Below are 46,187 nucleotides of genomic sequence, written 5' to 3' on the forward strand. Positions count from 1 at the left end.
CCTGCTAAAGCTAACCATCCTCCCCTGGACATGGTAAGTATAATAATTATAAAAGAAAGTATACCAATCCCTAACATAAGGTACCGGAGAAAAATATTTTTTATAATCTTAAAATTTAATAAACTAACAAAAAATATAACACTAAAAAAGAGCGCACATAGATTAGGATCTTCAAAAGTCCCCATAAATCTTAATATTTCTAATTTATAAGTATCTATAAAAAAATCCTTACTCATTAAAAAATAAGTATAGGAAATTATACCAACTATCATCACAGGAATACTACTTAAGGACATAACAACTAAATATAACTTATAATCTCTTTCATTCCTAATGAATGTAAACGCGGTAAAAAAATATATAGCCACCACAATGGTTTTCACTATCTCAATTAACATTACACTATTTTCAACATGAAAAAAGGCAACATTGAACTTACTGATATATTGAGATAGTAATAAGCTTAATACCAGTCCAGCAAAGTAAAGAATATAAGTCCATCGTTTCTGAATAAAAAAATCTTTTATGTTAACTAAAAACAATATACCCACTAGTACTAATAGTATATCAGATGCTGCAACATTTATTTTAAATTTACTTATATTGATATACATCATAAAAGGCATGAAGATAATTATTAATATATTGACTACTATTTGTACCTTATCTTTCATTCTCTTCCACCTGTGTGTTTCCCATAAAAAATAATTTATTCTTTTCTAATTATAGACAAAGGCACTACTAAAGTAAAGTATATAACATAGAGACTACCTCACATAATACTCGATATACCAATCAGCAAACTTCTGTAAACCTTCCATTATAGATGTCGTAGGCTTAAATCCCATAGATTTCTGCAACAAATCAATAGATGCATAGGTAGCTGACACATCTCCAGGTTTAATAGGCTCGAATATCTTTTCAAATACTACCTCTTTTCCCACTGCCTTGCTTAAGCACTTCTCTAATACTTCAATAAAAACCATCAACTTCTCAGGGCTGTTATTTCCAATGTTATACACTTTATGAGGAACAGTATCCACAGGTGGACTGTTAATAATTCTTACAATTCCTTCTACTATATCATCGATATAGGTAAAGTCCCTATAAAGATCATGTTCAAAATCGCCATTATTATATATTTTAATTGGCTCACCGTTAAAATACTTGTTTGTAAATCCAAAGTAAGCCATATCAGGCCTTCCCATTGGCCCGTATACCGTAAAGAATCTTAATCCTGTGGCAGGTATCTTAAACAAATGACTATAAGTATGTGCCATTAATTCATTTGATTTTTTTGTCGCTGCATATAGTGATACAGGATGGTCTACAAAATCTGATTCCTCAAAAGGTATTTTCTGATTGGAACCATAAACAGAACTAGATGATGCATATACAAGATGGTCTACTGGATTATGTCTGCAAGCTTCAAGAATATTATAGAATCCAATAATATTGCTTTGAATGTATACATCCGGATTTTCAATAGAGTACCTTACTCCTGCCTGAGCAGCTAGGTTTAGTACAATATTAGGCTTATATCTCGTAAATATTTTCATCATCATTTCTTTATCGGAGATATCACCTTTAATAAATATAAACTTTTTAAAAGGCTTCAACTTCTCTAAACGAGTATACTTCAGATTAATATCGTAATAATTATTTATATTATCAATACCGATTACTTTACAACCCTGTTCTAATAATCTCTTTGCTAAGTAGAAACCAATAAAGCCAGCTACTCCAGTAACCATGTATATTTTTTTACTATTTAACTTTTTCAAATGTTTACCTCCTGATGATTACCTATCTACCAATAGAATAATATTCTACTCCTGCTTTTTTCATATCTTTAACACCATAAATGTTTCTACCATCGTATACAATTGGTGTTCTCATAAGTTTCTTATATGTTTGAGGTTTAACTACTTTTATTTCTTTCCATTCAGTAAATATAAAACATACATTTGCATTTTCTAAAGCTTCCTCTATATATTTAGCATACCTTATAGTTCCTTTATTATTTTGTCCTTCAGGGTATTTTTTCTTAAAGTTGTCCATTCCTGCAGGATCATAAGCGTAAATATCTGCCCCCTGCTCTAAAAATAAAGGGACATTATCTAGGGAAGGCCCTTCACGTAAATCATCAGTTCCAGGCTTAAATGTCAAGCCAAGTACAGCTACTTTTAGGCCACTAAATGTAATCAACCTTTTACAAGCCTTTTTATATAGCATTGTTTTTTGGTCTTTGTTCACACTAATTGCAGCTTTAACTGTTCTTAATTCATAACCGTGTTGTCTAGCCAAATATTCTAATGCCTTTGTATCCTTTGGAAAACATGAGCCACCATACCCAATTCCCACATTTAAATACTTACCACCTATTCGTTCATCATAACTCATGCCCATTGCTACGTCCTGAACATCAGCTCCTACTAATTCACACAGATTAGCTATATCATTCATGTAGGATATTTTTAAAGCAAGAAAATCATTAGAAGCATACTTAATCATCTCTGCTGATCTTCTGTTAACACATACAATTGGAAGGTTAAATGGCTCATATATCTTTGTAAGTAACTCTTTCGCCCATTTACTTTCCGTACCTATGATAATTCTTGCTGCATGTAAGGTATCATGAACAGCCGAGCCTTGTGCTAAGAACTCCGGATTAGATGCAACCTCTACCTTTACATTGTTCACTAAGAAATCATTAATAAATTGTTCTACTTTATCATTCGTGCCAACAGGAACCGTAGATTTTACTACTACAAGGCAGTCCTTTTCTATAGATTCTGCTATTTGCCTTGCTACTGTTGCTATGTAAGAAAGATCAGCCGACCCGTCTGGTTGTTCTGGTGTCCCCACTCCCAAAAAAATCGCATCTGCATCTTTATAGGCTGATTCAAAATCTGTTGTATAGTCAATTCTTCCTAATGCATAATTTCTCTGCATTAGCTCTTCCAAATCAGCTTCATAAATTGGAGTGATACCCTGTTTCATTTTATTTACTTTTTCCTCATCAATATCAACACATTTAACTTGATGGCCAACCTCAGCAAAACATACACCTGCCACTAAACCAACATATCCTGTTCCTGCTACTACTATTTTATACATCCGTGCTTTTCCTCCTATAATCTGTTTTACTTACTTGTATATTATTTTGCTAATTTCCAAAGTTATATTTGTCTCTAGATAACCTAATAGCAACCATTTTCATTTCGTTATTAGGTATTAACGTACATTTAATTTAACCTTTTTAGTTTTAATCTTTTTATCATACCATATATCTCCACGCGCATATTCGGAAATAATAACAATATTCCAAAATAGAATAAAGCACATATAATGATAGAAATTACACTCCATACTGTTTGTTTATTTATAAGTTGCAAAAAGTATCCCAAAAAGCCCATTAATGTTGCTGAAAAAGCTGTTGGAAATACGTTTTTAATCATCTTTGATACTGGGAAACCCATTGAAATCTTTATTAAAATAAAATGAACTAAAACGAATTCAATAATTGCCCATGATCGAGCATAAACAAATATCCAAAACCCATATTTAGCACTAATTATACAAGTTGGTATCAAAAAAACTAAATGCAATACTTGTGCAAATAAAGATAACCTAGGTCTTCCCTTTGCACGATATACTTCACTACAATAATACCCAAAAACTATTATTATTGAATTAGTTAGAGCATAAACCCCAATTACGCCACTTGCTTCATTCCACTGACTGCCTAAAAGTATCTTTGTTGCTAAATTACTGTATATATATGAACCGACCCCTAAAGGAAATACTAATATTGAAACAAACCGCTGAGTTTTATAAAGCATAATTTTGAATTGGTTATCATCATTCTTTAAACGGGATAACGCTGCAAATAGAACTGGTACTGTAGAAGAAGTAACTATACCCATAAGTACATTAACCATACCGGTTGATGTCTTATATATTCCTAAATAATATTGATTAAAAGAACTTCCAATAATAAATACATCCACCCATACTGTAAGCCAAATAGAAACTGCCTCAATCAGTGACCAGACACTAAAGGATAGCATTTCTTTTAAAATCTTAATATCATAAAATAATTTTGGTTTCCACTTAGAGTTAACAGTTAGTATAACTGAATTTGCGAACTGCATGAATATCCCACCAACAATTAGTGACCAAAAGCCTAGCCCGAATAGAGCCAATGGTACAGTTACAACAAAAGGTATACTAACTGTTACCATTCGAACTAAAAAAAGTTCTTTATAATTAAAATTCCGCCTATAAAGAGCCATTTGTATACTTGAAAAAGATGTAAATACTAGCTGTACGCATGCTATAGCCACAACATTACCTAACCCTGGATTTCCTACAAGTTCCGCAATTTGTTGTCTAAATATGATTATACCTAACAATAACAATATAGATATTACAATATTAGTCCAAAATGCTACATTTGCATTGTCAAATTTTTCCTCCTCATCTCTGAAATCATGCTGTACCAAATATTTTTGAAATCCCGCATCAGTAAACATATCAGCAAAACTCATAATCATGGTTACCGTAGCTACTACACCAAATGCTTCTGGAGCAATGATTCTAGCAAGAATCATATTAGATATAGGGCTAACTATTTTTGCTGATATTTCAGTGATAGATGCCCATTTAGTTGCATTTACAACTTTGTTAGTTAGATTATTTCCTTTCAATTTCATTATCTCCTTTAATGCAACTAAACATCAACACGTAAACTTACATCTCTTATATTTGTAAACAATATAACTAAACTACCCAACTTATTTTAACATACGGAAACGAATTATCAACTATATTTAAAGTTTGTGGGAACAAGAATCCTCTTTGAATTTATATTATTTAATAGCGTTTATGATTGATGGAAATGAGCCTTCCACCCCCTAGATGGTTTAAACTGCAATGAGTCCTTGTAATATACCCCATTTGGTGTTTTTAAATCATAAATAGGGTTATTTGATGTTATTATTGTCTCATTTTGATCGGCAAAAGCATAGTATTTGATATTTCGTGCATTATGTATAGATGGGATTAGGGAGGGCTTAAATCCCATAACTGATGATATTGCCTCATCAAAACAAACAGGATTCATACCCATTGCTATAATACCTACATCTTTAGGTGTTGGTAAAAGCGGTCCTTCTCCCTCGCCGGAAATAATCATGTCTGCGACAATTAACATTTTACGTTGTTTCGTATCTTTCATGTTTCCTTGCTTATCTGAATAGAAAAGAATTTTGTTGAGGTCTAATAATGTTCTCCAAATTGTATCATTGCCATACCAGCTTCCCTCCGAATATATATCTTTGCTAAAGATCTTATTTAACATAGATAATCCACGGACTACATTGTAATATACCTTTGCTTTTTTTCTCATGTCCCTACCCAAACAATTATCCTTATACTCAGTAAAGTGAGTTATTAATTTCTTTAAAAAGCTTTTGCGATAATATTCATCTCCACCTTCTTGAGTTGAACCTTGTGAATGATGTGGTAACCATTCTTTGTTGGTATTAATCCCGACTAAGTTCTTAAGCGAAATTGTTACACCAGCTTTTCTGTGAGTCTTTGGTTTAGGTATATTTATAATAACATCTGCTTCCAATACTTTCTTTGCAATTGAATATTCGTTCTTTTTGCAATTGTGATGCTCATACATAATAGAATGGTCGTAATTAGTTATCCTTAATAGGTTAAAGCGATCTTTTTCTATGGTTAAGAACTCGGATTTTTTTTCTAAGTCAACTACTATAGCAGTATTATCGGAGTCATTTTGTATTTTTTGATGTAATCCATCTTTATAAATGCTTTTATAGTTTCTAAAATCAACAAGCTCTATCTGGATCCCCTTCCTTTTATAGAAATCTATTATATCAATATATCCTTGCTCACTAACAAGTTTTTTAAAATTACATGTCTGCAAAGGTGCATCTCCAACAATAATAGCACCTGTTCCGTCCAATGCCAGAACCACATAATCAAGTAGAGCACGAACCAATGATGGATGCGTTATAAGGCATTCTATTCCATTCTCGGTTATTTCATTCTCATGCAAAACCATATTAGGTTTTAACAATACTACATCTCCAGGTTTTATTAATTCCTTTAGTGGATTCCAATCATTTGCACCAAAATGTTCTTTATCAAATCCCATATGATATAGGCATTCCCTAATCATATCATAAACCATATTATCCGATTTTGAAATTTCATTGGTAAATCTATACTCAGGATAACAGATAGATGGATTAAAACAATCTATCTTATTTGGATATCTACTACCTTCTACTTTATTTACATGTACTTGATTTGTCTGCATTTTTCTTTTATCCTCCGTTTTACTTAATAACAATCCGGTAATTTTAACCATCTACCCATTTGAAGTTCTAGTTCACTTGGTTTAAATTGTTCATAGCCAGCCCCGTGATGGAAGGTTAATTCACCAAAATAAATTTTGGCCTTCACTAAATAGATATCTACCCTTACATATGGAAAATGCTTAGACAAAACTGACGCTATTTCTATCACCTTATCTAGATTTGTAGGTCTTTCAATGATGGTATCAGGATCATTAGGATATAATATTGATGCATCTATATAGTTCCATTTTATATCAAATAAGTTTCTTCGATGATTTGTAAAACGCCCAAAATCAACTTGAATTAGCTTTGGCATTCCTCCAAAACAATGTATTTTATAATCTTTTAATTCTATATTTGACTCATCAACCATATACTTTTCACATATAATTCTCGGCTTTATATTTTTATATGGCCATTCTCGATGAAACCAATAATACTCACGTTTAAGCCACATATTAACTTCTTTTTTTAGTTCTTTAAAATTTATTTTTGATTTATCCTTGCATATATAAACATTTCCAGATGTGTGATTAGGTTTTAATACAAATTGATTTGGTAAGGCATCAAAATCAATCTCATCATAATTATCATACACACCTAACAATGGAATTAAGTATTCTTCACCAACTGTTTCAGTTATATATTTTCTAACTTCAAATTTATCAACCATCTTTGTATATTCATGTTTTCGATCATATAATTTCAACCACTGAAGCTTTTCATTAAAGGTTTGGGGATTGTCTAAATTAAGCTCTTTTCCTACTAATAAATTATATTTTATTTTTAAATATAATTTATCTGGAATAAGCCTAGAAAACCTAAAACTTAAAAAAAATAATATAATAAGTTTAGGATTTTTAATCCCTTTTACTAACTTTTTTATCATCTTTGTTGCCTCTCAAATTCAAAATTTTATTTTTTCCAATTTAAATAAGTCCTAAAATATATACTATTGTAGTATAATTATCTATCCATGTTAAGATATAGTAGTTTCACTTTTGCAAAACATATATGCTATTACTGGCATTGTAACAATGTCTAATCCTATAGGTGCAGCTAAGCCAGCTAGACAAAAAGCTATAAAGCATAACAAAGCTGTGGTATTTCTTAATTTTAAATTTTTAACAGTAGACCCTATAAGAATACTAAAGTAAGTAATTAGTCCAAGTATTCCAGTACTATACAAAATACTTATATACAGAGAATCTCCAGTAAAGTCATCTCCGATTGGAGTACCTCCTACTCCAATTAACCAGTTGTCATATATAGTAGAAAAGGTGCCTGATAATAACCCACTTGAGGAATTATACCTAGTGCTTAAAGCTTCAAATGGCTTTGACAAAAATCCTATATAATATGAAATAGCAGTTCCATGCTTTTCTAGCAATATTACTGTTATGCCAAATATCGGTATTAATATTAACGGAATAATTGCAATCTTTTTATTTTTTATTTTAATGACATCAAATAGGATTAATATACAATAACAAATAGAAATTATGGGAATACCTATCACAGCTGTTTTGGAAAGCGCTAATAATCCAATTATAACGGAAATAACCAGCTTTAAATAAAGTCTTTTGCATTGTCTTTTCTCTGTTAAAAACCCAAGATATATAGCAAAGCTAATTATTGAGAATATTCCAAGTAAGACAGGGGTAGCAAATGTCCCATAAGCTCGATTGAAAAATCCTAACTTAAGCACCGCCGCTAAAGGTGTTAATGATGCTTTATAATATAATTCATAAAATATTTTAGTACTGACTGGAACAGTTAATTGTATAATTGAAACTGCTAAGTTTGTAAATAAGACTGGCGATATAATGCGATCTAATACTTGAACGGAATTCCCTTCCATTTCAGATTGCATTATATATATTAAACATATTATGCGAAAAACTGAAAGAAATGAAATCCATGGTATTTTACTTTCAAATCTTAAAGTAGCAATAAACGAAGATGCTAAAAATATATAAAAATATATTATTAAATGCTGACGGTACAAATCCCTTCTATGTAACGAAAATATTGATGGTTTTTTTAGTATAAATATAATTAAAACAGGAAAGAAGGCTATTATTTCAAAACTAATTTGTAAATTTGCTACTTTCAAATGAGGACATATTAATGAAAAAACAATGTATGAAACTATAGCCGTATTTGTATTCTTTTGTAATTTATATACTAATATAATTAAAAAAATAATAAAAATTATATTCCCTAACACCTGTATCTCCTTCCACATTTTTGTTTAGCAATCCATTTGCTTTAAAGTGAATCATTGGCATTAAATAGTAATTTCATAAAATTATCTGCTTCAATTTTAATATCATACCCATTTTCTTTAAACTTTTGATTTATATATTCTTTTTGTCTTTTCTGACCACGATCAAGATTATATGATTCTAAAACTATTTTTGCCCATTGACCTGGTGCAGTATTAAGTGATATATATTTAACTAAACCACATATATTTGTCTCCTTTGTTATTGAATCAGAAATAATACATGGTAATCCAGTCGCTTGAGCTTCAATAACTGTATTTGGCATACCCTCAAAAAATGAAGGAAATAAAAAAACATCCATTGCCATTAAAATATCAGGAATATCAGATCTTATTCCAGTAAAGATAACATTATCTATTAGTCCCAGATTTTTTACTTTATTTTTAATTTTACCTTCAAGTTCACCATTACCGACTAGAATCAGAACGCTCCCATTATGTTTCTTAACAATCTGACCAAAGATATCAATTAAAAACTCATGATTCTTTTGATTACTAAATCTCCCCACATGTCCAATCACAAACTTACCCTCTATACCCATTTCCTGACGCATTTTATCTCTTTTAACTGAATTAAAAAGAAATTTGTCTACTGCAATTGCGTTCTTTACAATAGTTGCTTTACCATTTCTTATACTATTTCTTCCAAACGTGTACTCAGCGGCTTCTGTTGATGGAGCAATTTTTAATGTTGGAATCATTATAGGTAACCATTTAAACATTTTATGTAATATTCTATTAATTATTGTGCTAGAATCAGCGTTACTTGAACGTTGAACTAACACTCTTGCTCCTCCAAATTTTGCAGCTAATAAATCAATTGTTGCTAAAGAATGTTGAGATACTCTCATTACATAAAAATATTTTTCATTCTTTACAACATTTTTTAGTGCCAAAAAAGCTTTAAGGATATTTCTTGATTTAGGTATTGAATGATAAATTCTACCTCCTAATAATATTATTTCTTTTTCATAATATCCTTTTTGAGATGACATACAATAAAAATCCATCTGATATTTCGTTCTATCTAAGGCACGATAGTTCTTAATCAAAAACGTTTCAGCGCCACCAACCTCCATACTATTTACTATGCATAAGAGACGTTTAGGTATTGTTTTATTCATATTAACTTCCTTATTGAGAATATTTTACTTACTTCTAATTTCTTACAAGATTATCATCTATTTCAAAATAAATGATTCTCCATTTTTGTTTAAATACATATATCATTCTTTCATTTTGCTAAAAAATAAATCATAATTTTTATCAGCATCATATTGTAGTTTCCACAAACTAATAGATCGTTGACTCCTAATACTATATTTATCTAAATTATTATCTAATCTTTGTTTTATTATGGTATTAACTTGATTATATACATTTTTCATATTATCTATATTATTTATTAAATACCCGGTGTTTGCTTCGACAATTTCACTATTACCGCCAACATTACGAGCAATAACTGGAATGCCCATAGATATGGCCTCCATTATAGATACAGGGACTCCCTCCGAATCACTGGTATTTATAAAAAAATCCACATCATATCTCTCATAGGTTCTTAATATTTCTGAATTATCTATATGCCCCAAAAAATTATACTCTTTTCCTTTAAGCTTTTCTGCGGCATAAGTTTCTATCTCACTTTTTTGACTTCCAGTTCCAATATGTATCCATGTAACCGGTAAATCAATATTAGCTATGATATCAATTATTAAATCTAATCGCTTAACAGGTATAATAGAAGAACATGATGCAATACAAACTTTATCTTTCTCAATTATTTTTTTTCGCTTTTCATAAGGATTATATGTTCCTAATCTTGAAATATTTTTTATTGAGCTCAAAGTAGTAGATATGTATCTTTGGGTAAAATAATTTAAACCGTGACCTGAAATAAAATGTATTTCATCCAAATTTATATCGATAAAGTCTCTAAAGGGTAAATACCTTGTTAGATTTCTTTCTTCATATAAATCATACCCATGTGCTCTAGATACTATCTTTTTTAAATTACTTTTTCTAGTTACATTGTAATTTGCTATAGCATATGCACCTCTAGTTAGCCAGAAAGAGTACATATATACGTTATCATTAAGATTCCTTGAAATTTCTCTATCAATATACCTTTTAGCATTAATATAAAATAATCCATAATGCAAAATGTATATGATTTTAGATAGTCCTAGTTTTGATATAGAAAATACACTTTTTATTTCTTTTCTAGTATTTTTATCAAACAACCATTTAAAAATACCGAAACTAATTAATGCTTTTAATATATTAGCCTTTACAACATAGTACCTAAATCCTTTTTCTTTAGCGAGATTAGAAAATACCTCTTCATTGCCTGGATATGAAATCACTACAACCTCGTCAAAATATTTAGTAATATAATTAACTTCATTTATAAAAAATGTGGCATCAGCGGTACCAGGTAAAACAATAATTTTATTCATAACACACCATGTACTTACTAATTTTTAATATATTTTATTATTATATTTGAAATATACATTATTTCTGCTTCTGTCATATACGGATGCATTGGTAATGAAAGTACAGTTTCGCAAAGTTTACTAGATACTTCAAGATCTTTCTCGTTTATTTCTATACCTAAAAAAGCTCCCTGCTTATGCATCGGCTTAACATAGTAAATCATACTCGGAATATCATATTCTTTTAGCTTTGCTTGTAAGCCGTCACGCTGCTCTTTGTTTTTGAGCTTAATAGTATATTGAGCAAAACTTGAATAGTACCCTTCTGGTATAACAGGGATCTCAACTATATTGCATAAGTTTTCATTATACAATTTATACACTACATTCACATCATTAAGTTCATGTTCCATAAATGCAGTCAGTTTTACATTTAAGATAGCTGCCTGAATTGTATCTAATCTTGAGTTTATACCAATTCGTACATTATCATATTTATTACTTCCCTTTCCATGAACTTTAATAGAACTAATAAGCTTTGCCAAATCATCACTATTTGTGAAAATAGCTCCTCCATCTCCATAACACCCTAACGGCTTAGCTGGGAAAAATGAAGTTGTAGCTGCATCACCGAAACTACAAGCCATCCTTCCATGTATTCTTCCGCCAAATCCCTGAGCACCATCTTCAAGAACTAATAAGTTATATTTATTGGCTATCCTAGCAATTTCATAATGATCTGCAGGAAGACCAAATAAATCAACTGGAATTATGGCTCTTGGAGTAAGTTTGCCTTCCTCTATAGTTTTCATGATAGCTTTTTCTAATTTATATGTATCTATATTATACGTCTCTCTTTTTACATCAACAAATACTGGTGTTGCTCCTCTAAAAGAGACAATCTCTCCAGTTGAAAAGAAAGTGAAGTCCGGTATAAAAACAGCATCTCTTTCTTTAATGTCCCATGCCATCATTACTAATGTCATAGCTTCTGTACCATTAGCACAAGTAATACAATATTTAACTCCAACATATTCAGCTAACCTTTTTTCCAATAATTTAACATCAATACCTCCAATAAAGTTTGCATTATCTAATACTTCTTGAATAGCAGAATCTATTTCGTATTTGTATTTTTGATATTGGGATTTCAAATCTCTAAATTCCACTTTATCACTCCTGTCAACAATTTAGTCTACTTGGATTTCTCTAGAAGTTGGCCTTTCACAAGAGTATACTCTCTTCCACATTTTTCACAATTGATTCCACCTCTGAGTGGAATCCCACATTCACAAACCCAATCAATCTGTTTTGCTGGAACTCCTGCCATTATCGCATAATCAGGAACATCCTTTGTCACAACAGCTCCAGATGCGATCATTGCCCACTTACCAATCGTATTACCACAAACAATAGTTGCATTAGCTCCTATTGATGCTCCATATTTAACAAGAGTCTTTTTATACCCTCCAGCTCCTTTTGGATATTTACTTCTTGGAGTTAAGTCGTTTGTGAACACCATAGAAGGTCCACAAAATACAAAGTCCTCCAACTCAACACCTTCATATACAGAGACATTGTTTTGGATTTTTACTCCATTTCCGATTTTAACATTACTAGAAATGTAAACATTCTGGCCTAACGAACATTGCTTGCCTATTCGAGTGCCCTTTTGAACGTGGCAAAAGTGCCATATCTTAGTGCCATCTCCTATGTCTACATTTTTATCTATATAACTGCTTTCATGTACAAAGTAGTTCATCTGCCAAACCTGCCTATAAAATCCATAGTACTACATTTTTTCAACGGAAGCTTAATACTTTTACCATCTGCTGCTGATTTATATATTGCAAGTACGAGTTCAAGAGCTCTTCTCCCGTCTTCAGCAGTAACATATGGCTCTCTATCATTTTTTATTGATTCAATCATATCCTCATAAAGTGGATTATGTCCAAATCCATAAACATTCGGTGGGTTCTCATGGTACTTTTGTTTAACTTCTTCCGAATCATCTAATTTATCTGCAAACTGCCACTCTTCAATTAGATTCACTGATTTACCTCCGGCTTTAACAGTTCCTTTTTCTCCAAAGATGTATAGGGTCTCTTCAAGGTTTTTAGGATAAATGCTCGTAGTTCCTTCTACAATACCGTAGCTTCCATTTGCAAACTTAATTAATGCCAAACCTAAGTCTTCTGCCTCTATAAAGTCATGTATTAAATTATCTGTCATACCAACTACTTCTATAATTTCATCTCCCAACATCCATCTTAAAAGATCAATATTATGGATACACTGATTCATCAATGCACCTCCATCTTGCTCCCAAGTACCTCTCCATGGAGCTTGCTTATAATAATTTTCTCCTCGACTCCAGCGGATATGTGCAGTGCCATGAAGTAATTTACCAAATCGTCCCACTTCAACTGCTTCTCTAATTTTCTGTACAGATTTATTAAAACGATTTTGATGACATGCACAAACCTTCAAATTCTTCTCTTTTGCTTTTTTAATAATTTGATCTGCCTCGTCAAGTGATAAAGCTATGGGCTTTTCTATAATTAAATTACTACCAAATTCTATACAGTTAATGGCAATTTCCCCATGTTTACCACTTTCAGTGCAGATAGCTATAATATCTAGTTTTTCTTTTTGGAGCATTTCTTTATAGTCAGAATATTTCTTAACAGTTTCAGAAATATTAAACTTTATTATTACCTCATCCATTTTAAATTCATCAATATCGCATAATGCCACTATTTCTAAATTGTTCTCGATTGCTGCTGCAATATGATTTGGTGAAATTCTGCCACATCCGATTAATGCATATTTTAAGCTCAATACCACTTCCCCCTTACAGTAGCTCAATATTATCTCTTCTTTTAATATGTTTCATCGCATTCTTAGTATCAAAAATTGATTTTGCATGTTGCTGAACAAGTCCATAATTTACATTAGTATGAGCGGTAGTGATTATGACAAGATCTACACTTTCGATAAGACCATCTGCTAATTCTGGTTCGCTTTTATGGACTTCTCCATGTTCTCGGTATTCCGGTACAAAAGGATCAAAATAAACAACATTAGCACAATGTTTTCTTAGCTCTTCAATTACTCTAATGGCAGGACTTTCACGATAGTCATTAATATCTTGTTTATACGCAACGCCAAGCACTAATATTTTTGCACCATTTATTGCCTTCTTGTTGCGGTTTAGGATCTTGATTGCCCTCTCTACGCAGTATTCTGGCATACGATCATTAACCATCATTGAAGATTCAATCATAGATGTATGGAATCCATATTCGCGTGCTTTCCATGATAAATAATAAGGATCAAGTGGAATACAATGGCCACCTAACCCAGGCCCTGGATAGAATGCTTGAAATCCATATGGTTTTGATTTTGCTGCATCAATTACTTCCCAAATATTTATGCCCATCTTATTACATAATATTGCAAGCTCATTTGCAAGGCCAATATTAACATTTCTGTATGTATTCTCAAGTATCTTTTCCATTTCTGCAATCGCAGGACTAGATACAGTATGTACATCACCATCAAGAACAGCACGATACATCGTTGCAATTACTTCTGTGGCATCTTGTCCAATAGCACCAACTACTTTAGGTGTATTCTTTGTTTTATATATCAAATTTCCCGGATCAACTCGTTCTGGAGAGAATCCTAGATAAAAATCATCACTGCACTTTAATCCTGATCCTTCTTCAAGTATAGATTTTATAAGTTCCTCTGTTGTACCAGGATATGTTGTCGATTCAAGTACGACCATTGTTTCTCTTTTAAGAAACTTTGCAATTTCTTCTGATGATGATTTGATATAACTAATATCTGGTTGTTGATGGTTATCCAATGGAGTAGGAACACAAATTGCAATAAAGTCAACATTTTTTACAAAACTAAAGTCCGTAGTTGCAGAAAGCATGCCATTTCTCACCAACTCTGATAGGTCATGATCAACTACATCTCCTATATAATTATGACCTTTATTAACCATCTGCACCTTATTTTCTTGTATATCAAATCCTATAGTTTTAAATCCAGCCTTAGCTTTTTCCACAGCAAGAGGAAGGCCAACATATCCTAGTCCTATTACACCCACAACAATTTTCTTATTTTTAATCTTTTCTAACAATTTCTGTTTCATTATTCTATTCCTCTTTTATCATTGTCTTTTCTTATAGAATTATATATCACACATAATGTGATTGCATGAATAAACTCCTTAAATTATTAAACAATATTTTCAGCACCTTTACGAGCATCTTCAACATTTTCACAATTACTCATCATATGTCTTTGATTTAATTTGTAAATTATATAAAATCTGCACAAATTATTATCCAATTTTATTCTTGCATTTTATCAACCTTAAACGTAAATTAATATTAAATATTAGTATAACAGAAACATGTAATATGCTACCTCTTAAGTATTTCTTCAAATTTTGAAGTTAAAATTTTATAATCATACTTATTTGCTACGTAAGTTGAATTCTGACAGTAAGAATTATACTCATCTTCAGGCATCTCATAAAATTTAGCAATAGCTTCCGCCATCTGTTCTGAATTTGCATTGTCTCTTACAATCCCACATTTATATTTTTTAATTAAATCATAACCAAACTCACAATCAGAAACTATAGGTCTACCGCTTGCAAAATATTCAAACAATTTATTAAGACTCGCACCATATTTCTTTAAACCGTTCTGTTCAAAATGCATAATATTTAAGTTACACTTATCCAAAATAAACGGAATGTTTTTTTTGTTTACAAACCCTTTAAACGCTACATTATCAATCTTATTTTCAACACAATACTCCTCAAGATACTTCCTGTCCGTTCCATCACCGTATATTAAAAATTTTATATTGTGATATCCTTTTTCTTTAATTACTTGTGCTGCATCAACTATTGTTTTTACATTATTAACAAGTCTTATTGATCCTGCATATACTACCTTAAAGGTATTGATATCTTCTAAATCAAAATCTATAATCTTATAATTTTCTTTATTAAATATAAATGATTCTAGATCTACTCCATTATTTATGTGGGAAACTTTATCTAAATCAATATCTTCTTCCCACCCTTTATCAAATATATAATCTTTCCCTCCTTCCATTGTAAAAACAAGTTTATCAGATCTTTTATAAATCCATTTTTCAATCTGATACATTAACCATACAATTGGATTTTTCCGAGACATACCTTTGTATTCAATAATCGATTCAGGCCATAAATCCCTAACTTCCAAAATAAACTTAGCTTTATACCTTTTTGAAATTAAAAATGGGAGAGGCGCTAACATAGCTCCTAGATCACAAATAATAACATCTGGTTTTTCATTTATGCGTTTTGCAACTCTATAAAATCTGAATGGAAATTGTAACATATTAACTACTCTTCTTAATCCATTTCCACTATAGTTACAAGTTCTAATGTGTACAAAATTTAATTCATCATATGATCTTTCAATAAATAATTTAGACTTATCACTTATTAAATTAAGATCTCTATTATGAATGGTACTAGCGGAAAATATTTTAACTTTATGTCCTAAATTTTTGAGGTATTTTGACATCATGTTATTTCTGACTCTAACTTCATACTCTGGTGGCATGGCATAATGATTGATTATCCATATTTTTATAATAATTCCCCCCTTACAATAACTCTAACATTATAACTTCCATAAATGATAAATCTGATGGCACGCTACTTGTATACATCCAACTTTATGATAAAAGTTAATTGCACCAATATTTCTCACTTGGGTACCGACTCTTATTTCATCACAGCCGCGTTCATATGCTGCGTATTCAATTGCCCTAAATAAACTTGTCCCAATGCCGCTTTTAGCATCATTCCTAGCTACAGCAATGAGCTCTATTACACAACTATTTTTCAAATATGAATGTAGCAGAAACCCATTAACTTGCCCGTTTGCTGTCTTTGATAAAGCAAAATATTTATCTGGCTTTCCAAATGAATTTATCAGCCATTGGTGATAAACTTGCGTTCCCCCACGTTTAGCTAACTCGGGATCTTCTATAAACTTTGAAAACTGAAAATCTGCTACATCAATGATTTGATCATTTCTTTCCAACATATTATGAATTTCAATTTGTTCTGGCCACTTATATGAACCTTCTATCTTTTTTGTAAATTGTATATTCACATCAGCTAAAAATGCTGAGGTATGCTTTGCGATCAGTTGTGCATTATTTGGTTCTGAATTACGATTTTCAATTGATATAAACTGATAGGCCTTAAATTTGTCTTTTAACTCATCCCAGTCAAATAATGTAAGGGGCTTATGAAGGATAGCCTTAGCGCAATTTATGCCAAAATAATTTGTATCCCATTGTAAAGCATAGAAGGTAACTGGACAGTCAATATTGTTATTTTTCAAAATAATTAAACCTCCTACACACCCACTTTAGACTTATTTTTAGTTTCAATACTATTATCAGTTACGTAAACATCTTCACGTTTTAACACAGATATAACTGTTTTTAATAATACCTTTATATCAAGCCATAATGACAAATTATCAATATAGTAAATATCATTTTGAATTCGTTCTTTCCAAGAAACTGTATTTCTATAGTACGCCTGGTTAAAGCCTGTTATTCCAGGTTTAACCTCCAACTTGCGAACTTCAATACCTTCATATAGCTCCATATGTTCCGGCAAGTCAGGTCTTGGCCCAATTAAACTCATATCACCTTTTAATACATTTAAGATTTGGGGAGTTTCATCTATACTTGTCTTTCGTATAAACTTTCCTATCTTAGTAAGCCTTGGATCATTCTCTGAATTAAATGTAGAACCGTCCTCATTTCTTATATCAGGTGCATTTACTTTCATCGAACGGAATTTGTACATCTTAAATATCTTTCCGCCTTTACCAAGTCGAGGTGCATTATAGAAAATCGACCCTTTATCCTGAAAATATATGATAGATCCGATAATAACTAATATTAGCAACCAGAATGGTAGAGCTATTAGTGATAAAATCAGGTCAACTATCCTTTTAAAGAAACTTGTATACATTTTCTCACCCCCATTACTTACTAACAACTTCTTTATTTACCACCTCGCTAATTGCTTTCTTTAAATTTTCACAGACATACTCAACATCTTCGTCAGTTAATAACGTATGAAGCGGTAATGTAATCTCATTCTTATACATGTTAAATGAATTTTTATAATCCTTAATATTAAATCCCAACTTTTTATATGCAGTAAACATTGGAAGTGGCTTATAATGTACGTTACATGCAACCTCTGCATCAGCCATTTTCATAATTATTTTATTTCTCTGATCTTCACTAATATGAGGGATCCTTGTCATATAAAGATGTCCTGTAGATGCATAGTTATCACCATAATGCTGTAACCGCTGTATACCTATGGGTAGTAACAACTTATCATACATCTCAATAATCTCTTTACGTCTCTTCAATAACCAGTCGTATCTATTTAACTGTATCAATCCGAAACTGGCTAAAATATCAGTCATATTGCATTTGTACGCTAAATTTACAATATCATACTCCCAGGAACCTTTTTTAGTTTTTGCCAACGCATCCTTAGATTGTCCGTGCAGACTATACAGCATAAACTGCTTATATATGTAATCATCATCCAGTCCTAAGTCATTTCTCCAAACAACTGCACCACCTTCAGCAGTTGTAAGGTTTTTAACCGCATGGAATGAGAAGCACGTAAAATCTGCAAAATGCCCGCACTTAACGCCATGTTTCTCAGCTCCAAATGCATGGGCGGCATCGGCCAATATAATTATTCTATTAAATAACTGCTGAATATCATTATTTCCCTTAAATAATTTTCTTTTACTCTCTACAATTTTATATATTGTCTCATAATTAATTACCTTTCCTGCAATATCAACAGGAATTATTGCTTTAGTTTTCTCATTGATTGCTTCTTCCAATTTAGAATAATCCATTTCAAACGAATTGGGTGCAACATCAATCAGTATAATCTTTGCGCCGACATGCTCTATTACAGAGGCAGATGCTGAATATGTATAAGAGCTGGTTATTACTTCATCTCCAGGCCCTATTCCCAAAATACGGAGCGAAAGTTCCATTGCAGCTGTAGCTGAGCTAAGGCAAACTGCTTGTTTGGTCCCAATATATTCAGCTATTCTTTGCTCAAAAAGCTTTGTTCTCGGCCCGGTAGTTATCCACCCTGATTTCATAGCTTTTATTACTTCATCTATTTCAGCATCTGTAATGTCAGGTGGAGAAAATGGAATATCTCTCGTTTTAGTTTCAATCATTTAATTTTCCCTCGCTTTATTAGTAACAATAGACCAATCAAGCTTAATTATATCCTGAGATTTATATGGAGGTACGCACTTAGTCGATAATCCAGCTAAATAAGACGTTAAATCTTCAATACTAAAGTAAAGCAGTATACTTCTTGACAAACTTAATCCTATTCTAGTGTCTATGCTTATCGATCTCGATAATACTTTTTTTATATTCATAGTCTTATCACCATACTAGATATATTGTAGAATAATATTTTGCTAACATCAACACTTTTGTCGATTTTAGAATTATTATACAAACCTTAATTTTATTGTAAATTAAGGTTTGTAGGCATACATCTTTTACATTCAATTAATTATATTGATTTAACTATACCTTCATATATCTATAAATGTCAAATCGAAGGTAATCTCTTTAACATATTTTAATTTTTATTCCAGTGATATTGGTTTTGTCTTTGTTTACTGTCTCCCTATACTATGTTAAAATTATTGAAGTACATATTTAGGGGGCATATCATGAAAAAAAAAATATTCAAAGAAACCCACAATTATTTTAAGCTTTTACCTATTGCCTTGATTTTAGCAATAGTACCACTAATTGTATTTTTGAAGCAAGTAAAATTGGATGCATCCTTTGCCAAGTTATGGAAAGGTACAACTAATGAGGCAGATTTTTTCTCTTATTATAAGATGACCTGGTTTATAGTATTGACTTGCATTGCTATTTTCACTTTCCTCATATACATTTTTGTTAAGAAAATAAAATTAACTGTACCAAAGATTTTTATTCCAGCAGGCGTATACATTATACTCGTATTTTTATCCAGCTCTTTCTCCGATTATCATCAACAGGCTTTTTTTGGGTTTCCGGATCGTTATGAAGGATTTTTTACAATATTTTGCTATATAACGGTGTGTCTGATTTGTGCTATGCTCGTTACTTCTGAATTCGATATCAAATACCTTACATACTTTCTTGCTTTTTCTGTATTGGTTTTATCTATAATAGGTATAACCCAGTTTTTTGGTTTTGATTTTTTTCAGTCTGACTTTGGAAAAAGACTTATCTTGCCTAAAGCAAATGAAAACCTTATTAGCTCTTTAGATTTTAAATTCCCAAAGCAATTCATATATTCTACATTATTTAACCCGAATTATGTAGGTGGTTTTTTTGCAATAATTTTATCAATCTGTCTGGTAATTTTTCTTTCGGTTAATAACCTAAAGATTAAAATAATATCTTGTATATTTTGTATATTATCTTTTGCAAATCTGCTTGGAAGCTTATCAGCCGCGGGTCTGATAAGTATGGTTGTATCCGGTTTAGCTATTCTGGTTTTTATGCGTAAAAATCTTCTCAGAAATACTGTGCCGATCCTTATATTGTTACTATGCATTATTGCCTCAACTATCTTTATGAATTATTCATCAAATGGATTAATTTTCCGTTCATTGAATATTGCGAGTAATTTTAATTATTCCGATGTAAAAGATAAATTTGTCGCATTGGCAACGCCAAAGAATTATAATTCCGGTATCAACAACACTTTAATGTTGATAAATGTGGATCCGGATTCAAAAATAACTACTACTGGCGGTGACCCCAAAATCAGTAAAAGTAGTTTACTTGCTTTAAATAGTACAACTTCCGGTACATCTGCCCCTAGAAATTTATCTGATATAAGAATAGATAACAATAACTTATACCTTTTTACATCAGATACTGATGCACTGATTGTTAATATTGATCCTGCTACTTCCAATTTTTCATTTACTGATAACAACAAAAAACCTATTGAAGTATCAAAGTCAACTTCAGATAATAAGATCATTATAACATTTAGTGATGAAAGATTTAACTCTATCAAGATCTCATTTAGTAATTTTATGCTTGTAGAAACTCCAAATGCAACTTTTTCCGCTATTTATTCAAATGATAGTTTTAAGATTGTAACCCCTGCAGGTAACATAACTGATATTATTAAAGCAGAAAGTTTTGGTTTTCAAGGAAAAGAAAAATGGGGTTCAAGTAGAGGATATATTTGGTCCCGCTCAATACCAATGATCAAGAATACCTTATTCCTCGGCAATGGTCCGGATACATATGCAATATACTTCCCACAGAATGATTATGTTGCTAAAATGAATTTTCTGTCAAACATGTTCACCATTGTAGATAAACCGCACAATATGTATTTGCAGATAGCCATAAATACCGGTGTACTGTCTTTGCTGGCATTTTTAGTTTTTGTTGGTTGGTATGTTATATACTCTTTTAAACTATATATCAAAGGTATTTTCAATCAATTCTTTGCCTCTGGTGTTGCCTGCCTGGCCGCAGTTATTTCCTTCCTTGTTTCTTCTTTGGCCAATGATAGTACAATTACCGTAAGCCTTACTTTTTGGATTATCATTGGAGTAGGTATCGCTTGCAACAATCTTTATGCAAAGTCAATTAAACTTAATAGTTCAAGTATAAAAAAGGCTTAAAATAACTCTCAGTTAATATTAACGGTTCTGGTTTTTGTAACCAGAACCGTTTTAAAGTTCAAAACTCTTCATACTTAGATTTCATTATACAGCTTATAAATATCTCTTTTCGTTTATTCTGACATACATGAAAATGTTCTCTGATTATGTAGCCACTGTAACTTTTATAGTATTGCTTTGTGAATCAGAGTAAATCTCTCCTCCAATGTCTTTTATCTCTTTGTAATTAAATGTACAATCAACACCCTCTGGTAATTTATCAAACTTTAGTACGATTATTTTACTATCAATATAGGTGATAGCTATAGGAACCTTTTTTACTAATGTTCCGTTATCATAATACTCTATGCTGTAATTACCTGTGAATATATTAGGAGTATCCATTGCCATCTCCCTGTTGAAAACAACCTTTAGCGTATCACTTCCGATAATAACTGCCTTTTCAGCTGTTATACTTGTGTCAGCTATATCATAGGAATCAAATACATAATCAGATTGTCCCGTTAATGAGTATCCTGTATAATCAGTAACTTTTGTTGAAACTTTTAGTGTATATGTTCTATTCTTCTGTAATTTTTTATCATTTGAGAAGAACAATCTTATTGTATTTGGATCTTCAGAAGATACTATAATTTTCGTTGGACTTGCTTTATATGCAGAATTATTGTTATCTAGCAGTGTAAAGTTTGATGTATCAGAAATAGCTTTGGTGCTTAGCGGCTTGCTGAATGTAACTGTAACAGAGCCCGCATCCACGGGTACTGCACCGTATATCTGGAATTCAATACCTCCGCTAATATATCCTTCAAAGGAATAACTTTTCTTATTTATCGTATACTGGCTGGTAGCATCAGGCATATAATTAACCATCAGATTATAAGTTTTAGCTGAATCCAACGTTCCATTTATCGTAAGTATAACACTTTTCGCAGCACTTGAGACCACCTGGGCACTCGTCACAGCAATTTGTTTATTGGTTGAGTCTGTTATACTGTACATATAAATCTGCTGAGCTATCTGCGGATCTACATCCATTGTAAAATCCACCTGTATGGTACTTCTTGACAGTCCTGTTATCATTTCGACTGCAAATCCGGTGCTTTGAACATCTCTAGCAATAAAAGTATCCAATTCGGTCTGAGCAACAAAATTTACCCCATATGCACTGATCATCTCCGGTGATACTTTTATAGAGTACTCCTGATCAGCTGTAAATTTCTTTCCCTTAAGCCCGATTGTTAATCCCTTATTATTTGGCAGCAACTTAATTGAAGTGTCCGCTATACTGGCAGATACAAATGGAGACTCGTTTTCAAATATCTGATAATAATTTGAATTAACAGCATTGTCGTTGACCGGATGTGTAAAATATACATTTACCTCATGCTCATCCTTCTGCTCAATCTTGCTGATTTTAAATAAATCTGATACTACCTCAACAATCCTGAAGCCTGTAAATGTTCCAGTTACTTTTGGAATAGTATTTCCATCAAAATCAACAAACTTATTGATTTCTATACTATAGTTTCTGGCAGCAACCTGTTTGGAGGTTTTAATTATCAGCTCGGTATCGGTTTGGCTTATACTACTTATACTTAGTGTATTACCATTTGTAGCATCATTGATTTGGATACTTTCCGGGTCTATAATACCTATCTTTTCATTAAACACAACCTTTAATTTCTGCTCATTCAAGGGTTTAATTTCAATTATTTTTGAAACAACCTCATCCTCCATAATCTTTGAAGATATTGCAGTTTCATAGCTCATTTCACCAGCATTAACCATCTTCTGAAGCAATGTCATGTTATCAGACTTTGTTTTCAGACCTAATGCTGTGTACATAACACTTACAACGCTTCCTCTGTCAAATTGCTTGTTATCATCCTCCGTCTTGGTCTGGTATACGGAATCGCTTACCAGGCCGATTTCATATGCTTTTTGAAATACTGTGCTCCAGGAAAAATCACTGGTGGTATAGCCTAATCCCTTTAACACCATACCCAAAAATTCTTTTTCAGATACGTAATCTTTTGGTCTGAAGGTAGCTGTATCATTTACTGTTATATAACCGTTTTGCTCACAGTATCCAACACTTGGAGCAAACCAGTCGGTCTTTTTAACATCGTTAAAACTTGTTGCTGAATATGTATCTTTATTATCTTTCACATATTTATTTTTACCGGTAAGATTAACTATAAACTGTACTGCCTCACTTCTCTTAAGCTTGGCTTGCAGCATATAATCGCCTTTTTCATTTCCTGTTATCATTCCCAGCTTACTCAACCTCACTGCCATCTCATTTTCAGATATATTCTCCTGCGAAGTGGTGGCTGCTATAACCGGAGTCATGGCAAAACCTGATAAGAAGCAGCAGCAAATAATTATCAGCGTCAGTATTTTCCTTTTGTACATAAATAATTTATCCTCCTGTGTAATATTATCCTAGATATATTAATATTACCATATATGCTGCAAATGTTGTAGAAGAAAGTTAGATAAAAAACACTCCACAAATACTTTTGTACCTGTGGAGTGTTTTCTAAATTACTTTAAGTCTTTTGGACTCTAGCATTTTTAATTATGATTGCTAACTAAATAGCATCAATTCTAGCCTGTAAATCAGTCTTAGCTTGACCAGCTGGTAATAAGGTCACCAAATCCTGAGCAGCTGATATACTAGCAGGAGTTTTAGTATCTTCAGCTACTGTTACAACACCTTCTACTACAGTGACAAGTCTGTTAACGAAAGCTACTCTGTCACCTGATGCTACATTATTATTCAGATAATTCAATGCAGCTGAAAGTGTAGTTGTGTCTTTTTCCGTCTCAAAAGCTGCTACTTTTGTTTCTGCCGTATTAATAATCACTTGATATGCAGATCCTGCTTCAGGAGCTACCTTGGCAGCATATACTACTGTAGTTGTAGAATCTACTGCACCACCAACCAGCTCACTTGCTCTGTATAATATTACATAGTATTCAGCAGCATTTATTGCTGAATCGTTAAAGCTAAAGCCGGTTGCTGAAGCTGTACCAGGAACTGTTATGGCTCCAGGTGTAGCTACTATTTCAGCAGCATAATCACTTGGCGTATATCCATTGAGGTCTAATGTCAAGGTGCCAACAGCAGTTCTTACAAGAGTTAATCCCAAGTCAGGAGTATTTCCGTCAAATGTCAATTCTTCAGTATCGCCATTTGTATACTTTACTGTTACAACATAGCTCTTGCCTGTTATTGTCGGCACAGCCAAGTTAAGTGTTACGGTTTTATTAGAGTTTGAAAAAGCATGTGACAAAACAGGTATAGTAACATCAGTATCGCCTTTTTCAACTACCGACACAACAGGTGTCGTAGCATTCATGGCTTTTACTGTAGTTACATATATTTGCTTAGCATTGTTACTTCCAACACCTTTTCCTATTTCCTTGTTCACAACGTCTGAACCCGCGAAATCAAATCTGATATCTTTAACATCTTCTTTGTTTCCAGCAAGGTCAGTAGCACCAGTTGTAGGAACTAAGTAGTAGTTGTTAGCTAAGTACAACTGTGCACTTGTCTTAATTGTAACAACATTATCGCTCAAAGATGTTGTACTTATTGCAACAGACTTAGTTTGTTCTTTTCCGTTACTGTCGTAATACAAATTAGTAATTCTGTAAGTTCCCTTGAGACTGAGATCCTCGTCATAGGTAACCTCAACTGTAAAGTTATCAACTGCTGCCACACCAGTTATAACAGGCTTTACGCTATCTTCCATGTAGGTAACAAATTCTGTTTTGCTGCCTCCATCTATTTCCAGCGCATAATCACCGGCAAGGTCTTTAGCCCATGTTTTGAATGTCAGGGTCACAGTTTCACCGGATTTAAATATTGTATTTCTGGTAACATACCATTCTGTCTGATAATCATCCTTTATATCTTCATTGCCTCGTGTAAACGTAAATACGCCATAAGTATTAGGCAATGATACAGGTTCTGAGAAGGTAACCTTAAGCTTCTTAACATTAACCTGCTCAATGTACTCTACCTGAGGCTTGTCGTTTGCAGCAGTGGTTCCTGCGAACACTGCTCTGTCAGCTACTACAGGATTAGTACTTGTGTATGCATCAATCTTATTTCCTGCTGCGTCTGCAAAGCGATCTCCGGTTGTTGTAGCAATTACATAGTTATTATCGCCTAAAGTAGTACCAGATATTGCTCTATAAGCTAAAGTCTTTCCATCATCAAGCACACCTGAATAGGTAAATGTTACAGATCCGCCTCCCAAGCCAGTAGCTGCTGAATTAAGCTTCTCTACTGTTAAGGTGGAAGGATATTTGGCAATAGCTTCATCAAAGCTTATCTGTATTTCTTTAGTATTCGGAGCATAGATATAAGATATGGATGGAATGGTAGTATCTATCTCGCCTGAATTGGTCAAAATATCCAATTTAGCACTTGACATGGCGTTTCCAAACGCATCTTCTATATTGTTCATAGTGATAGTGTAAGTGGTGTTAGCGGTTAATGCCTGAGTAGTCAGTGTAACCACATTAGTATCACTATCCAGAGAAGCCGTAATCGGAGAACCGATATCCTTGTTGAAGGAATAGTTTGTAGGATCGGTTGCTGTCGCTTTATTAACTTCATCATCAAAAGTCAATTTTACCTGAGTACTGCTGACATACTCTGCCTTAGTAACATATGGAGGAGTAGTATCAATAGGTTTAGCGATAAAATTATATACAGGATACTTGCCGCCGGTCTGCTTGAGGGTGTTTCCGAATTCATCGGCTACAGCTTTAACTTCCAGCTTATAACTCTTACCAGCTTCCTGCGCTGCTGTTGTTAAAGTTACCTTCTTGGTAGTGTATGCATCAGGATATTCTGTACTTGATGCTTTTGCACTGATTATTTCCAAAGATTCATTGTTTAAGGTGATGCTGTAGTTGCTGATATCCTCAAGAGTTGCAGCATCCATTGCATTGTTATCGTTGAATTGAATTTCAACCAAGTTGTTGTTCTTAGACTTAATTGAACCCTGCTTTACAGTTGGAGCTGTCTTGTCTTCAGAAGCACCGCGGAATGTACGTGTTGTCTTTCCTAATGCATTGGCCAATACTGAATTGTCAGTCAGATTTTCCATAGTCAAAGTATATGACTTGTTAGCTGTCTGAGCTGCTGTCTTGATTACTACTGTCTCATACTTGTCATCGTCATTTGTATCATAAGCTTTAACGCTTGTGATTGACAGATCACTGATTGAGTAGTTTTCCAGTGTTTCAAGGGAAGCCTTATTCATGCCATTTGCATCTTCAAACTTAATTACCAGCATGGTGTTGTTCTGCACCTGGATAGAAGCCACTCTTGGAGCAGTTCTGTCTTCGACAGCCTTGATATTACGGGTAGCCTTTGTAATGGCTTTACCGTCACTGTTCTTGACATTTGCAATAGTCAGGTTGTAGTAAACATTTATCTTTGCAACATCTGTTGTAAGAGTAACCTTGTTTCTGTCACCGTTCAATGCTGCCTTAACAGTCTTGAGTGACTTATCCCAAGTATAGTTAGCCACATCTGTAGCTGTAGCGTAATCCATCTTGTCAGAATACTCAACTACAAAGGTATTTGTGTCAGGTGAAGTAACCTTTACAATTGTAGGAGCTGTAGTGTCAGCTGCTATACCTGTGAAGTTTATTGAAGCACCGTTTGCAGTCAATGTGTATGAAACTCCGCCTGTTAAAGCATCAGTTTCAACTACATATAATGTATCTGATTCTTTAGTGATATCCTTAACTGCTACTGCTGTAGTAGTTCCCTTCTTAACGATAGCAAAGTCAGCTGCTGTTGCTGCTGCTGCTTCCTTAAGAGTTACTGCTACCTTGTTGTTTGCAACAGCTTTAACTGAATCAACAGCTAAAGTACCGTTAACCGGTAACAGGCTGTTCTTTGAAAGTACAGTCTGTAAGCTTGAATCAGCAGCTAAAAGATTTTCAGCAACTGTCTTGCCAGACTCAGTTTTAGCTGTAAGAATACCATACATGAATCCTACTGCAGCATCTCTGGTGAGATCGCCGGTAGCATCAGCATCGATCTTGCTGCCGTCAACTTCTGCAAGCTGACCAACTGCTTCAGTGAATGAACCAGTTAAATCATAGCCAAGACCTTTGAGCATGAAAGTTGCGAATCTTGCAGCAGTTACAGAAGCAGCTGGTCTAACATAAAGCTTTCCAGCCTTATCTACTTCACCGGCAATGATTCCTTCCTGAGCTGAATAAGCAACAACCTTCTTTGCATATTCTGATATGTCTTTAGCATCTGCAAACTTGGCAAGAGCCTTGGTTGCATCTTCGTCAGTCAGCTTGTCAGCTTCAGCCTTGTAGCCGAATTCTGTTGCCAACCATATTAATGCATCTTGTACTTTTAATGCAGCGTCCAAACCTGCTGCAGGATTAGTATCATCTGTTCCTGCATAGAGTTTGAGTTCTTTCAAAACTGCAGCCTTGTCGCCATTTACTACTGTAACTGAACTAGCACTAGTAGTAGACTCTTCAGTAGCTGCAAATGCAGCAGCCATTGAAGTTAGCACTAATGCTACTGCCAACACGACTGCTGTTAACTTTCTGAGATTTCTCATGTCTCAAATCCTCCTTGTGTATTTTGTAGCGGGTGGGCTATGCAATTCCGGAGCGGGCTACGCCTATCCCACATTTTATAGCCTCACTCGTTAAACCAGTTTTTTCAAGATTGGCACTGTTATCCAGAATTATGGCTAAATTTACCTATCTTGATTCAAATGTATTATATCACTGGCAATTTTTTCAGTCAATAAAGCCTTTTCAAGTGTAAAGAATTTGTAACAGAAATGCAACAAACCCCAGTGCCTGCACTGGGGTTTGTTGCAACTAATTCGCAATTATGTTAATGGTCCTGCCGTACTTAAGTTCGATAACATATTGCCGCGTAGTTTATTTTATTTGATTGTCCGTCTTATGGAGCAGCTATTACAACCTTGCCCGCATACAATACTCTTGTGGTGTCATCCTTGTCATATATAGTTATATATACTGCTGTCCCTGCTGTAAAGCTGGCGTCTGTAAATTCAACCACATTGTCAAGGGTATTTCCCGGAGTTCCATCAGCTTTCGGTGTTCCTACAACTGCTTTTGTCAAATCTGTAGCAGGTGTTGCCTTGAAGATGTATTCATCTGTATCAAAGCCTGCAAAATCAAGATCTATGCTGCCGGGTGCAGTGGTTAACTTCAAGCCTATGTCAGGAGTGTTTCCAAAGAAGTAGTAATCATTTGATCCGCCTCCGACATATCCTACGGTTACCTTATACTGAACTCCTGCAAGCAGCGGAGCAGCAAGCTGTACCTTACCGTCGGCAATGGTCTTTCCAGGGTATACGGTAGCATTTAAATCAACATCTATAGCAGGTGATGTAGTAGTATCAACTTCAAATACATTTATTGAACCGATGGTTTTGCCTGACACTCCAACTGTGATGGTATTGGCATTGTTGATTTCAACACCGGTTATATATCCGGAAACTGTCTTGTTTGTGCCAGGGAAGTCAAACTTAACGCCTGATACGTCTGCTCTGTTTCCAGCTACGTCAACCGCACCGGTTACAGGTTCGATGTAGTAGATCTTTGATGCATCAACAGGTGTAGTTAAGGTAAGCTTTATAGCCGGAACCTTGTTGGGATCTTCAGTTGAAGTTCCTGCTCCGCTGAAGATTGTTACAGGATTGTTTGATGAATTCAAGTAGTAGATCTTATATGTTCCTGAAGTTGGAACCTTTTCATCGTAAAGTACGTATACTGTCTTGTTATCATCGGCATAAGCACCTGTAATAACCGGTTTGGTTGTATCCTGCAGGTAAGGAGTGAATCCTGTGTAAGCAGCAGCTATATTAGTTCCTGCCAGGTCTCTCAACTGGTTGACAGGTATTGACAGCGCTGTTCCAACAGTAAAGTTTGTATTCACTGAGTAATCAAGACTTGTAAAGTGAGTATCTGTTGAATCGGAATCTATCTTTGTGAAGCCGGGCGTACCGAATGAAGCAGGTGCTACAGGCTCATTAAAGTATACTCTTACAGTCTTTGTATCGATTTGTTCAACATAGTCAACAGATGGTGCGGTATTTTCTATTGTGTTGCCGTTGAAGGTGTAGCCTGTTGGTGTAGTACCTGCAGCTATCGGAGCAACTGCGCTCATCTTGTTGTCAGCGGCATCTGTGAACTGTCCGCCGGTTGTTGCCTGAATCTGGTAGTTAGCGGAGGTAAGTGCATCTGCTATTGTCTTAGCCTTGTAAACTATTGTTTTTCCGCCTTCAATTTTACCTGAATACTGGAATACTTTCAGAGTACCGGTCATATTTCCGCTGTTATCCAGCACACCGAAGGTTATTTCGCTCGGCCAAGCCTTTACAGTTTCGCTGAGAGTAATGTGTATTTCACCTTTATTCATAGCGTAGATATAACTTACTTCAGGAGCTGTTACATCCAAAGTGCCTGAGGTTGATACAAATGACGCCTTTGCATTTGATACTCTGTTGCCATAATCATCTTCAAGGTTGTTCATTGTTACAGTGTATTTCTTATTTCCAACCTGAGTCTGAGTTGTCAGGGTTACGGTCTTTCTGTCGGAGCTTAATTCAGCCTTTATTGCCGAACCAAGGTCACCGTCTATTACATAGTTTGTGGGATCAATTGCTGTTGATTTCTTGAGCTCTTCAGCAAATGTGAATTTTACTGTAGTTGAATTTACAAATTCTACTTTTGTTACGTATGGTGCAACTTCGTCAACGTCTGATGACATAAAGTTGTATCTGGCATAAGTTGAACCTGATACCGGCTTTAACGCATTGCCGAATTCATCCTGTACACCCTTTACTTCTACAGTATAGTTAATCTTGTTCGGATCAACCACCTGCTGTGCTGTAGTAAGGATAACTCCCTTATTATCTGCGCTGTAGGCGTCAGGATATGTGCTGGCCATAGCCTTTGCACCGATTATTTCCAATGTTGAACCTGTGTTATCTTTAATTGTGTAATTAGAGATATCTTCCAGGCTTGCTACATCCATAGCATTATTATCTGTAAACCAGATTTTTACTGTGTTGTTGTTCTGTGATACTACAGGCTTTGAAATATTAACCGTAGGTGCAGATACATCTGCAGGTGCTCCTCTGAAGGTTCTGGTAGTGGTTCCCAGAGCGTTCTTAAGAACAGATGCGTCAGTCAGGTTGCTGAGTGTAAGTGTATATGACTTGTTTGCTTCCTGAGTTGATGTAGTTAAAACAACCTGGTCATACTTTCCATCATCTCCAACCATGTCATATGCTTTTGCACTTTCAACAGTAAGGTCGTTGATGCTGTAATTTTCAACATTTTCAAGAGCTGCCTTGTTCATTCCGCTTGCATCATTGAAGTCAACGATTATAGTGCGGTTATTTTGAACTCTGTGCATTGAAACCTTGGGTGCTGTGCTGTCTTCAGTTGCAGTTACAGTACGTACAGCCTTGGTCATAGCTTTTCCGTCAGAGTTTTTAACATTCTGAATTGTCAAAGTATATACAATATTTTTCTTTGCAGCATCGGTAATCAGTGTTACCTTTGTTCTTGCCTCATCCAATGTAGCACTTACAACCTTGATATCCTTGTCAAAGGTGTAGTTGGCCTTGTCTGTTGCAGTTGCAAAGTCCATTTTATCTGAGAATTCAATCTCAAATGTATTGGTGTCCTTACTTGAAACAGCCTTTATTGTAGGAGCGGTTGTGTCGGCAGCTATACCTGTGAAGTTGAGATTCTCACCTTTAACTGTCAGAGTGTATGATGTACCGCCAACAAGAGCATCGGTTTCAAGAACATATACCTTGTCTGATTCTTTTACAATGTTCTTGATTGCCACAGCTGTACTAGTTCCCTTCTTAACGATTGCAAAGTCGGTAGTTCTTGCCGAGGAAGGATCCTTCAGCGTTATGGCAACCTTGTTGTTTGCAATTGCAACAACCGAATCAACAGCCAGTGACTCAGGAGTTACAAGGCCTGCTGCCTCTGCTATTGCCCTGAGACTTGGGGTTGCAGCTATAAGTTTGTCGATAACTGTTTCAAGACCGGTTGCAGCATAATCTGCAGTAAGTGTGCCATAAATCATACCAACTGCCTGATCTCTCAATAATGAAGTCAATGCATATGCAAGATAGTCAGCAATACCCTGTGCACCTTCTACCTGTGATAACTGGGTAACTGCTGTCTTCCAGTCAGCTACATCGTAGCCGAGCTGCTTGAGCAGAAGAGTTGCAAACTGTGCTCCGTTGACATCCTTTCTTGCATCGATGTAAAGTTTGCCGGTAGCAGTATCCAATGCTCCTGACATGAAGTCGTTCTTAACCAGGTATGCCATTCTCTTTTCAGCATATGTAGGTACGTCTTTACCATCCGCAAAAGGTTTAAGTATGGCAGATACTTCAGCCGCAGTCAATGCGTTTGCAGCATCATCCAGATTGAATATTTTTGTCAATAGTACGGCAGCCTGTCCTCTTGTCAACTTTGATCCAAGATCAGGGTCAAATTCTTTATCGCTGATTCCAGCATAAAGATTCAGGTCGTGAAGCACAGATGCTTTACTTCCGTTTACCGGTTCATATGCCGCAAATGCCGGAACGGCAGTAGAAAGTGCAATAGATGCAGCAACTGTAACCGCAGAAATCTTTTTAAAATTTCTCATTCCAAATCCTCCTTAGATTTTTTTAGGCCGTAGAGTTACCGGGAAAAATTAGGCCTAACATTCTGATCCCCGGCGTACGATAATTTAAAATCAAGGGTTTGCAGACATTGCGTTCCTGATTTCTGAAATCATTATAGCACCGGTATTTTTAGGTGGTCAACATAATACACCATCATGTAAACTAACTGTAAGCCTTCTGTAATGGGCACACTTGCCCACCGAGGGTTATTATGGTAAACTATCCTTTACCCCCTTTGGAGCTGAATACGTGCAAATCCTTGAACAATGGGACTTCGAACCTGATCCGGATAAAAACCATTTTTATAATTAATTATCAATTCCGGGAAAAATCGGCTTTTATCCCTGTAATTTAACCGTAACTTTTGGGGTAAAAATATAATTTTTTAAACTATTAACGGTTATTATGATAAAATGAAGGAGAATAAATTGGTAAGGTCTGGAGTCAAGCATATTAAAATCTTAACTTTAAGGAGGGGCTGTATCTTGAATAGGCTAAAAGACAGTATCTTTTATATTATTGTTTGGGGGGCTGTTGTACTGTTGGGTTTCATTACTCTACTGAGTGCCTTTAAGTCGGGCCCGGCAAGCCTGAAGCTGCCTTTTTATTCCGGTTTTGCTTTTATGCTGGCAGCCGGCCTGGTCATATTTATATTCCTCAAGGCAAATCTTCTTTATAAGATAAACTTAAAGGTTTTTTTAGTTGTACTGGCCCTACTTGCCCTTATCCCCAGGCTTGTCTGGATATACTTCATCCGGACCCAGCCTTTTTCCGACTTCCTGCACCTGTACAACTACGGTGTTAACGCCAGTAACGGCGATTTCAAAGGCTTTGTGGACTTCTATGCGGTTTTCCCGTTTAAAATGAGCTTCGGACTGGCGCTGGCAGGTTTATACTCTGTTTTCGGGACGGGTTTGCTGGTGGCAAAGCTGTTTAACGTGATAATATCTGTATGTCTTGTTTTCATAGTTTATGCCGGAGGAAAGCTGCTTTACGGCGAGAAGGCCGCCAGGATATCCGGCTTGCTGCTGGCTTTATGGCCTGCGGATATAATGTTTACCTCGGTAATAGCCTCGGAGCACCTGTTTTTGGTGTTGTTTACCGGCGCTGTGGTTTTAATTCTGAATTTTATTCAAAAGTATTCCTTCAGAAATTACGGAATAGCCAACGGCAACCTGAGCCTTCTGGCAATAGGGCTCCTTACGGCCCTGGCCCAACTGATACGGCCCATGGCAATGCTTCTGCTGCCCGTATTTGCCATATATGTTTTATTATTTAAGCAGTACAGGGCTGATTCCCTGGCCAGTTTGGGTCTAAAGGTGAAATCTATTTTGCTGGTGTTTGCCGCTTACTATATGGCGATAAATTTAATTAATATTCCTGTTCAGAAGGTTACAGGGGTTGATGTGACAAGGTCGGACTCAGGCTTCAATCTCCTGGTGGGCACAAACGATAAGGCCAACGGGATGTTTAATGACGAGGATTTCAGTATTATTGCAAAGTATGATTACGATATTGACAGGGTACATGCCGAAGCACGGAAAATCGCCATTGAGCGGATTACTTCAAATCCGCAGAAGCTTCCCGGCCTCTTTTTAAGGAAGATTGACAAACTCTGGGGGAATGAAAATTACGGGTACTACTGGAGCACCACTCCTGTAAAGGATTCCAGGCTCGAAAACACCGTAAAATCTTACCCAAGGGTTTTTTATGGCGTTTCCCAGGCCTTTTACGTTCTCGTTATGCTTATGGGGATTTGTGCCTGCTTCTATAATCTGAGGGAAAAACGTTATGACGTGTTAATTGTTTTAATGATTTTCGGGGGCATTTTTCTGTCCTACCTGCTGCTGGAGGTTCAATCCAGATACCATCTGCCGGTCATGCCTCTGCTGATTCTGCTGGGCGGAAGTTTTCTGGAGCCGGCAGGTGACAGATTCCAATGAATTTTTTTGTAAAATTTTATTCGTGTATATAATTTACCCCAGAACAATTCGTTCTGGGGTATCGAACATTTTATTCGTTTTTCTGGAAATATTTCATACTTTTTCCTTTGCCGCTTTTATACTATTACGTTCTTCCCTATGATGATGGGCCAGGTTTCCTCGCCTTTCAGACATCTGTTTTTGGACAGTGTGACGTTCTTATCCAGGATTGCGTAGTTCAGTGTGGAGTTTTCCTCTATTACGCTGCCCTGCATGATTATGCTGTCCTTTACAACAGCTCCCTTCTTGACGGTAACCCCGCGGAAAAGCACACTGTTCTCAACTGTTCCCTCTATTATACACCCGTCGGCGATTATCGAATTTCTGACCTCTGCCTCTTCATTGTATTTTGCAGGTGCTTCATCCTTTACCTTGGTAAATACTTTTGCCGTGCCCAGAAGCTCCCTGTTGATTTCAGGATTCAACAGCTCCATATTGCACTTATAGTACATCTGGACCGAGGATATGCTCCTCCAGTAGCCATTGTATTTATAACCGTATATTTTCAGCTTGTGCAGCATTTTTATTATTATGTCCATGACAAAATCATAATAGCCATGGGCGACACTTTCCTCCAGCAGGGCTATCAGCAGCTCACGCTTTATCATGTATGTGCCGAGGGAAGCCAGAAGTGTGTTAGGATTCACAGGCTTTTCCTGGAAATCTATAACCCTCTGGCTGCTGTCAACCTGAAGTATTCCCATGTTTGTGAGTTCATCGATGGGAACATCGTTCATTTCACGGTACATGATGGTTATATCGGCATCTGTTTCCTTGTGAGCACGCAGCATTTCATCAAATGCAGTGGTATAGACACAGTTTCCCTGGGATATGACAACGTACTCCTCATTACTTCTCCTTAAGAAGGTGAGGTTATTGTACATGGCATCGGCAGTACCCCTGTACCAGCCAGAGCTTTCATCGGACAGAAAAGGCGGAAATATGAACAATCCGTCATTCTTTCTATCCAGGTCCCACTCCTTGCCCGAGCCCAGGTGGTCCATCAGTGACCTGAAGCTGTACTGGGTTATGACGCCGATATTGGTAATACCGGAATTGACCATATTGGACAGGACGAAGTCCACCGCCCTGTATTTTCCTCCCACCGGTACGGCAGGGGTCGATCTCATTGTTGAGAGTTCTTTTAACTTTGTACTTTTACCGCCCGATAAAATAATACCCATTACATTTTTCATTCCCGGACACCCCCTTTGAATATGCTTTTGCCCGACTCAACAGTTAGGGAAGGGAAATCCCCGGCAGCAGCGCCTATATCTATCATTACGTTTTTGCCTATTACCGCACCGTCAGGTATATCCGCCTCTTCACCCACTACTGTTATTCCGGAGTTGTATATACCTGGCTTATATTCGTTCTGCACGTCCTCTCCCTCTCCAAGTCTGCAATATTCACCGACAGTTACAAATTCGCTGATGATGCACCTTTTAACAGAGGAATTCTTTTTGATGATGGAATTTGACATTATTATGGAGTCTTCTATGAGAGCCCCTTCCTCAACTACCGCTCCCGGGAACAGAACTGAATTTATTACTGTTCCGTGAACCTGGCAGCCTTCCGCCACCATGGATTTTTTGACGCTGGCAGCCGGTCCGATATAATGTGCCGACTTGACAGGGTTGGGGGTATAAATCCGCCACTCGGGATCAAACAGATTGAATTCCGGAACTCTGCTCACCAGATCCATATTTGATTCCCAGAAGGCCTGCACCGTACCTACATCCCTCCAATATCCCGAGAACTGGTATGCCCACATGCTCTTTCCGTCCTTGAGCATGGCGGGGATGATATTTTTACCGAAGTCATTGTCCGAGCCCGGTGTTTCATTGTCCTTTATAAGGTACTTCCTGAGTGTTTGCCAATTAAATATATAAACACCCATTGATGCCAGTGTGCTTTTGGGATTTTTCGGTTTTTCCTCGAATTCATATATATTGCCGTTTTCATGGCAGTTCATGATACCGTAGCGGCTTGCCTCTTCATAGGGAACATTAATAACTGAGATGGTTGCATCTGCATTATTTTCTTTATGAAAATCAAGCATTTTGGAATAATTCATTTTATAGATATGGTCTCCGGACAGTATTACAACGTACTGGGGAGAGTATTTATCTATGTAATGAATATTCTGATATACCGCATTTGCAGTACCTTTGAACCATTCACCCATTTCAGCCTTCAAATAGGGTGATAATATTGTGACGCCGCCGTCAATCCTATCCATATCCCAGGGTTTTCCTATGCCGATATGGGAATTGAGCTTGAGGGGCTGATATTGGGTCAGGACACCTACGGTGTCTATGCCCGAATTGGTACAATTGCTGAGGGAGAAATCAATTATTCTGTATTTGCCGCCGTATAAAACTGCGGGTTTGGCAACATTTTTTGTGAGGACACCGAGCCTGCTCCCTTGTCCTCCGGCAAGTAACAACGCTATCATTTCTTTTTTAATCATTGCATCAACTCCCGGTAATTCATTTTGTCATATATGCTGCGTAATCGAAGTTATTACATTTATTAATATTAATTCTACATCTACTCCAATTATTCCTTTCTGTGATGAAAAATATAATGGGTCAAAATAAAATAAAAACCCCGCCCTACCTGCTTCCAAGGGGCAGGTACGACGGAGTTTTACCACGCGCGGTGCTATCTTTAAATACGACTATACTGCATTATGGGTAAAGGCAGCAATAGCGTCAATAGGTATATCGGTAACTGATCCGACTGATCTGATAGGGTATCCGTTATTTCCGTACCCGTTATCCATATTGTCACCCATATTGCCCATACAGCCTATACCGTTTGCATAGGGTGTTCCGCTGCAGGAATTGCCCAGTGCACATCCGGGTGCGGGACCAATTTGACTTAACAGTTTTACAAAGCACTCATTAACCCCTAAAAGCACCCCTGTAAATCCACAGCCTGACATTCCGCCGCTCTTTGTAAATATAGTAACAGTTTCACCGATTCTTTTACATAAGGCATTTGCAATATCACCGTTTAAGCTCAGACCGCCATGGTTATTGTTAAACTCTTCTGACATATTCTCCTCTCCTTCCACAACATTAAATACATCTGATAATCTCAGGCCGGAATGCCCTTTGACAAATCAAATTTATTATTAGGGTTATTACATATTATGTTAACGGTTGGAGGTTTGTTACATTATAAAATTAACATTATCAACATTCTGCCAAAAGCCATTTGAAAATTTTCAGTCTTTCCTCATTAATGATCCGGACCCCGGAGTCAAAGAACTCTATATGCCCTCCCTTTCCGGAAGTATTCAGTATTCCCTTCTCCTCCATGAGACATTTCAAGTATCTCACTGTTCCGCTGCTTCCGTCTATGACATCGATATGTCCCGGAAGGACAAGCTTGAAAATATTCTTGTATATCGGAAAATGAGTGCAGCCCAGAACAAAGGTCTTGTAGTTGTTGAGGTCATATTCCTTCAGCTTTTCCATTATGACCGGGCCGACCCTTTCCCTGTCGAATATCATACTCTCGGCAAGCTCCACCAGTTCGGGGAAGGCAAGGTAATCAACAACATGCTCATGATCTACCCTCTGTACCAGATTATGAAACTTTTCCTCTTTCAGTGTCAGGGGTGTGGCAAAAACAAGAACCCGCTTTCCGTTACCGTTTTCCACCGCCGGTTTAACGGCGGGCTCCATGCCTACAATAGGAAAGGAATACTTGTTTCTCAAGTCCCTGACCGCTATGCTTGTTGCGGTGTTGCATGCCACCACCAGAGCTTTTATGCCCTTTCCCACCATAAAATCCACTGCCTGAAAAACAAAATTATGTACCTCTTCCTTGGTTTTGGTTCCATAAGGCACATGTTCATTGTCGGCATAATATATATAATTTTCATCAGGAAGCTGTCTCAGCGCTTCACTCAGAACTGTTATTCCCCCAAAACCCGAATCCAAAAAGCCTATACTATCGTTTTTCATAGGATAAACTCCTCTCCTCCTGTGTTCTGCAATTATTCTGCATCAATACTGTACTCAACTCATGTCATACTTTATTATGCCCCTAAAGAGGAAGCGGACATTTGCTGCCCCGTTATATTTCCCTTCTGCGCGGTTCCCTGGAAAATTTCATAATAACGGCAAAAATGATCCATCCCACCCCACAGTAAATAACCGAAGGCAAAAAGTATATAAAATACATCAATTCCCTGAACATGCTTGAGAAACTGCTCACACCATAATAGCTGTACAATGAAACCCCCAAAGAATAGAGGGCCGCAAATATCAGGCTTACGGGGACGATTACAAGTGTTTCCCTGCCCAAAAACCATTTATACAATAACAACAGCAATAGCGGGAACACTACGGCCGATATCCCGTAAATAATATAGATGCCTGTCATGGTCAGGTTAAGCCTGACTATGGATATCAACAAAACTATTATTACGACAGATTCAAGAATACTCAGCCCCAGTACTTTTAAAATATTCTTCATGATAACCTCCATGTGATGCATTAACTCAAAGTTGTTCCTTCAGCATTTTCAGATGCTGTTCAATATTTTTCTTTGTAACCAAAACGCCGAAATCTTCGGGCACCGGCACTTTATTATAGTTATCAAACATCCTGGCCAGCATTTTCTCACCGATAAATACCCTGAAATGTGAAGTCTCATAGTAGTTGAACGGATCTCCCGTTATGGAATTGATGCCGCTGAAATCATAAAAATCGGTTATACCCGTCAGCCTTTTTTTAAACTCCATAAACTGTACGGGATTATTTGCAGTATAGGTGGCCTTGTATGTAGGATTGATAAAAACAATGCATTTTATGGAATTCTTATTGCATAAATCCACAAACTCCTGAATATCCTTCAGCGTTTGGTCCATGAAATTTGTATTATGTACCGACGGGGTTTTAAATTTTTTATCCTTAATGTGTTCATCCTTATGTGTATTTATGTATTCGTCTATTTCAGTATGTATAGGTCTGCCCGAGTTGTATATATCGTAAAAAACCGGGAATTCCCCGTCCTTTGGATGTATATATGGCTCAAGGACATTTCTGTCGGGCATTTTGAAAGTATACTTGATATAATACTTTAAATTTTCAATTGCCGATTCCGAATATGGTTCAGTTATAAGCTCCCCATTCTCTGATCTCGGCTCCAGTTTGTATGAAAAATCCTCCAGTCCAAGCATCACGGTTTTCACTTTTATTTTGTTATCCAGAAGCAATTTGAGATTGTAAAGGTGCTCCGACGGTATTCCCTGAGAAATAGTCATATTATAATACTTCCCGTCAGGTATGCTTTCACTTGGAATATTTCCCACCCTTGATGACCCGAACATGAAAGAATCATATTTACCGGGATTGTTCAAAATATACCTGATCTTAATAAAGCGCTGGTTGGGCTCAATCTTTTGCTCCCTGAAATCGGTACGGTAAATCCCGTAGGGGTCATAATGCATATTTATGTATGTTGTGGGTGCCAAAGCCAGCATGGAGATAATCACAATTTTTATAATCAGTTTAACAGCAGCATTCATAAAAACCTCTTAAAATTGAAAATATATAAATTCATTGCTTCCAAACTCTCCCAGAAGCAAAATAGTCAAAATAAGTATGTAATACGCAGTATATCTGACTATAGCCGGTTTGGTCGATAAAATCTCCCACATGTTTTTACCCGACTCCTCCAGCAGATGTACCCCTTCCATAATAATAATCAATATGAAGCTCAAAATAAAGTAATATTTGTCAAAGCCCAGGGTACCCAGCTCAGCCAGCTGTGCTCTGATCACACCTGCATCAAGCAATCCCTCGGGTATGTGGCTTATTATATGCATCGCATCGGCCATACTGTTCGCTCTGAAAAATATCCATGTAAAGCTGATCAGTATAAATGTAAACGACACCTGGAGAATCCAATACAGCCTCGGCAGTTTTTCAAGGTTTAATGCACCGGTAACCCGCCGGCGCACATTGCGGGTTATGTACGATATGACCTGGAATAACCCGTTAAGCCCTCCCCATATGATATATGTCCAATTGGCGCCATGCCACAAGCCGCTGATCAGGAAGGTTATCATCAGGTTCAGCATCCACCTCGACTTTGAAACCCGGTTGCCTCCCATGGAAATATATACGTAGTCCTTAAACCAGGTTGAAAGGGATATATGCCATCTTCTCCAGAACTCGGCAACAGACTTTGACATATACGGGCGTCTGAAATTTGTCATAAGCTTAAAGCCCATAACCTGGGCCGCTCCAATTGCTATATCGGAATAACCCGAAAAATCGCAGAAGATCTGAAAGGAAAAGAAAACAGTTGCTACAATCAGAGTAAAACCGGTATATTCACTTGAGTTGTTATAAACCTGATTAACGAACAGGGCCAGCCGGTCTGCGATGACAACTTTCTTAAAAAAACCCCATGCCATCAGTTTCAGACCTGAGGTCACCCTCTTGTAGTCAAAGCTATGGTATTCATAAAACTGATGCAGCATGTTCTGAGGCCGTTCAATGGGACCTGCCACAAGCTGGGGATAAAACATGACATACAGCGCATATATCCCCAGATGTCTTTCTGCCTTCTGGTGCCCCCTGTACACCTCAATAACATAACTGAGACTCTGGAACGTGTGAAACGACAGGCCTATGGGCAGCAGTATCCACAAATTTTCAATGGGATAATTCCAGTGGAGCAGCCGTGCCATATAAGCCATGTTCTCATTGAAAAAATTAAAATACTTAAAAACAAACAATATGCCTACATTTGATAATATGCTGATAATCAGGAAGAGCTTTTTCTTTTTATCCTGCAGCTTTTCGATATAAATTCCCGAAATATAATCTATAATTATTGTAAAAATTAATATCAGTATGTACACAGGAACGAAAAACATATAAAATATGCAGCTTGCTGTAAGCAGCATAACCCACCGGAGCTTTTGCGGCAGCAGAAAATACAAAATAGTAACTATGGGGAAAAAAATTAAAAAATCCAGTGAATTGAATAACATTATGTACCTCATATATAGTAATCATCATTTGAATTTTACTACATAATCCAAGACTTTACAACAATATCAGAGGCCGATAAATGTATCCCGCAACCGGAATAAAGGCTGCTGCAAGATAAAGACAGTATATCTATTCCTATTACATTTTTATAATTAAGGCAACCAGGAGCTGGGCAAAATCACTGAGAGAGTGGTTTCCCAAATATTTAATACTAATCTAATTCGGCCTTTTTCTGAATCATTCCGTTATATTTATCAATTTCAGCTTGCCACCCTTTTCATGATCGCTAAAATATATTTCACCATGAGTTTCATCATTAAGGCTAATAACAATATAATTCCCAAAAGAATCACTCGCTATTACTGCATTTGCTAAGGGTTACACGTGGCTACTCTGTATTTCTAAGGGCATTTTTTAAATGCGGTATCTGGACTTTGGATATTCTAATCCCTGTTGCCCCTCTATGTCCCTAATATATTCTTTCACTAATTCATAATCAAGTTTACTGCTTTCTTGATTTTCGTCCTTAGCCTCACTTACTCCCGCATTATAGAAGCTCTATACTCCGTTGTTTTCCTGCAGCTTTCCTTACCCCTAAAAGACTCACTCTATATGAAGCCTCCTTACAGAAGCTTATTTACATTTTTTACTACTCTATCTTACCATAATGACAGTTCAAACAACATCAATCTGCCAACTTTTCAAACGGCTTGTATTCGGTCTTTGTCCGCATCATGCCGTAAATAATCCTTACAGCCCTTCTTGTTATGCAGACAAGGGCTTGCGGCTTTGTCTTGCCTTCCTTGAGCTTGCTTTCAAAATACTCTTTGAATACCGGGTGCCTTGCCTTACCGTTGGGATTTACCTGCACCAATTGGATGGCGAGAAAGTGGAATATCGCGTTCAAAACCCTGTTGCCCTGTCTGCTTCGCTGGTCTTTGCCCTTTCCGGCAGAGCTGAAATTGACAGGAGCCACACCGCTGAACCGAGCCAGCTTGTCAGAGTTGGAGAACCTTTCAATATTGCCAATCTCAGAGATAATGCCAGCTGCTGTGATAAGGTTAATGCCAGGCATGGTATGAAGCTTGTAGCCTGTGAGTCGTATCAGTCTTTCCAATTCCCTGTCAATATCCTCGTTCTCCTGCTTCCTGAACTTCAATTCCCGTACAAGGCCCCCGATAACAAGGTCACGCTCATCCTGATAGTCCTTCTCCTCCGGGCTGTTTCTTTCTGAAAGTGATATTATCTCCTGCACCTTCTTTACCCTCATACCCCTATGCACCTGCCGTAATTCCTCCAGCAATTCTTCCGGCTGTACATCTTTCAGATGCCTGGGATGCGGGTACTTCTCCCAGAAATACATGGCTGTTTTGGTATCCACATCACAGAAATATTGCTTGTAGCTTGGGTAAACATAGGTAAGCTGGGCATTCAGCTGGTTTTTGGCAATAATAATGCCTTTGACAAGGGAATCCCTGCGTTTGACAAGTTGCCGGATCGTCCAGAATAAATCGTCATGCGGTTCATCCGACAGGGTATCCAGCATATCCCTCAGTATCCTTGCCACACAAAAGGCATCGTAGGAGTCATCCTTCCTGGACATGGGTGCGCTTGAACGCATTGCATCGGTGTAGGCAGGATTTACATGCTTGACGGTGTATTTATGTCCCAAAAGGTAGGAAGCAAAGTTCCGTCCAAAGCCCCTGGTATCCCCCAGTCCGAATATCGGCTGCAAGTCCCCGTATAGCGATTTCACATCAGCCATGAATTTGTCATAGGCCGACGGTCTGTTGGCGAAGGTGATCTCGCCTAATTTATTTGTCCAGCAGTCCATAACCACTGCCGTATGTGTGTCCTTATGCATGTCTATACCTATAAAAGCCATCTTACGCTTATTGTAAATACTATCTCCTCCGTTTCTTTGCTTTGTCTCCATAAAACCTGCCGGCAACCGCACTTTATGAGCGTTAGTCTTGTGACCCGCAAGGGAGCGTAAACCTATCCACTTTCCATGTGACAAATTACGTGATTTGCACTGCTTTTCAGTGCTTGGCATCATGAGCCTTGATTCAATTGTTGTGTGTGATATTAACTCTGTTGCAAAAGCATTGCAAGTAGATTCTGAGGACTTTTGAATGGAAAGAACAGAACAAAAAAACAGAGAGGAAAAATATTATCATTTAATCCTCTCTGTGTGAATATGCTTTTTATATTGTGCTTTTTTGAAAGTTCTGAGGGAAATCCCCCCTTAAACCCCCGGCTGCCCCCATTTTAGCATGGACAAGAATGCCGGTCTAGCTATGGTTCACCATGAACCATGGGGGGAAGGGCTATGCCTCATGCACTGAGTAAAACCGGGCTGTAGGAATTGATCGTGCAGCATATTTCAATCATAAAATCTCTTGCCCCTGTGTGGCGACGTGTTACCCCTGTTTCCGATTTTTAAGTGACCATCAAGTACGAATACTCATGCACAGATTGAGAAGGAATTTGAGGGCAATTCGGCGACTGTTTGTTTCGATACTTTTCCGAACAAATTGTGCTGAACCCAGGGGTCGAAAATGATGCTGGATAAAGAGAGGTGGTCGCAAGCGACCCCCTCTCGGATTACATCAGCCCGTAGTGCGGGCTGACAGGCATTTGGCATAGGTGTCGGATTGATGAAATTGAGTTGCTATCTGTGTCAGATTATGAGAATTACCGCATTTGCCAAGGGGTTACAAGGTGGTCATTACTGACATCTGTGGCTTTTACGGTGACAAAAAAGAAAAAGTCTTAACAGAGAATGTATGTCCCATTAAGACCCAATTCAATAAATTTGCTTGATTCCACTTTATCTACGTGCCTCAGTAAACATGGTATACATTGAATTTACATTAGAAATAGAAACTGCTTCAATGTGTTTCTGCTGGTACTAGCTTTAATATTTTGCTTAATTCACCTAATTCCAACAAATCTTTTGTCGCAATATCTAAAGATATATCTTTCATCATTAAATATGGTAAGTTTTTAGATCCTTTCAACAAATCAAACAGCCCTTTGTCTATATTAAATTTCTCTTGGATTTTTCTTAAATCCTGAGCACCCCCTGCTGGCTGTGCAATAAGTATAAGGTCACAAAGTTCATTACAAGTTATTTCTTCACACTCATCAATAATGTCAACATTTATGGCTCCTTTATTGATCCAAGATGCAAAATCTGTGGAAACCAATTTTGCATGTTTAGGAGTCATATCTCCACAATCGACCTGTAATAACTCTGTTGCATCCACATTTGCAGGCATTAAATAGAATTTTCCTCCTCCACTACTTCCTACAGCAACATAACCTTTTGCATATTCATCAACTTCATATGTCCTGTTTCTTTCAACAATAATATCTGTTCCAAAAATAACTCCACCATCATCTGCCACAAGTCCATTTGTGTAATGCAATAGTTCTCTAAACACTTTCGGAAACTTTAAAAACAACTCTTTCTCGGCTTTATCTATTTCGTTATCATCAACCGCATGATAAAGTTCAAATTTAGTTAAACTTGATATATCAATCATTTAAATCCTCCTATACTATCAAAGTATCTATAGGCTTCCTTCATAGCTTTTTTTGCTGCTTTTGGTTCTACTCCAACTTGCAATAATTCCCTATATCCTATATTAAATTCATGTTTAATACTTGTATTATACCCCTCCTTACTTCTCCGTGTCCTTTGTAATGAAGATAATTGAGCATGTGATGAACCTGAAACAGACTCAAGTAAAATGGTTGGTGCATTTTTACTATTATAAGGTTTTCCATTTACACTAGCCCACTGTATAGCCCATTCATCTTGTATTGGATGATGTGCCTGTACTAATCCATCTACTTTTGTTGTTCCAAAACCTGGTGCACGATTTTTATTTTTATTCATCTTTTTATATAAATCAACATCATTCGTTTTATAACCTCCTGGTTTTATTATACTATTACTTGATCTTTGTGAGAATGTGATTCCTGATCTATCATTAATTCTCTTGTTCAATTGTTCAGGAGTGACTATTCCATATTTTTCTCTTAAATAGTCTAACCGAGATTCAGCTTCACTTACTCCCGTGTCTGTGGATTCCAAACCATCTGCTACTTTTTTTACTTTTGCTTCGGTTACTTGAGTATCTTGTTCAAGTCCTGATATTCCTGATTCTACCTGTTTTAGGGTTTCTTTGTCAATATCCTTATTAACTCGTATGTCACTTTCATAAGTTGCCATCATGACAACATTTCTGTTCTGGCCTTTTTCCACCCACAGCTCATGGGTTTCGTTGCCCAGCTTGAATTTGACCTTCGGAGTGAGCATTTTCCGTATTGCTCCTGATATTTTGGCTGCTCCTGCTGCCAATATCTGCATTCCAAGCTTCTTCAGGTTTATAAGGCCTAGTGTCATGAGGTTATTATGTATGCCGCTCCTGACGGTTCCGAAGATGTCTCCTCCGCCTTCTGCTTTACTGCCTCCCTGGGCCTGTCC

General features: G+C 36.3%; 31 protein-coding genes and 1 pseudogene (1 of these 32 only partly in view). 2 read left to right on the top strand and 30 right to left on the bottom strand.

What is annotated here, in order from left to right; genetic code table 11:
* From T344_RS0125930 to T344_RS0126010, 17 genes are all read right to left on the bottom strand, one after another.
* Positions 1–674, bottom strand: partial view of an O-antigen ligase family protein gene (locus tag T344_RS0125930; RefSeq protein ID WP_027631119.1) — the 5' portion only. The gene continues 1,822 nt to the left of window position 1, outside the view; the window shows 674 of its 2,496 coding nt (coding positions 1–674); it begins with the start codon at positions 672–674; its stop codon lies off the left edge, out of view.
* A 93-nt stretch (positions 675–767) separates the two neighbouring features.
* Positions 768–1,754 carry a GDP-mannose 4,6-dehydratase gene (locus tag T344_RS0125935; protein ID WP_051572303.1) on the bottom strand — a complete coding sequence of 329 codons (987 nt, stop codon included), beginning with the start codon at positions 1,752–1,754 and terminating at the stop codon, positions 768–770.
* Positions 1,755–1,806: 52 nt separating this feature from the next.
* Positions 1,807–3,120 (bottom strand): UDP-glucose dehydrogenase family protein, encoded by a 1,314-nt coding sequence (locus T344_RS29370; protein WP_034863250.1) that lies wholly within the window; start codon positions 3,118–3,120, stop codon positions 1,807–1,809.
* A gap of 128 nt (positions 3,121–3,248) precedes the next feature.
* Entirely contained in the window at positions 3,249–4,712 is a 1,464-nt protein-coding gene (locus tag T344_RS0125945; protein ID WP_027631121.1) for a lipopolysaccharide biosynthesis protein, read from the bottom strand.
* Between the two features lie 176 nt (positions 4,713–4,888).
* The gene (locus tag T344_RS29375) at positions 4,889–6,355 is read right to left on the bottom strand and encodes a DUF362 domain-containing protein (protein WP_162178056.1); all 1,467 of its coding nucleotides are present in this window, start codon (positions 6,353–6,355) and stop codon (positions 4,889–4,891) included.
* A gap of 23 nt (positions 6,356–6,378) precedes the next feature.
* Positions 6,379–7,284 (bottom strand): ATP-grasp fold amidoligase family protein, encoded by a 906-nt coding sequence (locus tag T344_RS0125955; protein ID WP_027631122.1) that lies wholly within the window; start codon positions 7,282–7,284, stop codon positions 6,379–6,381.
* 90 nt (positions 7,285–7,374) lie between these two features.
* Positions 7,375–8,625: a hypothetical protein gene (locus T344_RS0125960; RefSeq protein WP_027631123.1), complete on the bottom strand. Its 1,251-nt coding sequence runs from the start codon at positions 8,623–8,625 to the stop codon at positions 7,375–7,377.
* 41 nt (positions 8,626–8,666) lie between these two features.
* Entirely contained in the window at positions 8,667–9,806 is a 1,140-nt protein-coding gene (locus tag T344_RS0125965) for a glycosyltransferase family 1 protein (protein ID WP_027631124.1), read from the bottom strand.
* Between the two features lie 102 nt (positions 9,807–9,908).
* Positions 9,909–11,144 (bottom strand): glycosyltransferase, encoded by a 1,236-nt coding sequence (locus T344_RS30120; protein WP_051572296.1) that lies wholly within the window; start codon positions 11,142–11,144, stop codon positions 9,909–9,911.
* A gap of 17 nt (positions 11,145–11,161) precedes the next feature.
* Positions 11,162–12,292, bottom strand: coding sequence for a DegT/DnrJ/EryC1/StrS family aminotransferase (locus T344_RS0125975; protein WP_027631125.1), 1,131 nt, complete (start codon positions 12,290–12,292; stop codon positions 11,162–11,164).
* Positions 12,293–12,318: 26 nt separating this feature from the next.
* Entirely contained in the window at positions 12,319–12,885 is a 567-nt protein-coding gene (locus T344_RS0125980; protein ID WP_027631126.1) for an N-acetyltransferase, read from the bottom strand.
* Positions 12,882–13,964, bottom strand: coding sequence for a Gfo/Idh/MocA family protein (locus T344_RS0125985; RefSeq protein ID WP_027631127.1), 1,083 nt, complete (start codon positions 13,962–13,964; stop codon positions 12,882–12,884). Before T344_RS0125985 ends, T344_RS0125980 begins: the two co-directional genes overlap by 4 nt.
* Positions 13,965–13,977: 13 nt before the next feature.
* Entirely contained in the window at positions 13,978–15,291 is a 1,314-nt protein-coding gene (locus T344_RS0125990) for a nucleotide sugar dehydrogenase (RefSeq protein WP_027631128.1), read from the bottom strand.
* Positions 15,292–15,565: 274 nt separating this feature from the next.
* On the bottom strand, positions 15,566–16,768 hold the full coding sequence (locus tag T344_RS0125995) for a glycosyltransferase family 4 protein (protein WP_479692239.1): 1,203 nt from the start codon (positions 16,766–16,768) through the stop codon (positions 15,566–15,568).
* A gap of 60 nt (positions 16,769–16,828) precedes the next feature.
* Positions 16,829–17,560, bottom strand: a complete 732-nt coding sequence (locus tag T344_RS0126000) for a GNAT family N-acetyltransferase (protein ID WP_027631130.1) — start codon at positions 17,558–17,560, stop codon at positions 16,829–16,831.
* A 14-nt stretch (positions 17,561–17,574) separates the two neighbouring features.
* Positions 17,575–18,204 carry a sugar transferase gene (locus T344_RS0126005; RefSeq protein WP_027631131.1) on the bottom strand — a complete coding sequence of 210 codons (630 nt, stop codon included), beginning with the start codon at positions 18,202–18,204 and terminating at the stop codon, positions 17,575–17,577.
* A 13-nt stretch (positions 18,205–18,217) separates the two neighbouring features.
* Positions 18,218–19,459, bottom strand: a complete 1,242-nt coding sequence (locus T344_RS0126010; protein WP_027631132.1) for a DegT/DnrJ/EryC1/StrS family aminotransferase — start codon at positions 19,457–19,459, stop codon at positions 18,218–18,220.
* Between the two features lie 513 nt (positions 19,460–19,972).
* Here T344_RS0126010 and T344_RS0126015 point away from each other — a divergent pair.
* A complete protein-coding gene (locus T344_RS0126015; protein ID WP_027631133.1) occupies positions 19,973–21,946 on the top strand; it encodes an O-antigen ligase family protein in 1,974 nt (657 codons plus the stop codon).
* Positions 21,947–22,090: 144 nt separating this feature from the next.
* On the opposite strand, the gene T344_RS0126020 is transcribed toward T344_RS0126015, so the two are convergent.
* From T344_RS0126020 to T344_RS0126030, 3 genes are all read right to left on the bottom strand, one after another.
* Positions 22,091–24,361 carry an Ig-like domain-containing protein gene (locus T344_RS0126020; protein WP_027631134.1) on the bottom strand — a complete coding sequence of 757 codons (2,271 nt, stop codon included), beginning with the start codon at positions 24,359–24,361 and terminating at the stop codon, positions 22,091–22,093.
* 179 nt (positions 24,362–24,540) lie between these two features.
* A complete protein-coding gene (locus tag T344_RS0126025) occupies positions 24,541–28,563 on the bottom strand; it encodes an Ig-like domain-containing domain (RefSeq protein WP_027631135.1) in 4,023 nt (1,340 codons plus the stop codon).
* A 353-nt stretch (positions 28,564–28,916) separates the two neighbouring features.
* On the bottom strand, positions 28,917–32,663 hold the full coding sequence (locus tag T344_RS0126030) for a hypothetical protein (RefSeq protein ID WP_027631136.1): 3,747 nt from the start codon (positions 32,661–32,663) through the stop codon (positions 28,917–28,919).
* Between the two features lie 504 nt (positions 32,664–33,167).
* Here T344_RS0126030 and T344_RS0126035 point away from each other — a divergent pair.
* On the top strand, positions 33,168–34,625 hold the full coding sequence (locus T344_RS0126035; RefSeq protein WP_027631137.1) for an ArnT family glycosyltransferase: 1,458 nt from the start codon (positions 33,168–33,170) through the stop codon (positions 34,623–34,625).
* A 116-nt stretch (positions 34,626–34,741) separates the two neighbouring features.
* Here the strand turns inward: T344_RS0126035 and glgD are convergent, their stop codons facing one another.
* The 10 genes and pseudogenes from glgD to T344_RS0126090 form a co-directional block, all read right to left on the bottom strand.
* Entirely contained in the window at positions 34,742–35,860 is a 1,119-nt protein-coding gene (glgD, locus tag T344_RS0126040) for a glucose-1-phosphate adenylyltransferase subunit GlgD (RefSeq protein WP_027631138.1), read from the bottom strand.
* The gene (locus tag T344_RS0126045) at positions 35,857–37,137 is read right to left on the bottom strand and encodes a glucose-1-phosphate adenylyltransferase (RefSeq protein ID WP_027631139.1); all 1,281 of its coding nucleotides are present in this window, start codon (positions 37,135–37,137) and stop codon (positions 35,857–35,859) included. The genes glgD and T344_RS0126045 overlap by 4 nt, the downstream gene beginning before the upstream one ends.
* Positions 37,138–37,347: 210 nt before the next feature.
* Positions 37,348–37,728 carry a hypothetical protein gene (locus T344_RS0126050; RefSeq protein ID WP_004626556.1) on the bottom strand — a complete coding sequence of 127 codons (381 nt, stop codon included), beginning with the start codon at positions 37,726–37,728 and terminating at the stop codon, positions 37,348–37,350.
* Positions 37,729–37,867: 139 nt separating this feature from the next.
* Positions 37,868–38,644, bottom strand: coding sequence for a glutamate racemase (gene murI, locus T344_RS0126055; protein ID WP_027631141.1), 777 nt, complete (start codon positions 38,642–38,644; stop codon positions 37,868–37,870).
* Between the two features lie 112 nt (positions 38,645–38,756).
* A complete protein-coding gene (locus T344_RS0126060; RefSeq protein ID WP_027631142.1) occupies positions 38,757–39,158 on the bottom strand; it encodes a hypothetical protein in 402 nt (133 codons plus the stop codon).
* Between the two features lie 25 nt (positions 39,159–39,183).
* Positions 39,184–40,212, bottom strand: coding sequence for a hypothetical protein (locus tag T344_RS30125; RefSeq protein ID WP_027631143.1), 1,029 nt, complete (start codon positions 40,210–40,212; stop codon positions 39,184–39,186).
* Positions 40,213–40,221: 9 nt separating this feature from the next.
* A complete protein-coding gene (locus tag T344_RS0126070; RefSeq protein WP_027631144.1) occupies positions 40,222–41,688 on the bottom strand; it encodes an MBOAT family O-acyltransferase in 1,467 nt (488 codons plus the stop codon).
* Positions 41,689–42,374: 686 nt separating this feature from the next.
* On the bottom strand, positions 42,375–43,625 hold the full coding sequence (locus T344_RS0126075) for an IS110 family RNA-guided transposase (protein ID WP_027631145.1): 1,251 nt from the start codon (positions 43,623–43,625) through the stop codon (positions 42,375–42,377).
* Between the two features lie 958 nt (positions 43,626–44,583).
* On the bottom strand, positions 44,584–45,240 hold the full coding sequence (locus T344_RS0126085) for an SMI1/KNR4 family protein (protein WP_027631146.1): 657 nt from the start codon (positions 45,238–45,240) through the stop codon (positions 44,584–44,586).
* Positions 45,237–46,187 (bottom strand): annotated as a pseudogene (locus T344_RS0126090) (hypothetical protein); the annotation flags it as partial. The pseudogene T344_RS0126090 and the gene T344_RS0126085, both read right to left, overlap by 4 nt.

This window comes from Ruminiclostridium cellobioparum DSM 1351 = ATCC 15832 (genome assembly GCF_000621505.1).
Classification (GTDB): domain Bacteria; phylum Bacillota; class Clostridia; order Acetivibrionales; family DSM-1351; genus Ruminiclostridium; species Ruminiclostridium cellobioparum.

Excerpts from the sequence above, each read along its gene's own strand:
- T344_RS0125995 (WP_479692239.1), bottom strand. The coding sequence starts at position 16,768 with ATGCCACCAGAGTATGAAGTTAGAGTCAGAAATAACATGATGTCAAAA.
- T344_RS30125 (WP_027631143.1), bottom strand. The coding sequence starts at position 40,212 with ATGAATGCTGCTGTTAAACTGATTATAAAAATTGTGATTATCTCCATG.
- T344_RS0126075 (WP_027631145.1), bottom strand. The coding sequence starts at position 43,625 with ATGGAGACAAAGCAAAGAAACGGAGGAGATAGTATTTACAATAAGCGT.
- glgD (WP_027631138.1), bottom strand. The coding sequence starts at position 35,860 with ATGAAAAATGTAATGGGTATTATTTTATCGGGCGGTAAAAGTACAAAG.
- T344_RS0126020 (WP_027631134.1), bottom strand. The coding sequence starts at position 24,361 with ATGTACAAAAGGAAAATACTGACGCTGATAATTATTTGCTGCTGCTTC.
- T344_RS0125955 (WP_027631122.1), bottom strand. The coding sequence starts at position 7,284 with ATGATAAAAAAGTTAGTAAAAGGGATTAAAAATCCTAAACTTATTATA.
- T344_RS0125980 (WP_027631126.1), bottom strand. The coding sequence starts at position 12,885 with ATGAACTACTTTGTACATGAAAGCAGTTATATAGATAAAAATGTAGAC.
- T344_RS29375 (WP_162178056.1), bottom strand. The coding sequence starts at position 6,355 with ATGCAGACAAATCAAGTACATGTAAATAAAGTAGAAGGTAGTAGATAT.
- T344_RS0125935 (WP_051572303.1), bottom strand. The coding sequence starts at position 1,754 with ATGGTTACTGGAGTAGCTGGCTTTATTGGTTTCTACTTAGCAAAGAGA.
- T344_RS0125965 (WP_027631124.1), bottom strand. The coding sequence starts at position 9,806 with ATGAATAAAACAATACCTAAACGTCTCTTATGCATAGTAAATAGTATG.
- T344_RS0126010 (WP_027631132.1), bottom strand. The coding sequence starts at position 19,459 with ATGATTGAAACTAAAACGAGAGATATTCCATTTTCTCCACCTGACATT.
- T344_RS0125990 (WP_027631128.1), bottom strand. The coding sequence starts at position 15,291 with ATGAAACAGAAATTGTTAGAAAAGATTAAAAATAAGAAAATTGTTGTG.
- T344_RS0126025 (WP_027631135.1), bottom strand. The coding sequence starts at position 28,563 with ATGAGAAATCTCAGAAAGTTAACAGCAGTCGTGTTGGCAGTAGCATTA.
- T344_RS0126060 (WP_027631142.1), bottom strand. The coding sequence starts at position 39,158 with ATGAAGAATATTTTAAAAGTACTGGGGCTGAGTATTCTTGAATCTGTC.
- T344_RS0126015 (WP_027631133.1), top strand. The coding sequence starts at position 19,973 with ATGAAAAAAAAAATATTCAAAGAAACCCACAATTATTTTAAGCTTTTA.
- T344_RS0126085 (WP_027631146.1), bottom strand. The coding sequence starts at position 45,240 with ATGATTGATATATCAAGTTTAACTAAATTTGAACTTTATCATGCGGTT.
- murI (WP_027631141.1), bottom strand. The coding sequence starts at position 38,644 with ATGAAAAACGATAGTATAGGCTTTTTGGATTCGGGTTTTGGGGGAATA.
- T344_RS0126070 (WP_027631144.1), bottom strand. The coding sequence starts at position 41,688 with ATGTTATTCAATTCACTGGATTTTTTAATTTTTTTCCCCATAGTTACT.
- T344_RS0126050 (WP_004626556.1), bottom strand. The coding sequence starts at position 37,728 with ATGTCAGAAGAGTTTAACAATAACCATGGCGGTCTGAGCTTAAACGGT.
- T344_RS30120 (WP_051572296.1), bottom strand. The coding sequence starts at position 11,144 with ATGAATAAAATTATTGTTTTACCTGGTACCGCTGATGCCACATTTTTT.
- T344_RS29370 (WP_034863250.1), bottom strand. The coding sequence starts at position 3,120 with ATGTATAAAATAGTAGTAGCAGGAACAGGATATGTTGGTTTAGTGGCA.
- T344_RS0126005 (WP_027631131.1), bottom strand. The coding sequence starts at position 18,204 with ATGTATACAAGTTTCTTTAAAAGGATAGTTGACCTGATTTTATCACTA.
- T344_RS0126030 (WP_027631136.1), bottom strand. The coding sequence starts at position 32,663 with ATGAGAAATTTTAAAAAGATTTCTGCGGTTACAGTTGCTGCATCTATT.
- T344_RS0126045 (WP_027631139.1), bottom strand. The coding sequence starts at position 37,137 with ATGATTAAAAAAGAAATGATAGCGTTGTTACTTGCCGGAGGACAAGGG.